Source organism: Micromonospora sp. II (genome assembly GCF_001709195.1).
Lineage (GTDB): Bacteria > Actinomycetota > Actinomycetes > Mycobacteriales > Micromonosporaceae > Micromonospora > Micromonospora chalcea.
Map to the genome: position 1 here is coordinate 230,685 of NZ_LYXF01000024.1, position 57,671 is coordinate 288,355.

23 protein-coding genes (2 of these 23 cut by a window edge) are annotated in these 57,671 nt (G+C 74.2%); 18 read left to right on the forward strand and 5 right to left on the reverse strand.

Annotated features, from left to right (window positions below; genetic code table 11):
• Window positions 1-838: the 5' portion of a UbiA family prenyltransferase gene (locus tag A8711_RS12945; RefSeq protein WP_069088339.1), read on the reverse strand. 149 nt of this gene lie to the left of the window's left edge; the window shows 838 of its 987 coding nt (coding positions 1-838); it begins with the start codon at window positions 836-838; the stop codon falls past the left edge of the window.
• Window positions 835-2,016: an aminotransferase class I/II-fold pyridoxal phosphate-dependent enzyme gene (locus A8711_RS12950; protein ID WP_199744108.1), complete on the reverse strand. Its 1,182-nt coding sequence runs from the start codon at window positions 2,014-2,016 to the stop codon at window positions 835-837. The genes A8711_RS12945 and A8711_RS12950 overlap by 4 nt, the downstream gene beginning before the upstream one ends.
• A gap of 825 nt (window positions 2,017-2,841) precedes the next feature.
• Between A8711_RS12950 and A8711_RS12955 the strand changes: the two genes are divergently transcribed.
• From A8711_RS12955 to A8711_RS12965, 3 genes are all read left to right on the forward strand, one after another.
• A complete protein-coding gene (locus A8711_RS12955; protein ID WP_223200967.1) occupies window positions 2,842-3,225 on the forward strand; it encodes a VOC family protein in 384 nt (127 codons plus the stop codon).
• A 48-nt stretch (window positions 3,226-3,273) separates the two neighbouring features.
• Window positions 3,274-3,924 (forward strand): M23 family metallopeptidase, encoded by a 651-nt coding sequence (locus tag A8711_RS12960; RefSeq protein ID WP_069088341.1) that lies wholly within the window; start codon window positions 3,274-3,276, stop codon window positions 3,922-3,924.
• A gap of 157 nt (window positions 3,925-4,081) precedes the next feature.
• Window positions 4,082-4,900 carry an endonuclease/exonuclease/phosphatase family protein gene (locus tag A8711_RS12965; protein WP_233607839.1) on the forward strand — a complete coding sequence of 273 codons (819 nt, stop codon included), beginning with the start codon at window positions 4,082-4,084 and terminating at the stop codon, window positions 4,898-4,900.
• Here the strand turns inward: A8711_RS12965 and A8711_RS12970 are convergent.
• Window positions 4,880-5,707, reverse strand: coding sequence for an SAM-dependent methyltransferase (locus A8711_RS12970; RefSeq protein WP_069088343.1), 828 nt, complete (start codon window positions 5,705-5,707; stop codon window positions 4,880-4,882). The two genes, A8711_RS12965 and A8711_RS12970, sit on opposite strands and share 21 nt — an antisense overlap.
• Before the next feature lie 254 nt (window positions 5,708-5,961).
• Here A8711_RS12970 and A8711_RS12975 point away from each other — a divergent pair, with 254 nt between their 5' ends.
• The 14 genes from A8711_RS12975 (at window position 5,962) to A8711_RS13040 (ending at window position 55,256) form a co-directional block, all read left to right on the forward strand.
• Window positions 5,962-9,102 carry a BTAD domain-containing putative transcriptional regulator gene (locus A8711_RS12975; protein ID WP_069088344.1) on the forward strand — a complete coding sequence of 1,047 codons (3,141 nt, stop codon included), beginning with the start codon at window positions 5,962-5,964 and terminating at the stop codon, window positions 9,100-9,102.
• A 116-nt stretch (window positions 9,103-9,218) separates the two neighbouring features.
• Complete coding sequence (locus tag A8711_RS12980; protein WP_069088345.1) at window positions 9,219-10,919, forward strand: bifunctional 3-(3-hydroxy-phenyl)propionate/3-hydroxycinnamic acid hydroxylase; 1,701 nt, start codon at window positions 9,219-9,221, stop codon at window positions 10,917-10,919.
• Window positions 10,920-11,118: 199 nt separating this feature from the next.
• Window positions 11,119-13,143 (forward strand): hypothetical protein, encoded by a 2,025-nt coding sequence (locus A8711_RS12985; protein ID WP_069088665.1) that lies wholly within the window; start codon window positions 11,119-11,121, stop codon window positions 13,141-13,143.
• 1,322 nt (window positions 13,144-14,465) lie between these two features.
• Entirely contained in the window at window positions 14,466-23,156 is an 8,691-nt protein-coding gene (locus A8711_RS12990; protein WP_199744109.1) for a type I polyketide synthase, read from the forward strand.
• The gene (locus A8711_RS12995) at window positions 23,153-27,979 is read left to right on the forward strand and encodes a type I polyketide synthase (protein ID WP_069088347.1); all 4,827 of its coding nucleotides are present in this window, start codon (window positions 23,153-23,155) and stop codon (window positions 27,977-27,979) included. Before A8711_RS12990 ends, A8711_RS12995 begins: the two co-directional genes overlap by 4 nt.
• 1 nt (window position 27,980) lies before the next feature.
• The gene (locus A8711_RS13000) at window positions 27,981-31,352 is read left to right on the forward strand and encodes a non-ribosomal peptide synthetase (protein WP_069088348.1); all 3,372 of its coding nucleotides are present in this window, start codon (window positions 27,981-27,983) and stop codon (window positions 31,350-31,352) included.
• A 16-nt stretch (window positions 31,353-31,368) separates the two neighbouring features.
• A complete protein-coding gene (locus A8711_RS13005; RefSeq protein WP_069088349.1) occupies window positions 31,369-37,005 on the forward strand; it encodes a type I polyketide synthase in 5,637 nt (1,878 codons plus the stop codon).
• Between the two features lie 103 nt (window positions 37,006-37,108).
• Window positions 37,109-41,662 carry a non-ribosomal peptide synthetase gene (locus A8711_RS31485; protein WP_083297005.1) on the forward strand — a complete coding sequence of 1,518 codons (4,554 nt, stop codon included), beginning with the start codon at window positions 37,109-37,111 and terminating at the stop codon, window positions 41,660-41,662.
• Complete coding sequence (locus A8711_RS13015; protein ID WP_069088350.1) at window positions 41,659-46,350, forward strand: condensation domain-containing protein; 4,692 nt, start codon at window positions 41,659-41,661, stop codon at window positions 46,348-46,350. The genes A8711_RS31485 and A8711_RS13015 overlap by 4 nt, the downstream gene beginning before the upstream one ends.
• Window positions 46,347-48,059, forward strand: coding sequence for a cyclic peptide export ABC transporter (locus tag A8711_RS13020; RefSeq protein ID WP_069088351.1), 1,713 nt, complete (start codon window positions 46,347-46,349; stop codon window positions 48,057-48,059). The genes A8711_RS13015 and A8711_RS13020 overlap by 4 nt, the downstream gene beginning before the upstream one ends.
• Window positions 48,013-48,876, forward strand: coding sequence for a thioesterase II family protein (locus tag A8711_RS13025; RefSeq protein ID WP_083297006.1), 864 nt, complete (start codon window positions 48,013-48,015; stop codon window positions 48,874-48,876). Before A8711_RS13020 ends, A8711_RS13025 begins: the two co-directional genes overlap by 47 nt.
• The gene (locus tag A8711_RS13030; protein WP_069088353.1) at window positions 48,873-51,740 is read left to right on the forward strand and encodes an amino acid adenylation domain-containing protein; all 2,868 of its coding nucleotides are present in this window, start codon (window positions 48,873-48,875) and stop codon (window positions 51,738-51,740) included. Before A8711_RS13025 ends, A8711_RS13030 begins: the two co-directional genes overlap by 4 nt.
• A gap of 83 nt (window positions 51,741-51,823) precedes the next feature.
• Window positions 51,824-52,813 (forward strand): TauD/TfdA family dioxygenase, encoded by a 990-nt coding sequence (locus tag A8711_RS13035; protein WP_082930898.1) that lies wholly within the window; start codon window positions 51,824-51,826, stop codon window positions 52,811-52,813.
• Window positions 52,814-52,940: 127 nt separating this feature from the next.
• On the forward strand, window positions 52,941-55,256 hold the full coding sequence (locus tag A8711_RS13040) for an MMPL family transporter (RefSeq protein WP_069088354.1): 2,316 nt from the start codon (window positions 52,941-52,943) through the stop codon (window positions 55,254-55,256).
• A 76-nt stretch (window positions 55,257-55,332) separates the two neighbouring features.
• On the opposite strand, the gene mce is transcribed toward A8711_RS13040, so the two are convergent.
• Window positions 55,333-55,803, reverse strand: a complete 471-nt coding sequence (gene mce, locus A8711_RS13045; RefSeq protein WP_043323011.1) for a methylmalonyl-CoA epimerase — start codon at window positions 55,801-55,803, stop codon at window positions 55,333-55,335.
• A 130-nt stretch (window positions 55,804-55,933) separates the two neighbouring features.
• Between mce and A8711_RS13050 the strand changes: the two genes are divergently transcribed.
• Window positions 55,934-56,752: a M23 family metallopeptidase gene (locus A8711_RS13050; protein ID WP_069088355.1), complete on the forward strand. Its 819-nt coding sequence runs from the start codon at window positions 55,934-55,936 to the stop codon at window positions 56,750-56,752.
• Between the two features lie 45 nt (window positions 56,753-56,797).
• Here A8711_RS13050 and A8711_RS13055 read toward each other — a convergent pair whose 3' ends face one another.
• Window positions 56,798-57,671 carry the 3' portion of an adenylosuccinate lyase family protein gene (locus tag A8711_RS13055; RefSeq protein ID WP_069088356.1) on the reverse strand. The gene runs 545 nt beyond the window's last position, so only the last 874 of its 1,419 coding nucleotides appear in the window; the start codon falls outside the window, past its right edge — the gene reads right to left on this strand; it ends in the stop codon at window positions 56,798-56,800.

The following is a 57,671-nucleotide window of genomic DNA, read 5'->3' on the forward strand; positions in this document are numbered from 1 at the left end:
CCTCGTACGCGCGGGTCTCCGGCGCCCTGATGAGCGTCACGAGACTCTGCGTGAACCCGAGCCCGGACGCGACGAGCAGCGCCCAGAAGACGACCTCGGCATAGGCGCCCGCGCGATCGGCGCCCGCCACGGCCGCCGCGCCCGCGGCCACCACCGCCACGACCGGGAACACCACGGCGATCCGGCTGGAGGCCCTGGTCCCGATGGCCACCGGCAGCGTCCGGTAGCCCGCGACCCGGTCGCCTTCGATGTCCTTGAAGTACCCCACGAGGCAGAAGCCACTGAACGCGACCGCGACGAGCGCCGTCTGGAACCAGGTCACCGCCGGGATGTCGAGCCATCCCGCGTCGGGTCGGACGGCCACGGCGCCGAGCACCGTGAACAGCGCCATGTCGACGCCGTTGACGAGGTTGCCCAGCATGGGGATGCGCTTGGTCCAGGAGTAGACCAGGTGACCGCCGATCGCGATGACGCTCCACAGGGCCAGCGTCGGTGCGACCACGACAGCCACCAGCATCAGCGCGGTGGACAGCGCGAGCGTCAGCCCCAGCCCGACGTGGGGGTTTATCAGCCCGGTGACGAAGGGGCGGTCCGGCGCGTTGACGGCGTCGGCCTTGCGGTCGAACCAGTCGTTCATCACCACGCCGACGCCGTATCCGAGGGTGCAGAACAGCAGCCCGATCACGATGCTCGCGGCGCTGGCCCCGACCGGCGGCGCCGTCATGCCGACCAGACCGGCCGACAGCGAGAAGGGCACGAAGTGGAGCCGCCACATCCGCGCCCAGGCCACCAGCAGGTCCCGGGTGCTGACTGCGGGTTCGAGCCGGCTGACGGTCATCGGTCCTCCAGGTGCATCAGGTCGCGGACTTCGGCGAACGCGGCGACGACGCGCTTGAGCTGCTCCGACGTGTGCGTGGTGGCGAAGCTCGCCCGCAGCCGGGGCGAGGCGGCCGGGGGGACCACGGCGTTGACGTACACGCCGCGGTCCAGCAGGCTGCGCCACGCGAGCAGGGTCTGCTGGACGCCGTCGAGCCGCACCGACACGATCGGCGTCTCACTCGGTATCGGGTCGTAACCCAGGGCGGTGAGCTCGCGACGCACGTACGAGGCGTTCTCGACCGCCTGCCGGCACAGCCATGGTTCCGCCCGCAGGATGCGCAACGCGGCGTAGGCGGCGGCCAGGTTCGCCGGCGGCGCGGATGCGCTGAAGATGAGGCTGCGCGCGTGGTGGCGGAGGTACTCGATGACATCCTCCGGACCGAGCACCGCGCCGCCGATCGACGCAAGCGACTTGCTGAAGGTGACCGTGACGAGGTCGACCTGATCGGTGACGCCGAAATGGGCGCTGGTGCCCCGGCCGTCGGCCAGCACGCCGATGCCGTGCGCGTCGTCGACGAGCAGGCGGGCGCCGTACTGCCGGCACAGCCGGACCACCTCGTTCAGCGGGCACAGATCGCCGGCCATCGAGTAGACGCCGTCGACCACGACCAGCCGGCCGGCGTCCGAGGGGCCGGCCGCCAGCTGCCGCTCCAGGTCGGCCATGTCGTTGTGGGCGAACCGGCGGGTCTTCGCCCGGCTCATGCCGCAGCCGTCGTAGGCCGAGGCGTGCGCCTCGCGGTCGAGGATGACCTCGTCGTGACGAGACAGCAGCGACGCGATGACTCCGACGTTCGCCTGGTAGCCGGTCGGGAACACCAGAGCGGCCGGCATGCCGAGGAACTCGGCCAGCTCGTGCTCCAGCTCCTCGTGCAGAGGTGTGTTGCCGTTGAGCAGCCGAGAGCCCGTACGCGACGACCCGTACGCCTCGATCGCCGCCTGCGCCGCTGCTTTCACCTGGGGGTGGGAGGTGAGTCCGAGGTAGTTGTTCGAGCCGCACATCAGGATGTCGCCGTCCCCGGTCTGCGCGACGGTCGCGTCCTGCCCCTCGAAAGGAGTGAAGTACGGGTAGAGCCTGGCCGCGCGAGCCTCCCTGCTCTCGGTGTACGACCGGCAGCGGCCGAAGATGTCCACTGTCACCACGTTCGCGTAACCCCTCTCGTCTGGTACCCCGTGTGCATCAGGTCATCGGGCGGACCTGCTGCCCCAGCTGTCGGCGAACTCGCTCCGGACGGCGGCGCACCGCCGACCGGTTCCGGCCGGCACGGAACCGCTGTGCGGAGGGAGGTGGGCGATCGGACGCGGACGGCGTACGGAGGCTCTGCGGGTGGGTGCCCGCCGAGGCGGGCCCGGGCTCTCGCCGCAGGGTGGCCGGACCTGCCCGGCGGCCTGGCGCAACGGCGCGCCGGCACGCGGTGGCGGGTTCGCCCGGGTGAACGACGGCCGCCGGCCGCGGTTCGGCCATTCCGAATGCGAGCGGGTGATCCGGGCACCGCGGCCTGCACTTCGATCCGGGGCCGGCGATATCAGCCGGCATCAGGCCATCAGGCTTGCGAAGGCTCTCGGAAGCCAGGACCAGAACCAGAAGACGCGCTTCTACAGCAGCCCGATGAAAACGGTATTTCGACGGCAACGCATAGACCGGTACCTCCCCCGTTCCGCTGTCGACATTCATCAGCGGCGAATCGCTAAGCGATCTCTCTGGGGCAGGATGCTACGCCGGATCCGCAGCGCGAGTCCACCCCGCTTCGGGCGTCGGTTCCTCCCGGGTGCGGGGTCCACGCCGGCTTCCGGTGCGGTGCGAAGGGCGGTGATCGAGGGCTTGAACAGGGGTCATCCGGCCGGTTCGACAAGATCAACGAATAGTCGTCGATGAATAACCCGCATCTTCGTTCCGGCTGCCCGGCTTTGACCGGTCGCGCATCGGGCAGGCGAATCGGCGGGGGAATGTGGATAATGATCGTCGTGGCGCATCGCAGCAGACTCTCGACGATCCTGATCGACGTGCCGGGCGGTGAGGCGCCCGCAGCCGCCGCCTTCTGGTCGACGGCACTCGGCGTTCCGGCACGTACAGTCCCCGACGAGCCGCAGTTCACCTCTCTGCACGGCGCGTTGCCCGGCCTGGTGCTCGCGATACAGTCCGTGGACGAGCCGGCTCGATATCACGTCGACATCGAGACCGACGACGTCGAGGCCGAAGCACGCCGGCTGATCGCCCTCGGCGCTGTCGAGGTCGGCCGCTGGCTGGAGTGCATCACCTTACGGGCTCCGGGCGGTCATCTCGTGTGTGTCATCCCGTGCCACAGCGATCCGAAGACCTTCGAGTCCCTCTCCCAGGCGTGGGAATAGGCGCGCGGCCACGCAGGCGTCCGCATGGCCCGTGTCATGCTCGAAGCGATGAGCACCCAGCGTCCGCGCGACCCACGTCCCCTCCGTCGGCCGCGCCGCCCCCTGGCCCGCGTCGCGTTGGTCGTCGGCGTCCTCGCCGCGTTGGGCGCCGTCGCTGTGGTCGTGGTGCCGCTGCTGCGGCCGCCGGGCCCGCGACCGGCCTTCCAGCTCCCGGTGGCCTGCGGTGAGACGTGGCGCCTGTCGACCTATCCCGGGCACGACGACTACGACATCGACCTGTTCCCGGCCCGGGGCGAGGCGTGGGGACGGCCGGTGCTGGCCTCCGCCGCCGGCACCGTCACCGTGGCCGGGGTCAACGGTTCCCTGGGTGGTCGCACCCCGCAGGACCCGAACGGGCCGAAGGGGCGCGGCGGCGGCTACTGGGTGAAGATCGACCATGGCGGGAAGTGGGAGACGCAGTACCTGCACCTGCTCGAACCGCCGCTGGTCGAGGCCGGTCAGCGGGTGGCCCGCGGCGATCAGCTCGGGCGGGTCGGCAGCACCGGGAACTCCGGCGCCCCGCACCTGCACTACGAGCAGCGCCGGGGCTGGGAGAAGGTGGAGGCCCACTTCGACGGCGTGCCGTCCGGCATCACGTCCGACGACCGCGAGTACACCGTCCGGCTGACGAGCGCGAACTGCGACCAGGGTCGCCGGTAGCCACGGTTCGGCGTACCACCGGGGTCGCGCCGGACGGCGGCGAGAGCGGTCCCGGCGATAGGATCACCGGCACCCGCCGCCCGTACCCGCTGGAGCCCCGCTGTCCCGGCCGCCCGCCACCCGTCCCGCCCGGCGTGCCCGCCGGGCGTTGGCGCTGGTGTGCCTGCTCGTCGTGGCCGGGCTGCCCGCCGGGTCGGCGCCGCTCGGCGAGCCCGGGTCCGGGACGCTGCGGGTGCTCCAGATGAACCTCTGCAACAGCGGCCGGGCCGGCTGCTACACCGGCCGGGCCGTCCGCCAGGCCGCCGACGTGATCGCCGTCGAGCGGCCCGACCTGGTCACGCTCAACGAGATCTGCCGCGACGACGTGGAGACGCTGGAGCGCGCGCTGCGGGCCGCCCGTCCCGGCGGCACGGTGGTGTCCGCGTTCCACGCCGCCGGTGACCGCCCCAACGCCGCGCCCACCTACTGCAACAACGGCCAGCCGTACGGGATCGGGTTGCTGACCCGTCTCGACGCGCGCGGCGCGCGGCCCACAGTGCACCGCGGCACCTACCCGGCGCAGGATTTCGCCGACCCGGAGGAGCGGGTCTGGCTCTGCCTGCGGGCCGCCGGGCTGCTGCACGCCTGCACCACGCACCTGGCGAACACCAGCGGTCAGGTCGCGCTGGCCCAGTGCGCCCAACTGGTCGGCGCGGTGGTGCCGGCGATCCGCCGCGACGGCGGGTACGCGCCCACAGTGCTCGCCGGTGACCTCAACCTGCGCGTCGGCGGCACGCCGGACGTGCGGTCGTGCGTGCCGGCGGGTTACCGGCGGATCGACGACGGCGCCCGGCAGCAGATGGTGACGACGGGCGACGTCACGATCTGCTGCCACCGGCCGGTGGACATGCGCGGGACGACCGACCATCCGGCGCTGCTGGCGACGGTGTCGATCGACGGCGAGCCCGCGACGGACCTACGGTTTGCGGGCGAGTAGCCCGACGAACGTGTGGTAGGTGTCGGTCTGCTGCGGCGCGGGCGCGCCCGGATCCGGACGCCACTCGGCCAGCGGCACCAGCCCCGGCTCCAGCACCGTCAGCCCGTCGGCGAAGGCGAGGATCTCCTCGTCGGTACGCCAGCGGCCGGTGCCCAGCGACTCGTTGAAGACCCGCTCGACCTCGCGCGCCTTGCGGGAGCCCTCCGGGTCGCGCTCGCCGGGGTCGCGGAAGTGCGAGATCGCCACGTAGCTGCCGGACGGCATCGCGTCGATCAGCTCCGCCGCCACCGCGCCCGGGTTTTCGTCGTCGCCGAGGTGGTGCAGGATCGCGAAGAGCAGCAACCCGATCGGCCGGTCGAAGTCGAGGAACCGGCGGACGTCCGGGTCGTTGAGGATCTCCTGCGGCGCCCGGACGTCGGCCTGGATCACCGTCGCGGTGCCCTCCGCGGCGAGCAGCGCCCGCCCGTGGGTCAGCACGATCGGGTCGTTGTCCACGTAGACCACCCGGGCGGCCGGGTTGTGTTCGGTGGCGACCTCGTGCACGTTGCCCTGCGTGGGCAGCCCGGAGCCGAGGTCGAGGAACTGGTCGATGCCCGCCTCGGTGACCAGGAACCGGATGACCCGGCGCAGGAACGCCCGGTTGGCCTGGCCGGCGGCGGGCCCGTCCGGCGTGATCCGCAGCGCGTGCTCGGCGACCTTCCGGTCGACCTCGAAGTTGTCCTTGCCGCCCAGGAAGTAGTCGTAGACCCGGGCGACGCTGGGAACGTTGAGGTCGATGCCGGGGGGTGCCGCCTTGTCGCGGGTCACAGGCGTCTCCATTCGATTCTGATCAGCGCCGCCCGCCGGTGGGGTTACGGGCGTTTTCGGGGAGTGTAGCGACCGGACGGCCCGAATTGTGGCCCCGGCTGGTACCGCTCCCACGGCGTCGGCCCGTCACCAGCACGTTCACCGTGCGACACGCGGAACGCGCCGGGCCGGAACCGGTTCGCCGATGTCCGATGTGGCGTTCACACTGCCATACTCGGCATCGGACAGGTGAACATCGTCGTAAGGGTGATGGCGTGCGGTTCCGGGTGCTGGGTCCGCCCGGCATCGACCGGGACGGGCGAGGCGTGCCGCTCGGCGGGCCGAAGCAGCGGGCCCTGCTGGCCCTGTTCCTGCTGCGGCCGAACCGGTTCGTCGCCGCCGACTGGCTGGTCGAGGCGCTGTGGGACGGGCGACCGCCGGCCAGCGCCCACACGACGCTGCGCACCTACGTCGCCGGACTGCGCCGGGCGGTGGAGCCCGAGCGGTCCCACCGCGAGCCGGCGCGCGTCCTGCGCAGCCGCCCCCGGGGGTACGAGCTGCGGGTCGAGGACGATGCCGTCGACGCGATCCGATTCGGACGCCTGGTGGACCGGGCGGCGGACACGCTCGCGGCCGGGCAGCCGGCGGTCGCCGAGCGGACGTACGCCGAGGCGCTGGCACTGTGGCGGGGCGAGCCGCTCGCCGGCGTCGGCGAGCTGAACGCGGTGCGTCCGGAGGTGGCGCGGCTGACCGAGCTGCGGCTCACCGCCGAGGAGGGCCGCCTGACGGCTGCCGTCGCGGCCGGCCGGCACGCGCCGCTGCTGGCGGAACTGCGCCGCTTCGTGTCGGCGAATCCGCTGCGCGAGGGGGCCCGCGCGCAGTTGATGCTGGCGCTGTCCCGGTCCGGCCGGCAGACCGAGGCGCTCGCGGCCTTCGACGAGGGCCGCCGGGTCCTCGCCGCCGAGTACGGCCTCGACCCCGGTGAGCAGATGCGGGCGGCGCACCGGCTGATCCTGGAGCAGGCCGTACCGGCGCAGCCCGGACCCTCGGCGGTGGCCGGCCGGCAGGTCGTGCGGGCGGCCGGGCCCGCGCCGGCGCCGGCCGAACCCGAACCGGGCCCGGCCGCGGAGTCGCCGCGGCGGCACGCGGACCCGCTCGTGGGGCGGGGCGCCGAGCTTGCGCTGCTGCGGGAGACGCTCGACGCGGCCACCCGGCGCGGCGGGCGGGTGCTGGCAGTGGTGGGGGAGGCGGGCATCGGCAAGACCAGCCTCGCCGCGGCGCTCGGCGACCGGGCCGCCACCGGCGGCGTGCCGGTCGTCTGGGGTCGCTGTCCCGACGTCGGGCAGGCGCCACCGTTCTGGCTGTGGAACCAGGTGGTACGCGCGCTCGCGGCGATGCCGGACGCCGGCCCCACCGGCTCGGCGAGCCGCCTGGGCGGGTTCGCCGCCGGATCGCTGCCCGGCCCCGCGGAAGGCGGCGGCCTCGACCCCACGGCGCGGTTCCAGGTGTACGAGGCGGCGTCCGGCCTGGTGCACGCGGCGGCCCGGCGGCACGGCCTGCTGGTCGTGCTGGACGACCTGCACGCCGCCGACCCGGACTCGCTGCTGTTGCTGCGCTACCTCTCCGCCGGGCTGTCCACGTCCCGGGCGCTGGTGGTCGCCACGCTCCGTCCGTACGACAACGACCCGGCCCTGGTGGCGACGGTCGCCGAGCTGGCGCGCGGCCGCGACTTCGGTCAGCTCCGGCTCGCCGGGCTGGACGCCTCCTCGGTCGCCACCCTCGTCCGGCGCCGGACCGGGGTGGCGCCGCCGGAGCCGGTGGTGGCCCGCCTCGTCACCCGCACCGGCGGGAACCCGTTCTTCCTCACCGAGCTGCTGCGGTCCCGCACCGACGCGGCGGCCGACGCGGAACTGCCGCCGAGCATCCGGGACACGGTACGGCTGCGGCTCGTCGGGCTGCCCGAGCCCGCCCGACGCTGCCTCGACCTGCTCAGCGTGGCCGGACACGACCTGGACCTGCAGGTGATGGTGGCGGCGCTGGACACCACCGCACCGGCGGTCGCCGAAGCGCTCGCCCCGGCGTACACGGCCGCGCTGGTCACCGAGGCCGGGCCGGGCACCGTCACGTTCCGCCATCCGCTGATCGCCGAGGTCACCTACGCCGAGCTGGTCCCGCCGCGCCGGGCCGCGTTGCACGCCCGGCTGGCGCGCGCGTACGAGCGGGCCGCCGGTGTCGCGCCGGCCGAGCTGGCCCGCCACTACGGTCAGGCGATCGGCCTCGGACACGGCGAGGACCACCTGCGGTGGTCGCTGCGCGCCGCCGACGACGCGACGCGGCGGGTCGCCTACGAGGACGCGCTCGGTCACCTCGAACGCGCCGCGCACCGGCTGGCCCCGGCCGCGCAGACCTCGCCCGACGCGGCGTCCACCGAACTGACCGTCCAGCTGCGCCGCGCGGCGCTGTTGCAGATGACCGTCGGCGTCGGCAGCGACGCCGTCGACCAGGTCTGCGCCCGCGCCCGGGAGCTGCTGACGCTCGTCGGGCCGGACACCGACCTCCGGCACGCGCTCTGGGCGCTGGGTGAGCTGGCCGCCAACCGGGCCGAGTTCGCGATCTGCGCCGACCTCGCCGGGCGCCTGGTGCGGTCCGCGGACGACGGCAGCGGGCTGATCGCCGTGGCCGGTGAGTACCTGCTCGGCGCGGTCGGCTACTTCACCGGCCGTCAGGCCGAGGCCGAGCGGCGGCTCAGCGCCGGCATCGAACGGCTGCGTACCGTCGACCGGGCGCTGCTGCGCCGGGAGGTCGGCCGGCGGCCGGTGCTGGCCTGCCACAACTTCCGGGCGCTCGTGCGGTCGATGCGCGGCGACCCGGTCGGCGCCCGGGCGGACATCGCCGACGCCGAGGCCCTCGCCGAGGAACTGGACGACCCGTACGGCCGGGCCAACGCGGCGCTCTACGCGGCCTGGCTGGCGATGCAGGAACACGACGTCGACGCGGCCGACGCCGCGGGACGGCGGTGCCGGGACATCGGGAGGTCCACCGGCCTGCCGCACATGACGGCGACCGGCGCGTACTTCCTGGAGTGGGCCGCCGCCCGCGCCGGCGACCACGGCCGGCTCGACGCGATGCGCGCCGCCGCCGACGGGTTCTACCGTCCCGGGTTGCGGTCCACCCGCACCATCACGTGCGCCGCGATGGCCGAGGCGTACCTGACCGCCGGCCGCGCGGAGACCGCCGCGACACTGGCCGAGGAAGGGCTGGCCGTGGCGGACCGGTTCGGTGAGCGCGTCGTCGTCGCGGAGCTGCACCGGATCCGTGGGGCCGCGCGCCGCGACCGCGCGGAGTGGGACCTCGGCGCCCGGATCGCCGCCGACCAGGGCGCCGCACTGCTGCGGCAGCGGTTCGCGACGTTCTGACCGGTGTGGCGGCCCGCCTCCACGCCTTCTCCACACCCTTTCCACGCCGGGCTGGTGCCCTGGTCGGCGTCGGACGGCCGGAGCCGTCCGGGACCACGTTCCGAAAGGGCATCACGATGGGATCAGTTCAGCCGCCGGATCGCCAGGCCGTCCAGGAGGTCGACGTCGCCGTCATCGGCTGCGGGCCGGTGGGCGCGCTCACCGCGAACCTGCTCGGCGCCCGCGGCGTCCGCACGCTCGTCGTGGAGCGCAGTGCGACGGCGCACGGCCAGCCGCGGGCCTTCTCCTGCGACGACGAGGCGATGCGCATCTACCAGCAGGCCGGCCTGCTCGACGAGATCCGCGACGCCACTGTCGCGCCGCCGCTCGTGGAATACGTCAACGGCGCCGGCCGGGTCTTCGCCCGGATGGCGCTGTCCGAGACGGACTTCGGGTACGGGCACGCGCCGCTGCGCTTCTTCGACCAGCCGCGGCTGGAACACACGCTGCGTACCGGGCTGGACCGGTTCCCGCACGTGCAGCTCTCGCTCGGCACCGAGATGGCCGGCCTCACCCAGGACGAGGACGGGGTCACCGTGCTGCTGTCCGACGTGGCCACCGGGCAGCGGCGGACAGTCCGCGCCCGGTACGTGCTCGGCTGCGACGGCGCGCGCAGCGCTACCCGCGCCGCCGTCCGGATCCCGCTGTCCGGGGCGAGCTACGCCGAGCCGTGGCTGGCCGTCTCCGGCGACGTGCCGCCCGACGCGGTACGGGTCGGGGACACCCGGTTCGTCTGCGACTGGCGGCGTCCGGCGTTCGTGTCCCCGGGCGCGGCCGGCAGCTACCGGATGGAGTTCATGCTGCGCCCGGGGGAGACCGAGGACGAGATGCAGCGGCCCGAGACCGTCGCCGCGCTCGTCTCGCCGTACGTCGACCCGGACCGGTTCACAGTCACCCGCGCGGTGGTCTACACCTTCCACCACCTCATCGCGCGACGGTGGCGGGAGGGACGGGTGTTCCTGCTCGGCGACGCCGCCCACCAGATGCCGCCGTTCATGGGCCAGGGACTGTGCAGCGGCCTGCGCGACGCGGCGAACCTGTCGTGGAAGCTGTCGCTGGTGCTGTCCGGCGTCGCCGACGCCGCAGTGCTCGACACGTACGAGATCGAGCGGCGCCCGCACACGGTGGAGATGGCGCGCACGAGCGTCCGGCTGGGGCACGTCTTCCTGGCCCGCAACCGGGTCACCGCCGGAATGCGCGACGCCGCGCTGCGGGCGGTGCAGACGATCCCCCGGGTACGGCGGTTCGTGGAACGCTTCGAGTTCAAGCCGGTGCCGGCGTACCGGCGGGGCCTGATGGCCGGCGGGCGGCGCGCCGGCGTGGTCGGGACGATGTTCCCCCAGCCGCGGGTCCTCGTCCCGGGCGCGCCCGGGGAGCGCCTGCTCGACGAGGTGCTCGGCGACGGTTTCGCCGTGCTCGGCCGCGCCGGCGTGGACAACCCGCTCGGAGCGTGGCGGCCGGGGCTGCCGGCGCGGTTCGTCGCGGTCCACCCGAGCGGTACGTCGCTCGCCGACCTGCCGGATCCGCTTGCCGGCCCTTCGGCACCCGGCGGGCCGGACCGGGTCGACGTGGTGGACGCCGAGGGGGTGCTCGGCGGTTGGCTGCGACGGCACGGCGCCGACCTGGTGGTGCTGCGGCCGGACCGGTTCGTGTTCGCCATGGTGGCTGCCGGTGGGATCGAGCAGGCCGGGCGGGACCTGTCGGCCGCGCTCGGCGCGCCGGACGGAGGCCGGAGCCGGGCGGACACCCCGGGACTCGCGGCGGCAGCCGATTCGTGACCGGACGCCCGGCAGTCGTGCCTCCCGGGGCCTCTCGTCGTCCACAGCGGACGGCACGGAGGTCACCCACCACCACCCGCCCTGGTCGTACCAGACCTCGTGGACGGGGCACGCCCTTGCCGGGATGCGTGCACGCGCGTAGGAAGAGCACCACCATCCACCACCGTCGTACCACCCTCCGATGCCGAAGGAGACGCGCGTGCCCACCCCCAGACGGCTCCGTCTCGCCGTGTCCGCGCTGGTGACCGTATCGGCCGTGTTGCTCGGCTCCGGCGCCGCCGCGGCGCCGCCCGCGCCGGCCGCGAACCGGTCCTGCGACCCGATCGACCCGGCGGCCTGCCTGCTGCCGTTCCCCAACGACTACTTCACCGTGCCGGACCGCAGCACGCCGACCGGCAAGCGGGTGCGGTTCGCCGCCTCCGCGATGCCGGCGAACGTGCTCGGCGTACCGATCGACCCGGCGGAGTGGAACCGGCAGGACGGGTTCAGCCCCGGCTCGCCGATCCTGGCGCGCGTACCCGGTCTCGACGCCACGCGGACCCGGATCGCGCCGGTCACCGACGTGGGCCGCTCGCTGGCGCCGGACGCGCCGATCGTGCTGCTCGACGCCCGCACCGGGCGGCGTACGCCGTACTGGGCCGAACTGGACGCGCACGCCGCCGGCAACCCGGACCGGCAGGTGCTGATCATCCGGCCGGCGGTCGCGCTGACCGAGGGCGCCCGGTACGTCGTCGGCCTGCGCGGCATGCGCGACGGCGACGGCGCGCTGATCCCGGCCCCGAAGGCGTTCCGCAGTTACGTGACCGGCGCGGGCCTGGACCGGCGTGACCCGCGCGCGCCTCAGATGAAACGGATCCTCGCCGACCTGAGCCGGGCCGGCGTCAAGCGGCACAGCCTCTACCTGGCCTGGGACTTCACCGTCGCCAGCCGGCACGGTCTGACCGGGCGGATGCTGGCGGTCCGGGACGGCGCGTTCGCCGCGCTCGGCCGCCGCGCTCCCTCGTTCACCGTCAGCCAGGTCACCGACTACACGCCCGAGCAGGACCCGCTGATCGCCCGGCAGGTGACCGGCACCGTCGCCGTGCCGTCCTACCTGACCGGTGACGGGGGACCGGGCTCCCGGCTGCACTACGGTCCGCCCGGCGGCGACGGCACGCCGCCGACGCCGAACGCGCTGCCCACACCGTCCGGCACGACGGTGGCGGCCGACTTCGTCTGCAACATCCCGCGCAGCGCGTCCGCCACGAAGCCAGCCCACCTGTCGCTCTACGGCCACGGTCTGCTCGGCCGGCCCACCGAGATCAACGCCGGCAACGTCAAGACGATGTCGCAGACGTACGACTTCACCTTCTGCGCGACCAGCTGGATCGGCATGGCGGCGGCCGACGTCCCGTACGTGGCGGGCGCCTTCACCGACCTCAGCGCCTTCCCGGCGGTGGCCGACCGGCTCCAGCAGAGCTTCCTGAACTTCCTCTTCCTCGGCCGGACGATGATCCATCGCAACGGGTTCGCCGGCCACCCGGCGTTCCGCGACGCCGCCGGACGGCCGCTGATCGACGTGGCCGGCGGGCTGCACTACGACGGCAACAGCCAGGGCGGCATCAACGGCGGCGCGCTGACCGCCATCGCCCAGGACTGGACCCGCTCGGTGCTCGGCGTGCCCGCGATGAACTACTCCACGCTGCTGCAGCGCAGCGTCGATTTCGCTCCGTTCCAGACCGTCCTGGACGGCTACTACCCGGACAAGATCGATCAGCAGCTCGTCTTCGGGTTGTTGCAGATGCTGTGGGACCGGTCCGAGGCCAACGGGTACGCCCAGCACATGACCGACCGGCCGCTGCCGCGTACCCCGGCGCACCGGGTCCTGATGCACGTGGCCTTCGCCGACCAGCAGGTCTCCACCGCGGCGGCGGAGGTGCAGGCCCGCACCATCGGCGCCCGCCTGCACACTCCGGCGCTCGCCGACGGCTGGTCACCGGACGTGCGCCCGTTCTGGGGCATCGCGCCGATCCGCAGGTACCCGTACGCGGGCTCGGCCATGGTGGTCTGGAACAGCGGCGCGGCGTACGCGCCACCGCCGACGAACCTCGCCCCGGCCGGACCGGAGTACGGCGAGGACTCGCACGAGTTCCCCCGCGCGCAGCCCGGCGCGCAGCGGCAGAAGGCCGTCTTCCTGCTCACCGGCAAGGTGATCGACGTCTGCCCGGGCCGGCCCTGCCCGTGACGTCCGGACCGGGCGTGCGATGGCGCACGCCCGGTCCGCCGCCGGGGGAGTGGCGCCACCGGCAGCGGCGCGCGGCGTCTGATCGCTGACAGGTGAATCAGCGATTGGATATCCCGCGTCTTTACGGCCAGATCCCGAACAAGACCTCATTATCCGGCTCTTCTCCGCAGTAGGAACTGTCTCCGATAAGGTGCCGATTCCACATGAGACGGACATGTCCCTCCAGTCCGTGATTGCGGCACGGGTGGATGAGGCCGGCCGGCACGGGCTCCTGGGCGAGAAGTCAACCCCGTGGATCAGGGCAATTTTGAGGACTTCTTCCTCTTGTTTTTCCCCACTCCTTTCCTTTGGTCGACGCGCTTATCGCGCGCCCCGATCCGGATGCGGAAGCCATTTCCGCAGGTCGCGTGGAGTGTCGTGAGCATACTGATCTTGGCTGCCCGGATTGGCGGCCCTGATTGGCGTGATCGACGGGCAACGCAGAGCGACGCCTGGTGTTATGCTGCGCTCCGGGGGAGGTAGTCTGGATGATGTCATCGGCTATCAGACGGGCCTTAGCCAGGAGTTTCAGGCCCGTACACGACGGCGTTTATTCCACTCGTCAATATGTGCGGCGAGGACGGCATAGGCGGGGCGGATGACGCCCGCCGACGCGCTTCTTGGCTGAAGCGCACCATCTGTCACGGGCATGGCGCAGCGGGGCACGTAGGCTGCCGTACGCGCGTTCGCCCGCGTTTTCCCTGCGGTAAGGCGCGCCGCTGTGTATGCCGTGATGGCCTACGGCCTGCGCTTTTGCGCGCTCCCTGCCGGGCGGGACGCTGCTCCGGGTCGACTGTCGGGTAAGTGGCGCGCAATTATCCGACAGTGGCAGAGCTGCGTTCACCTGCAGTTATGAAAATCGTTCCCGCCTGTCGGAGAGTTGGCGCTCGGTGCGTTGCTTGCGCCTCCTGGGAAAACCGAGTTACACAAACTTTATCAACGATCAGGGTTGACACTCGCCGATGGACGCCGGGATGCTGGTGCCGCCGCCGTCCTGGTAGTCGGCGGGACGAACGCGGATCCTTTCGCGAAGTCCAGAACGTGCTTTCCGGACTATTAACGTGGTGCGAACGCAGCATTAATCATGCATTCGTGCCGGACCTGCTGTGCCTTTACCGGACGTCAGAAGGAATCGGATCGTGGGCGTTTCCCTGCCAGGACGAGCCGATGCGGCCGACCCAGTGCGACAGTCGGCCGGGTCCGCCGCTCGCGCTGGTCAACCGCCGAAACCCGGCACCCTGGTCGACCGGTTCCGTGCGGTCCTTCTCGACCGTCCGGACGGCGTGACCTATCGGTTCCTGGCCGACGGCGAGAACGACGAGGTCGCCATTTCCAACGCCGACATGGATCGGCGGGCCCGGGCCATCGCCGCCACGTTGCGAGAGCGCGTGAACGAGGGCGAGCGGGCGCTCATCGTCTGCCCGCCGGGCCTGGACTACCTCGCCGCGTTCCTGGGCTGCCTCTACGCCCGGGTGATCGCCGTACCGGTGTATCCGCCGAACCCGGTGCTGCTCAAGCGGACCCTGCCCCGGCTGATCGGCGTGATCCAGGACGCCCGTCCCGCTGTCGTGCTCGCGCCGGCGGAGATCACCGCGATGGCCGGCCAGATCACCGCGCTGGCGCCCGCGCTGGGCTCGCTCGTCTGGCAGGCCGTCGACCGGATCGACCCGGCCGTGGCCGACGGGTGGCGCGAGCCCGGCCTCGGCGGTGACGACGTGGCGTTCCTCCAGTACACGTCCGGCTCCACCGGGCGGCCGAAGGGCGTGGTGCTCAGCCACGCCAACCTGCTGGCCAACCTCGAGGTGACGAACCAGCGTTTCATCACCGACGTCGAGACCACCCGGCTGGTGAGCTGGCTGCCGCCGTACCACGACATGGGGCTGATCGGCGCCATGCTGCAGCCGCTCTACGCCGGGTTCCCGGCGACCTTCATGTCACCGACGTCGTTCCTCAAGCGCCCGCTCCGCTGGCTGCAGGCCATCTCCACCTACCGGGCCACGCTCAGCGGCAGCCCCAACTTCGGTTACGAGCTGTGCCTGGCGAAGACCACCGCGGACGAACGCGCGGCGCTGGACCTGAGCAGCTGGCGGCTGGCGTTCAGCGGGGCCGAGCCGGTCCGGGCCGAGACCATCGACCGGTTCGTGGCGGCCTTCGGGCCCAGCGGGTTCCGCCGCGAGGCCTTCTACCCCTGCTACGGCCTGGCCGAGGCGGCGCTGTTCGTCGCCGGCGGGCTGGCCGGCACCGAACCGGCAGTACGCCGGGTGCGTGCCGCCGACCTCGCCGACAACCGGGCGGTCGAGGCCGGCCCGGACGAGGAGAGCCGGACGCTCGTCAGCTGCGGAACGGCGGCCGCCGGGCACGAGCTGGTCATCGTCGACCCCGCTACCTGCGAGCGGCTCCCGGCCGGCCGGGTCGGCGAGATCTGGTTCGGCGGCGGTAGCGTCGCCCAGGGCTACTGGGGACGCCCGCAGGAGAGCGAGGAGACCTTCCGGGCCCGGCTCGCCGGCAGCGGCGACGGCCCGTTCCTGCGCACCGGCGACCTGGGCTTCCTGACCGACGACGGGGAGCTGTTCGTCACCGGCCGGCACAAGGACCTGATCATCATCGCCGGGCGGAACCACTACCCGAGCGACATCGAGGTGACGGTCGAGCAGAGCGATCCGACGCTGCGGCCGGGCTGCGGCGTGGCCTGTTCGGTGGAGGTCGACGGCGAGGAGCGGCTCGTCGTCATCCAGGAGGTCGGCGGCAGCCGCGCCCGGCTCGACGCCGAGCGCGTCGTCACGGCGATCCGCGGCGCGGTCGCCCAGGAGCACGGCCTCCAGGTGCACGACGTGGTCCTGATCAAGCAGGGCAGCATCCCGAAGACCTCCAGCGGAAAGCTGCAACGGCGGGCCGCCCGGCAGTCCTTCCTCACCGGCGACCTCACGGTGCTGGCGCGCTGGAGCGCGGCCGACCCGGAACACGTCACCGGCGGTGCGGGCAGCACGCCGGCACCGCCCGCCGCGGCGCCCGGTCGCGCCGAGGTCGAGCAGCGCCTCGTGGCGGAGCTGGCCGCCCGGCTGGGGATCAGCCCGCAGGCGGTGGACCCCACCCGGCCCGTCGCCACGTACGGGCTGCAGTCGGTGGAGATGGTCGGGCTCGTGGGCGAACTGGAGACGTGGCTGGGCCGTACCCTGTCTGCGACCCTGATCTGGGAGTACCCGACCATCGAGGCGCTGGCCGCCCACCTCGGCGACCCGGCCGTCGGCTCCGAACCCGCCGCGCCGGTCGAGCCCACGGCGCCGGCCGATCCGGCCGCGACCACGGCGACCGGCGCCGAGGCGACCGCGGGCCACGCGGACGCGACCGACGAGGCCGTCGCCGTCATCGGCATCGGCTGCCGCCTCCCCGGCGGCGTCGACGGACCGGAGAGCTTCTGGCGCCTGCTGACCGAAGGACGCGACGCGGTCCGCGAGGTGCCCGCCGACCGGTGGGACGCCGACGAGCTGCACACCGACGACGCGACGACGCCCGGAAGGACGACCACCCGCTGGGGCGGCTTCCTGGACCGGATCGACCAGTTCGACCCGCACTTCTTCGGCATCGCCGCCCACGAGGCCGCCCGGATGGACCCGCAGCAGCGGCTTCTCGCCGAGGTGACCTGGGAGGCGCTGGAGGACGCCGGACTGGCCGCCGACGACCTGGCCGGCTCCCCCACCGGCGTCTTCATCGGCATCGCCACCAGCGACTACGCCCAGCTCACCCTCGCCGACCTCGACCGGGTCGACGCGTACACCGGCACCGGCAACGCGTTCAGCATCGCGGCGAACCGCCTGTCGTACCTGTTCGACCTGCGCGGCCCGAGCATCGCCGTCGACACCGCCTGCTCCTCCTCGCTGGTCGCGGTGCACCAGGCCGTCACCAGCCTGAGCCGGGGAGACTGCACGCTGGCCGTCGCCGGCGGGGTCAACGTGGTCCTGTCACCCGCGCTGGCGATCAACTTCAGCAAGGCCGGCGCGATGGCGGGCGACGGTCGCTGCAAGACCTTCGACGCCCGGGCCGACGGCTACGTCCGCGCCGAGGGCGCCGGCGTGGTGATCCTCAAGCCGCTGTCCCGGGCGCTCGCCGACCAGGACCCGATCTACGGGGTGATCCTCGGCGGGGCGGTCAACCAGGACGGCCGGACCAACGGGCTGATGGCGCCGAACCCGCACGCCCAGGAGGCGGTGCTGCGCAGCGCGTACGAGCGGGCCGGCGTGGCGCCGGAACAGGTCGGCTACGTCGAGGCGCACGGCACCGGCACGCTGCTCGGCGACCCGATCGAGGCCAAGGCGCTCGCCGCCGTGGTCTGCGCCGACCGCGATCCGGCGCGGCCCCTGCTCATCGGATCGGTCAAGTCCAACCTCGGCCACCTGGAGGCCGCCGCCGGGATCGCCGGCCTGATCAAGGCCGCGCTGGTCCTGCGGCACCGGCAGATCCCGCCGAGCCTGCACTACCGGCAGCCCAACCCGCACATCCCGTTCGCGCAGCTCGCGCTCCAGGTGGCCGACACCGGTCAGCCGTGGCCGGACGGATACGCGCGGGCCGTCGCCGGAGTCAGCTCGTTCGGCTTCGGCGGCACCAACGCGCACCTGGTCCTCGCCGAGCCGCCCCGGTCCGACCGGCACGCCTCCTCCGAAACGGCCGCCGCGCCCGGCCACCTCCGCCTCAACGGCAGCGCGCCCGCCGGAGGCGCCCCGGCGGACCCGGCCCGGCTGCTGACCATCTCGGCCCGTACCCCCGAGGCGCTCGGTGAACTCGCCCGGCGGTACGCGGCGAAGCTGGCCCCGCCCGGCGAAGGCGCGGACCTCGCCGCCGTCTGCGCCGCCGCCGCCGTGCGTCGCACCCACCACGAGCACCGGCTGGCCTGCGTCGGTGACTCGCCCGAGCAGGTACGGGACGCGCTCGTCGCGTACGCGGCCGGCACGGAACGGCCCGGGCTGTCGTGGGGCGCCCGGCGCGTCTCCCGGCGCCCGAAGCCCGTCTTCGTGTTCTCCGGCCAGGGGCCCCGGTGGTGGCCGATCACCGAGGACCTGCTCGCCGAGCCGGCGTTCCGCGACACGTTCGCGCAGTGCGACCGGGCGCTGCGGCAGTACGTCGACTTCTCCCTGCTCGACCTGGTCACCGGCCGGGGCGACGCGAGTCTGCTGGACGACCCGGCGGTCGCCCAGCCCGCGCTGACCGCCGTGCAGATCGCCCTGGCCGCGCTCTGGCGCTCCTGGGGCGTCGAGCCGGCCGCCGTGGTCGGGCACAGCGTCGGCGAGGTGGCCGCCGCCCAGGTCGCGGGCGCGCTCGGCATCGCCGACGCGATGCGGGTCGCCCGCCAGCGGGGCCGGGTCATCCGCGCCGCCATCGGCAACGGGCGGATGGCGGTGCTCGGCCTCCCGCTCGACCGGACCGAGCAGTTGCTCGCCGAGCGGCGGCCGGGCGCCGTCTCGGTCGCCGCCGCCAACGGACCGGAGTCCACTGTGCTCTCCGGCGACGGCGCGGCCCTGGCCGCCCTCGCCGAGACGCTGACGGCCGAGGGGACGTTCTGCCGGTTGCTCGAATCGGTCGACTACGCCTCGCACAGCCCACAGATGGAGCCGCTGCGCGCCGAGCTCGGCGCGCTGCTCGACGGGCTCACCCCGGGGCCCGCCGCCGTGCCGATGCTCTCCACGGTCACCGCCGGGCCGATCGACGGCGCCGCGCTCGACGCCGCGTACTGGGCCGACAACCTGCGCCGGCCGGTGCTGTTCGACACCGCCGTCACCCGCCTGGTCGACGCCGGGCACGACGTGTTCGTGGAGATCTCCCCGCATCCCATGCTCGGCGGCCCGGTCACCGAACGCATCGCCCGCCAGCAGCGCGACGGCGTCGTCGTCGCCTCGCTGCGCCGCGACGAGCCGAGCCGGGCCACGGTCCTCGGTGAGCTGGGCCGCCTCTGGACCGCCGGCTGCCCGGTCGACTGGCGCCGGATGTACGGGCCGGTCGTGCCGATGGCCGCGCTGCCGGCGTACCCGTGGCAGCGGGAACGGCACTGGATCACCGACGAGTACCCCCGGACGCGGCGCACCGCCCACCGCGGGCACCCGGTGCTGGAGACGTACGTCCGGTCCGCCGCCGAACCGGGCGGACACCACTTCGGCGTCCGGCTCGACCTGGCCGGGTTCGGCTACCTGCGGGACCACGTCGTCGAGGACAGCCCGGTGCTGCCGGCCAGCCTGCTGCTCGACGCGGCGCTGGCGGCGACCCGGCGGCTCCTCGACGATCCGGCCGCGGTGGTCGAGCGGATCGAACTGACCCGGGTCACCCTCGTCGAGGAGCTGGCCGAGGCGGACACCGTCCAACTCGTCCTGCTCCCGGAGACCGCCACCGGCGGCACGCTGCGGATCTACAGCCGCGGACCGGACGACGCCTGGAACGAGGTGGCGCACGGCCGGTACGGCGCCGCGGAGCAGTTCCCGGCCGGCGCCGTCGAGCCGCTGACCACGGTCCGGTCCCGCTGCGGCGAGCAGCGGGACAGCGCCGAGCACTACGCCCGGCTGGCCCGGTCCGGCCTGCGCTACGGCCCCGCCTTCCAAGGCGTCGCCGCGCTCTGGCAGGGCGAGCGCGAGGCGGTCGCCGAACTGCGCGACCCGGCCGAGCTGACCGGCGCCCGGGAGCCGTACCTGGTGCACCCCGCCCTGCTGGACAGCTGCCTGCAGGTGCTGGCGGCGGCCATGACCGGCGCCGACGCCGGGACGTACCTGCCGGTGGGGGTGGAGCGTTTCGCCCTCGCCGCCGGCCCGGGCGTACCCCGATGGGCGCACGCCACCGTGGGCGGGGCCGCCACCGACGGCCCGGAGATCGACGGCGCCCGGGTGGTGCTCTACGACGCGGCCGGCGACCCGGTGGGCGAGATCGCCGGCGTGCGGCTGCGCCGGCTGGCCGGCTCCGGCCCGGCCGACCCGGTCGGCGAGGCGCTGCTCGACCTGGCCTGGCAGGAGGCGACCGACGGGGCACAGACGCCGGAGACCGGCGGCTGGTGGCTGCTGCTGGCCGGCGCCGACCCGGTCGGCGGCGACCTGCGGGCCGCGCTGTCCGGCCGGGGCGTGGACACGGTGACCGTCGCACCCGGTGACGCCTACCGGCAGGTTGCCCCGGACCGGTACGAGGTCGACCCGGCCCGGCGGGCGGACTTCGTGACGCTCCTGACCGACCTGCGTGCCGCCCGGCCGGAGCCGTGCGCCGGAGTGCTGCACGCGTGGAGCCTCGACGCGCGCCTCACCGAGCAGAGCCCGGCCGACCTGCCGGACACCCCACTGGACCGGCTCGAACTGCTCGGTCCGGTCGCCGTCACGCATCTGGTGCGGGCGCTCACCGAGGTCGGCGGCCGGTCACCCCGGCTGGTGCTGGCCACCCGGGGCGCGCAGGTGGTCGCCGCCGACGCGGGCGCGCCGGACCCGGCCCAGGGCGGCCTCTGGGGACTGGCCCGGGTGGTCGCGCTGGAACACGCCGAGCTGCGCCCCACGATCGTCGACCTCGACCCGGCCGACGGGCGGCACGGCGTTCCCGGCCTGGTCGACGAACTGCTGCACCGGCCCGGTGGCGAGCAGGTCGCGCTGCGCGGCGGCCGGCGCTACGTGCCCCGGCTGGTCCCGTGGCGCGCGCCCACGGCCACGCCGGCGCGTCCGCACCCGTTCGACCGGTCCGCCGCCGACGGCAACTACCGGCTGCTGTCGGTGCAGGGACACCTGGGCAGCCTGACGCCGGTGCTCTCCGCACGCGTGCCGCCCGGCCCCGGCCAGGTGCAGATCGAGGTGGCCGCCGCCGGACTCAACTTCAACGACGTGCTCAAGGCGATGGAGATCTGCCCCGGCGTACCCCCGGGCATCGTGCCGCTGGGCGGCGAGTGCGCCGGCCGGGTCACCGCGCTCGGCGCCGGAGTCACCGGCCTGAGCGTCGGCGACGCGGTGATGGCGGTGGCCCCGTCCAGCATGGCCGCGTACACCACCACCCGGGCCGAGCTGGTCGCCCCCGTCCCCGGCGGGCTCACCGTCGAGCAGGCCGCCGCGCTGCCGATCGCGTTCCTCACCGTGGTGTACGGCCTGGAGTACCTGGCCCACCTCGGCGAGGGCGACACCCTCCTGATCCACTCGGCCACCGGCGGCGTCGGCCTGGCCGCGCTGCAGGTGGCCCGCCGCAACGGCGCCGAGGTGCTGGCCACCGCCGGCAGTGAGGAGAAGCGGGAACTGCTGCGCCGCCTCGGCGTCAAGCACGTGATGGACTCCCGGTCGCTGCGTTTCGCCGACGAGGTGCTGGCCCTCACCGACGGCCGGGGCGTGGACGTCGTGCTCAACTCGCTCACCGGCGAGGCGCTCACCCGCAGCCTCGGCCTGCTCGCGCCGAACGGGCGGTTCGTCGAGATCGGCAAGCAGGACATCTACGCCAACAGCCACCTCGGCCTGCGGGCGTTGCGGCACAACCGCTCGTTCCTCGCCGTCGACCTGGAACGCGCCTTCGCCGAGCGGCCGAAGCTGATCGCCCGCCTCTTCGCCGAGGTGCTGCGCGGCTTCGACAGCGGCGAGTTCACCGCCCTCCCGGTGACCACCTACGACTACGCCGACGCGGCGGCGGCGTTCGGTCTCATGGCGCAGGCCCGGCACACCGGCAAGATCGTGCTGCGGCCCGGTGGGCACGAGGTGGCCGCCGTACCGCCGGGGGAGGTCCCGGTCCGGCCGGCCGCCACGTACCTGATCACCGGTGGTCTCGGCGCTCTCGGCCTGGAGACCGCCCGCTGGCTGGCCGGTCGCGGCGCGCGGCACCTGGCGCTGCTCGGCCGCAGCCGGCCCTCGGCGTACGCCGGGCAGGTCCTCGACGAGCTGCGCGGGCAGGGCGTCGACGTCCAGGTCCGGCAGGCCGACATCGCCCGCCACGAGGACGTCACGGCGGTGCTGGCGGACCTCGACCGGACGATGCCGCCGCTGGCCGGCGTCGTGCACGCCGCCGGTGTGCTGGACGACGGGCTGATGCTGCAGCTCGACCGGGCCCGGTTCCGGGCCGTGGCCGCGCCCAAGGTGGACGGCGCCTGGCATCTGCACCGGGCCACCCTGGACCGGGACCTCGACTTCTTCGTCCTCTACTCCTCGGCCGCCGCGCTGCTCGGCTCACCGGGCCAGGCCAACTACGCCGCCGCGAACGCGTTCCTGGACACGCTCGCGCAGCGGCGCCGGGCGCAGGGACGGGCCGCGCTGAGCGTCAACTGGGGTCCCTGGTCCGGGTCCGGCCTGGCGGCCCGCCCGGACCGTGGCGGCCAGCTCGCCGGTCAGGGCATCGTCGGCATCGACCCACGCGACGGCATCGAGGCGCTGGACCGGCTGGTGCGGACCCCGGCGGCGCAGGTGGCCGTCCTGCCGCTGGACCTCGACCGGCTCCGCACGGCCGCGGCCGGCGGGCTCGTGCCCGCGCTGCTGGCCGACCTGGTCGCGGTGGACACCCCGCGCACGGCCGAGGGCCGGGCGCGCTCCGGCGAGGTACGCCGGCGGCTGCTCACCGTCGAGCCGGGCCGCCGCCGGCGCGCCCTGCTCACCGGGCACGTCGCCGGTGAGGTGGCCCGGGTGCTCAAGGTGGACGCCGACCGGGTCGACGTCACCTCGCCGCTGGCGAACATGGGCTTCGACTCGCTGATGTCGCTGGAGCTGCGCAAGCGGCTGGAGACGTCGCTCGACGTCGAACTGTCCGCCACGCTCGCGTGGCGCTTCCCGACCATCGACGCGCTCGTACCGCACCTCGCCGAGCGGATGGACGTGGCGCTGGAGGCCGGGCCGGACGCCGACGTCTCCCCGGCGGGGACCGGCCCGGCGACCGCGCCCGGCGCGACACCGGCCGCCGGGACCGACGACCCGGCCACCGACCTGGAGCAGCTCTCCGACGACGACGTCGAGGCGCTCCTGCTGGCCAAGCTCAACCAGATCGAGGAAGGGCGTCAGGGATGACCACGACCGGGCAGCAGGCGCAGGCGCCGAACTCCACGCTCAAGCGCGCCTACCTGCAGATGGAGCGGATGCAGCGGCAGCTCGCCGAGTACGAGCGCGGCCGGACCGAGCCCGTCGCGGTCGTCGGCATGGGGCTGCGCTTCCCCGGCGGCGCGGTCGACGCGGAGAGCTTCTGGCGGATCCTGCGCGACGGCGTCGACGCGGTCGCGGAGATCCCGGCCGACCGCTGGCCGGTCGACGAGTTCTACGACGAGCAACCGCAGCAGCCCGGCAAGATGCGGACCCGCTGGGGCGGCTTCCTGGACCGCGTCGACCACTTCGACTACGAGTTCTTCGGCATCTCCCGGCGCGAGGCGCTGGCCATGGACCCGCAGCAGCGGCTTGCCCTGGAGGTGTCCTGGGAGGCGCTGGAGAACGCCGGGAAGGCGCCGACCGCGCTGGCCGGCAGCCGTACCGGGGTGTTCCTCGGCGTGTGCAGCAACGACTTCGCCACCGAGAACTTCCCCGGGCTGGAGGACATCACCGCCTACGCCAGCACCGGCACCGCGCACAGCGTGGTGACCGGGCGGATCTCGTACGTCTTCGACTTGCGCGGCCCGAGCGTGGCGGTGGACACCGCCTGCTCCTCCTCGCTGGTGTCGGTGCACATGGCGGTGCAGAGCCTGCGGTCCGGCGAGTGCGACCTGGCCCTCGGCGGCGGGGTGAACGTCGTCCTGTCGCCGCTGCCCAGCGTGGCCTTCTCCCAGTTCCCCGGCATGGTCGCCCCGGACGGCCGGTGCAAGACCTTCGACGCCCGCGCCAACGGCTACGTCCGCAGCGAGGGCTGCGGCATCGTCGTGCTCAAGCGTCTGACCGACGCGGTACGCGACGGCGACCAGGTGCTCGCGGTGATCCGCGGCGGCGCGGTCAACCAGGACGGTCGCAGCTCCGGGGTGACCGCCCCGAACGGGGTGGCGCAGCGCGACGTGCTGCGCCGGGCGCTCGCGGCGAGCGGCGTCGCCGCCGAGCAGGTCTCCTACATCGAGGCGCACGGCACCGGCACCACGCTCGGCGACCCGATCGAGGTCGAGGCGCTGGCCGAGGTGTACGGCCGGGAGGAGGGCGCACCGGTCTACCTGGGATCGTCGAAGACGAACGTCGGCCATGCCGAGGCCGCCTCCGGCATCGTCGGGCTGATCAAGGTGGTGCTCGCCCTGCACAAGGGCGCGATCCCGCCGAACGTGCACTTCACCGAGCTGAATCCGCACATCTCCTTCGCCGGCACCACGTTCGCGGTGCCGACCGAGTTGAGCGATTGGCCGACGGTCGCCGAGCGGCCGGTGGCCGGGGTGAGCAGCTTCGGGTTCAGCGGCACCAACGCCCACCTGATCGTGCAGGCCGCGCCCGAGCCGCCGGCCGTACCGTCGGAACCGGCGGTGGAGCGGCCCCGTTCGGTGCTGCCGCTGTCGGCCCGGACGCCGGACGGGCTGCTGGAGCTGGCCCGGCGCTACCAGCAGCGGCTGTCCGCCGACCCGGGCGCGGCGCTGGCCGACGTCTGCTTCTCGGCCGGCACCGGACGGGCCCACTTCCCGCACCGGCTGGCCGCCGTCGGCGCGTCCGCCCGGGAGGTCGCCGACCAGCTCGCCGACTTCGTCGACGGGCTGCCCGGCGACCTGCCGGTGGTGGGCGAGGCCGGCAGCGACGACGTGGTCTTCCTCTTCACCGGGCAGGGCCCGCAGCGCGTCGGCATGGCCCGCGCCCTCTATCAGACGCAGCCCACCTTCCGGCAGGCCGTCGACCGCTGCGACGAGATCCTGCGGCCGCTGCTGGACGTCCCGCTGCTGGACGTGATCTACCCGGCCGACCCGGACTCCGACCTGGTCTACCGCACGACCTACTCGCAGCCGGCGCTGTTCGCGGTGCAGTACGCCATGGCGCAGATGTGGCGCTCCTGGGGCGTCGAGCCGGTGGCGGTGCTCGGGCACAGCTTCGGCGAGTACGTGGCCGCCTGCGTGGCCGGCATGATGAGCCTGGAGGACGGGCTGCGGCTGGTCGTCGAACGCGGCCGGCTGATGTGGGAGCTGAACGGCAACGGCGCGATGGTGGCCGTCTTCGCCCCCGAGGCCGAGGTCACCGAGGTGCTCGCCGGGTACGCCGACCGGGTGTCCGTCGCCGCGGTCAACGGCCCCGGCACCACCTCCATCTCCGGTGAGCGGGAGGCGCTGGCGCGGATCTGCGCCGAGTTCGACAGGCGCGGGGTGAAGACCAAGCAGCTGCACATCACCACCTCGTCGCACTCGCCGCTGATCGAGCCGATCCTGCCGGGCCTGCGCGCGGCGGCCGACGCGGTGACGTTCACCCCGCCGCGCATCCCGCTCGTGGCGAACCTGACCGGTGAGCTGTGGCCGTGGGACACCGCCCCGGACGCCGACTACTGGTGCCGGCACGCCCGCCAGCCGGTGCGCTTCGCGGCCAGCATCGACACGCTGCGCGAGCTGGGCTACCGCACCTTTGTCGAGATGGGACCCGCGCCGACGCTGCTCGGCATGATCAGCGACAACCTGCCGGCGGGGGAGGCCCTGCTGGCGCCGAGCCTGCGGCCCAAGCACGACGACTGGGCGGTGCTGCTGCACACCGTCGCCCGGCTCTACACCGCCGGCGTGGACCTGGACTGGGCCGGTTTCGACCGGGACTACCGGCGGGCCCGGGTGCCGCTGCCCACCTACCCGTTCGAGAAGACGCACTGCTGGCAGGAGCCGCGCCGCACGCAGCGGCAGCAGCAGCGGCACACCGGATCATCCACCGTGGACGACACCGGCGAGGACGGCGCCGCCGCGTACGCCGACGACGACCTGCTCTACCGGCTCGACTGGCAACCTGTCGACGCGCCCGCGCCGGCTCCCGACCCGGAAGCAACCCCGGCCCGGACCTGGCTGGTGCTCACCGACGGGACCGGGGTCGGCGCCGGGTTCGCCGACGCCGTCGCCGTCCGGGGCGAGCGGGTGGTACGGGTGTCGCCGGGCCCGGCGTACCGCGTCGACGGCGCGCGGGCCGAGGTGCGCCTCGACGGCCCGGCGGACCTGAGCCGGCTGGTGGACGAGCTGGCGCTCGACGGCGGCGAGCTTCAGGTGCTGCACCTGTGGAGCCTCGACGACACCGACCCGGACGGCACGGCGGACGCCGTCGCGCTGCTGCGGGCCACCGAGCGGGGCAGCCTCAGCGCGGTCCACACCGCGCAGGCCCTGGCCCGGGCGCGGGGCCCGGAGACGGTACGGCTCTGGCTGGTCACCCGCGGCGCGGTACGGCCGGCCGACGCCCCGGGCGGGCCGGTGTCGCTCGCGGTGGCCCAGTCGGCCCTGTGGGGCCTGGGCCGGTCGTTGCAGCAGGAGCACTCGGCGCTCTGGGGCGGCCTGATCGACCTCGACCCGGCCGCCGACCCGGCCACGCTGGCCGCGCGTCTGGTGGGGGAGCTGACCGCCCGCGACGCCGAGGACCAGGTCGCGTTGCACGGCGACCGGCGCTACGTGGCCCGGCTCGTCCGCCAGGCGGTGCCCGAGGCCGACGCCGCCGACGGGCCGTGGCGGCCCGACGCGAGCTACCTGATCACCGGCGGCCTCGGCGGCATCGGCCTGGAGGTGGCCCGGTCGATGGTGCGGGCCGGCGCGCGGCGGCTGGTGCTGCTCGGCCGCACCGTGCTGCCGCCCCGCGCCGAGTGGGCCGGCCTGCCCGCCGACCATCCGGCGGCGGCACGTGTCGCCGGGGTGCGCGGGCTGGAAGCGCTCGGGGCCGCCGTGCACGTGGCCTCCGTCGACGTCGCCGACGAGGAGGCGGTACGGGCGTTCCTGACCGGCTACGACCGGGAGGGCCGGCCGCCGATCCGGGGCGTCGTGCACGCCGCCGGCACCGGTGAGGTGGCCCCGCTGATGGAGCTGACCCGGGCCGACCTGGAACGCCCGCTGCTGCCCAAGGCCGTCGGCGCCTGGGTGCTGCACCGCCTGTTCGCCGGCCGGGAGCTGGACTTCTTCATCCTGTTCTCCTCGACCAGCTCGCTGCTCAGCTCGCCGTTCGTGGCCGGGTACGCGGCGGCCAACGCCTTCCTCGACGCGCTGGCGGCGCAGCGCCGCGCCGCCGGACTGCCCGGTCTGAGCGTCAACTGGGGTATCTGGGAAGGGGTCGGCCTGGCCAACCGGGGCGCCGACACCACCCCCGGGCTCAGCAAGGGCATGGGCACGCTGCGGCCCGGCCAGGCGCTGCGGGTCTTCCACCGGCTGCTGCGCCACGACGAGCCGCAGATCGCCGTGGTCCCGGTCGACTGGACCGAGTGGGGGCGCCGCTACCAGGAGGTCTCCGGTTCGGCCTTGCTCGCCCCGCTGCTGCGCGGCGACGGTCCCGCCCGGCCCGCCCGGCGTACGGCCCGGACCAGCCTGCTGCCCAGCCGCGCGCAGCTGCTGGCCCTGCCGGCCGACCGGCGCGCCGAGACGCTCACCGGGCAACTGGTGCTCGCCGTCGCGGCCACCCTCGGCTCCGCGACGGCGTCGGTCGGGCTGGACCAGCCGCTGTTCGACCTGGGCCTGGACTCGCTCATGGCGGTGGAGCTGAAGAACGAGATCGAACGCCAGCTCGGCGTCTCGCTGTCCATCGCGGTGTTCCTGGAGGGCGCCACCCTGCGCACCCTCACCGAGCAGATCGTCAGCCGGCTGCCGGCCGGTGCGGACGACGGCGGCGCCGACACGGCGGCCATCGGGCGGGTCGAGCGGTTCGAGGACGTCGCCTCGGAGCTGCTCGCCGAGCTGGAAGGCCTCTCCGACGAGCAGGCGCGGGCCGTACTGGGCCAGGAGGCGTGAGATGACCGACCTCGACGCACGGCTCGCCGCGCTCTCCCCGGAGAAACGGGCGCTGTTCGAGAAGCTGCTGCGCGAGCGGGGCCAGGCGCGGCCCGCCCGGCGGGAGAACGTCTTCCCGATCTCCGTGATGCAGCAGGGCATCTGGTTCCTGGAGCAGCTCCGGCCCGGCAACCCGGCGTACCTGATCCCGGCGGCGGTGCGCATCCGCGGCCCGCTGGACACCGCCCTGCTGCGGCAGGCGGTCGACGGGATCGTCGCCCGGCACGAGTCGCTGCGGACCACGTTCGAGCTGCGCGACGGGCGGCCGGTGCAGGTGGTCCACCCGGCGCTCGCGATCCCGCTGGCCGAGACCGACCTGCGCGGCACGCCGGCCGGCGGCGACGAGCTGGAGGCGCGGATCGTGGCCGCGCTGCGCGAGCCGTTCGACATCACCAGCGGCCCGCTGCTGCGGCTGGCCCTGCTCCGGCTCGGTGACGACGACTGCGTGCTCGGCGTGGCGATGCACCACCTCGTCTCCGACGGCTGGTCCGTCGGGGTGCTGCTGGGTGAACTCTCCACCCGGTACGCCGCGCTGGCCACCGGCGACCGGCCGGCGCTGCCCGAGCTGAGTGTCCAGTACGGCGACTACGCCGCCTGGCAGCAGGACTGGCTGCGCGGGGAGGACCTGTCGGCGGACCTGGCCCACTGGCGGGAGCACCTCGCCGGGGCGCCGGCCGTGCTCGACCTGCCGACCGACCGGCCCCGCCCGCCGGTGCAGGGCTTCCAGGGCGCCTCCCACCCGTTCACGTTGCCCGAGCCGGTGCTCACCGCGCTCGGCGCGCTCGGCAAGCAGCACGGCGCGACCACGTACATGGCGCTGCTGGCCGCCTTCGGCGTGCTGCTGCGCCGCTACAGCGGGCAGGACGACGTGGTGGTCGGCGTGCCGATGGCCAACCGGGACCGGGCCGAGGTCGAACCGCTCATCGGGTTCTTCGTCAACACCCTGCCGGTCCGCGTGGACCTGACCGGCAACCCGACCTTCACCGAACTGCTGGGCCGGGTCCGGGACGCCTGCCTCGGCGCGTACGCCCACCAGCGGGTGCCGTTCGAGAAGGTGGTGGAGGCGCTGAAGCCGGCCCGCGACCTCAGCCGGCCGCCGATCTTCCAGGTGGGGCTCTCCTACCAGAGTGACCCGCTGCCCACGCTGGCCCTGGCCGGGGTGGAGTTCGAACGGCTGCCGCTGCGCGCCCAGGGCGCCCGCTTCGACCTGGAGCTGCAGCTGTTCAACGACGCCGGTGGGGTCAGCGGCTGGTTCGAGTACGACCGCGACCTGTTCGAACCCGCCACCATGGCCCGGATGGCCGGGCACTACCGGCGGATCGTCGAGCTGGCCGTCGCCGGCCCGCACACGGCTGTCGACGAACTGCCGTTGCTGGACGCCGACGAGCGGGACGCGGTGCTGGCGCTGTCCCGGGGCGAGGCGCGGCGGTGGCCCGGCGCGGGCTGGGCGCACGAGCAGATCGCCGAGCGGGCCCGGCGTACGCCGGAACTGCCGGCGGTGCGGTTCGCCGGCCGCACCGTCGGCTACGGGGAGCTGCTGCGCCGGGCCAACGGGCTGGCCCGCCGGCTGCGTGCCGCCGGGGTCGGCCCCGGCGTGCGGGTCGGCCTGGTGCTGGAACGCTCGGTGGAGCTGGTGGTCGGCCTGCTGGCGATCTGGCAGGCCGGCGGCGCGTACGTGCCCGTCGACCCGGGCCTGCCGGCCGGGCGGGTGGCGCTGATGCTCGACGACGCGGACCCGGCGGTGGTGCTCACCCAGCGGCGGCTCGGCGAGAAGCTGTCCTGGGACGGGCCGCTGTGGTACGCCGACGAGCTGCTCACCGACGACGTGCCCGCGGACGCCGCCGACGACCGGCCCACCCCGGTACGCGGCACCGACGTCGCCTACGTCATCTACACCTCCGGGTCGACCGGCCGGCCCAAGGGCGTGCCGAACACGTTCGCCGGCATCCGCAACCGGCTGCTGTGGATGCAGGACGCCTACGGCCTCGGCCCCGGCGACCGGGTGCTGCAGAAGACGCCGTACTCGTTCGACGTCTCGGTCTGGGAGTTCTTCTGGCCGTTGATGACCGGCGCGACGCTCGTCGTGGCCCGCCCGGACGGGCACCGCGACGGCGCCTACCTGGTCGACACGATCCGCTCCGAACAGGTCACCACCGTGCACTTCGTGCCCTCCATGCTCCAGGCGTTCCTGCGCGAGCCCGACGTCGAGCGGTGCGTGAGCCTGCGTCGGGTGATCTGCAGTGGCGAGGCGCTTCCGCGCGACCTGCAGGACCGCTTCTTCACCCGGTCCGCCGCCGAGCTGCACAACCTGTACGGCCCGACCGAGGCGGCGATCGACGTCACCGCCTGGGCCTGCCGCCGCGACGACCCCCGGCCGGTGCCGATCGGGCGGCCGATCGCGAACACCCAGGTGTACGTGCTGGACCGCCATCTGCAGCCGGTGCCCGTGGGTGTGCCCGGCGAGCTGCACATCGGCGGGGTCAACGTGGCGCTCGGCTACCTGAACCGGCCCGAGCTGACCGCCGAACGGTTCGTCGCCGACCCGTTCGCCACACCGGCGCCGGCCGGCGGCACGGCCGTCACCGGCGACCGCGACGACGACCGGCCGCCCGCCCGGCTCTACAGGACCGGTGACCTGGGCCGGATCCGTGCCGACGGCGCGATCGAGTACCTGGGCCGCCTCGACCACCAGGTGAAGCTGCGCGGCTTCCGGATCGAGCTGGGCGAGATCGAGGCGGCGCTGACCGCCTGCCCCGGCGTCACCGAGGCGGTGGTGGTGGCGCGTGCGCACGGCGGCGACACCCGGCTGGTGGCGTACCTGGCCGGGCCGGACGTGCCGGCCACCGGTGAGCTGATCGGCCGGTTGAAGGAACGGCTGCCCGACTACATGGTGCCGGCGGTCTTCACCACGCTGGACGCCCTGCCGCTGACCTCGAACGGCAAGGTGGACCGGTCGGCCCTGCCCGAACCCGACCTGGCCCGCCCGGAGCTGCGCAGCCCGTACGTGGCGCCGCGCGACGAGCTGGAGCGGACCGTCGCCGGCATCTGGCGGGAACTGCTCGGCGTGGAGCAGGTCGGGGTGGACGACAACTTCTTCGAGCTGGGCGGCCACTCCCTGCTGATGGCCGAGGCCCGCCTGCGGCTCGTCGCGGCGGCCGGCCGGGACGTGACGCTCGTCGAGCTGTTCCAGTTCCCGACCGTCGCCGCGCTCGCCGGTTACCTCAACCGGCCCGGCGCGGACGGCGACGGCCTGGGCGACGCCCAGGAACGGGCGGCCACCCGCCGGCAGTCACTGAGTCGACGTCGCCGCCGCTCGTCGGCCGCGCAGGCATGAACGGTAGGTGAGACAGATGTCAGACGACGTCGAGAACCTCGACCAGATAGCCGTCATCGGCATGGCGGGGCGGTTCCCCGGCGCTGCCGACGTGGACGAGTTCTGGGCGAACCTCACGGCCGGCCGGGAGGGGATCGCCCGCCTGTCCGACGAGGAGCTGCGCGCCGACGGCGTCGACCCGCAGGTGGCCGCGCGGGACGACTACGTGCCGGCCAAGGGCGTCCTGGCCGACGCGGACCGCTTCGACGCGGGCTTCTTCGGCTACCACCCCCGCGAGGCCGAGGTCCTCGACCCGCAGCACCGGGTCTTCCTGGAGTGCGTGTGGACGGCGCTGGAGTCGGCCGGCCACGACCCGAAGACCTTCGACGGGCGCATCGGCGTCTTCGCCGGGTCGAGCCTGAACTCGTACCTGCTGTTCAACCTGCTCGCCAACGAGCAGGCGGTGGACGCTGCCGGCAGCTACCAGACGCTGATCTCCAGCGACAAGGACTTCCTGGCCACCCGGGTGTCGTACAAGCTGAACCTGACCGGGCCGAGCATGACCGTGCAGACGGCCTGCTCCACCTCGCTGACTGCGGTGCACCTGGCGGCCCAGAGCCTGCTCAACGGCGAGTGCGACCTGGCCCTGGCCGGCGGCGTGTCGGTGAGCGTGCCGCTGCGCGGCGGTTACCGCTACGAACAGGGCGGCATCCTCTCCCCGGACGGGCACTGCCGGCCCTTCGACGCGCAGGCGCAGGGCACCGTCGCCGGCAACGGTGTGGGCGTGGTGGTGCTGCGGCGGTTGACCGACGCCCACGCGGCCGGGGACACAGTGGACGCGGTCATCCTCGGCACCGCGGTGAACAACGACGGCTCGCTGAAGGTCGGCTACACCGCGCCGAGCGTGGACGGGCAGGCCCGCGTCGTCGCCGAGGCGCTCGCCGTGGCCGACGTGGACCCGGACAGCATCGGCTACGTCGAGACCCACGGCACCGGCACCGCCCTCGGCGACCCGATCGAGATCACCGCGCTGACCCGCGCGTACCGCAAGCACACCGACCGGGTGGGCTACTGCGCGATCGGCTCGGTGAAGAGCAACGTCGGGCACCTCGACGCCGCGGCCGGGGTGACCAGCCTGATCAAGGCGGTGCTGGCGCTGCGCCACGAGGCGATCCCGGCGACCCTGCACCACACCCGGGCCAACCCCGAGCTGGCGTTGCCGACCAGCCCGTTCTTCGTCAACACCGAGCTGCGGCAGTGGCCCCGGCAGGAGACGCCGCGCCGGGCCGGGGTCAGCTCGTTCGGCATCGGCGGCAGCAACGTGCACGTGATCCTGCAGGAGGCGCCGGCCCCGGCCGCGCCGGCCGCCGCGCCGCCCGCCGCACCGGCCGTAGCCCGGGTGCTGCCGCTGTCGGCCCGCTCCGCGCCGGCGCTGGCCGCCGCGGCCGGCCGGCTCGCCGACCACCTGGCCGCCCACCCCGACCTGGACCTGGACGACGTCGCGTACACGCTGGCCGCCCGCCGCCGGGCCTTCGAGCACCGTACGGCGGTGACCGGCCGGGACAGCGCCGAACTGGTCGCCGCGCTGCGGCGGGCCGCCGACGCCGGCACGGGCACGCCTGCCGGACGGGACGCGCCGGTGGCGTTCCTCTTCCCCGGCCAGGGCGCGCAGTACGTGGGCATGACGCGGGGCCTGTACCGCAGCGAGCCGGTGTTCGCCGCCGAGCTGGACCGCTGCGCCGACCTGTTCGCCGGCCACCTCGGCGAGAACCTGCGGGTGCCGCTGTTCGCCGCCGACGACGAGACCGGCGACGCGGCGCTGGCGCTGGCGCGTACCGCTGTCACGCAGCCGGTGCTGTTCGCGGTGGAGTACGCGCTGGCCCGCCTGTGGATCTCGTGGGGCGTCCGCCCGGCGGCGATGGTCGGGCACAGCGTCGGCGAGTACGTGGCCGCCTGCCTGGCCGGGGTGTTCTCCCTCGAGGACGCGGTGGCGCTGGTCGCCACGCGGGGGCGCCTGGTGCAGTCGATGCCGGCCGGGTCGATGCTCGCGGTGTTCCTGCCCGAGGCGGAGGTGACCGGCCGGCTGACCGGCGGGCTGTGCGTCGCGGCGGTGAACTCCACCGGCCTGTGCGTGGTGGCCGGCCCGACCGCCGAGGTCGACGCGCTGGCGCAGCGGCTCGCGGCGGACGGGGTGGCGTGCCGCCGGCTGCGCACCTCGCACGCCTTCCACTCACCCAGCATGGACGCCGCTGTCGCGCCGTTCGTCGACGCGGTCCGCCGGGTCGCCCTGCGCCCGCCCGCCACCCCGTTCGTCTCCAACGTCACAGGCGCCTGGATCACCGACGAGCAGGCCACCGACCCGGAGTACTGGGGACGACACCTGCGCGCGCCGGTGCGTTTCGCCGACGCCCTGGACGTGCTGCTCGCCGACGAGGAGCTGGTGCTGCTGGAGGTCGGTCCCGGGCAGACGCTGCGCAACTTCGTCCGCCAGCACCGCGCCTGGCACGAGCGGCGCACGGTGGCCGGATCGGTGCGTCACCCGGACGAACCGCGCGACGACCAGGAGTACCTGCTGGCCGGGCTGGGGGAACTCTGGGCCGCCGGGGCGCCGGTGGACTGGGCCGCCCGCGCCGGGGACACGCCGCGGCGGCTGCTGCGCCTGCCCACGTACCCGTTCCAGCGCCAGCGCTACTGGATCGAGCCGCGGCCCGGCCCGGTCCGGCCCGCGCCGGTCGCGGCGACCGGGCCGGACGCGCAGTGGTTCCACGTGCCGGGCTGGCGGCGGCTCACCGCGCCGGCCGCCGGGACCACCGACGGGGCGACCTGGGTGGTGCTCGGCGCCGAGCTGCCGCTGGGCGTGGCGCTGGCCGGGCGGCTGGCCGACGACGGTGCGACAGTGCTGCGGGTCAGCGCCGGCGACGAGCTGCGGGAGACCGGCGAGCGGGCCTGGTCGCTGGACCCGGCCAGCCGGGACCAGCACGCCGGCCTGCTCAAGTCGCTGGAGGTGGACGCCGGCCGGACGATCCGGGTGGTGCACCTGTGGAGCCTGACCGTGGAGCCGGGCGACGGCCCGGATCCGGACCGGATCGACAGCGCCCGGCGGGTCGGGTTCGACAGCCTGCTGGCCCTGGCCCAGGCGATCGGGGACGTGCAGCCCGCCGGCCCGGTGGAGATCGACGTGCTCAGCCGGGGCCTGTTCGCGGTGACCGGCGAGGAGGCCCTGCAGCCGGAGAACGCCCCGCTGCTCGGCGCCACCACGGTCATCCCGCAGGAGGTCCCGGACGTCACCTGCCGCGTGCTGGACCTGCCCGCCGCCGACCCGGCGCCCGGCCCCACGACCGTGCTGGCCCGGCTGACCGCGCCCACCGCCGACCGGGAACTGGCGCTGCGCGGCCGGCACTGGTGGGTACGCGACTTCGAGGCCCTGCCCGCCGACGCCGCCGGCGGGACGGGCGGCCGGCTGCGGCCCGGCGGCGTCTACCTGATCACCGGCGGTCTCGGCGGGGTCGGGCTGGCGCTGGCCGAGCAGATCGCCCGCTCGGTCGACGCCCCCGTGCTCGGGCTGCTGCACCGCTCGGCGTTCCCCGACTCGACGCGGTGGCCGGACTGGCTGGCCGAGCACGGCGAGCAGGACGACACCAGCCGGCGGATCCGCGGCGTGCAGCGGCTGCGGGAACTGGGGGCGCGGGTGGTGGTGCTGCACGCCGACGTCACCGACCGGGCCGCCCTGTCCGACGCGGTCGGACGGCTGCGCGCCGAAGGCGGTGGCCTGCACGGCGTCGTCCACGCCGCCGGCCTGCCGTCGCGGGGACTGATCGCGGTCAAGTCCGGCCGGGACGTGACCGACGTGCTGGCCGCCAAGACCGTCGGCACGCTGCACCTGGACGCCGTCTGCGACGCCGACGGACTGGACTTCCTGCTGCTCTGCTCGTCGCTGACCGCGCTGCTCGGCGGGCCGGGGCAGAGCGACTACTGCGCGGCGAACGCCTTCCTGGACGTCTACGCCCAGTGGCGGCGAGCCACCACCGGGGCGCCGGTCGCGGCTGTCGCCTGGGACACCTGGCGCAACACCGGCATGGCCGCCGGCCTGGTCGAGCGGCTGCACGGCGGCGCCGCGCTGACCGGGCACCCGCTGCTGCAACGCCTCGTCTCCTCGACCGGCACGTCCCGGACGTACGCCACCACGCTCAGCACGGCCGACAGCTGGATCGTCGACGAGCACCGGATCATGGGCCACGGCCTCGTTCCCGGCACCACGTACCTGGAGCTGGTCCACGCGGCGGTGGCCGACCGGGCGGCCGGCCGGGTGGTGGAGCTGAACGACGTGCTGTTCCTGATGCCGGTGATCGTGCCGGACGGTCGGAGCCGCGAGCTGTTCACCACGGTGCAGGAGCGTGACGGGCAGCTCCGGTTCAGCGTGCAGAGCCGCGTCGACGGGGAGTCCGGCCGCTGGCAGGAGCACGCGAGCGGCACCGTGGCCTTCCACGAGCGGCCGGCGGACACGGCCCGGGACCTGGACCGGCTGCGCCGCGACTGCGCCGTCACCGAGGTGATCGACACCGAGGACGAACTGAAGCGGCGGCTGAAGCTCGACCGGGTGGAGCAGGGCGGCCGGTTGCAGTTCTCCTTCGGCCCGCGCTGGCGGTGCCTGCGCCGCATCGAGGCCGGCGAGCGGCGGCTGATGGTCACGCTCGAACTGGCCGAGGAGTTCGCCGCCGACCTGGAGCGCTACCCGCTGCACCCGGCGCTGCTGGACGTGGCCGGCGCGTCCGCCCGGATCCGCGCGCGGGACGTGTTCTACCTGCCGTTCACCTACCGCAGCCTGCGGGTCTTCGCCCCGCTGACCCGGGTGGTCCACTGCCACGTCGAGGTGGACGAGGCCGGTGACTCCGGCGAGACGCTCACCGTCAGCATCGAGCTGATCTCCCCGCAGGGACAGCTGCTGGCCCGGATCACCGACTTCACCATCAAGCGGATCAACGACATCGACGGCCTGCTGGAACAGGTGCGCGACGGCGCGGTGACCGCCGCCGGCACGGGCGCGGGCGAGGCGACGCCGGGCACCCTGCACGTGCTCAGCGAGGGAATGACCGCTGCCGACGGGATGGCCGCCTTCGACCGGCTGCTCGCCGCGCCCGAGCTGCCGGAGCACGTGGTGGTCACCGGCCGGGACCTTTCCGGGCTGCGCCGGCTCGCCGCCTCGATCACCCCCGCGCTGCTCGCCGGGGAGGTGGAGCAGATCGCCCCGCCCCGGGGCAGCCACCCCCGGCCCGATCTGGACACCCCGTACGTGGCGCCGGGCACCGAGGCCGAGCGGACGGTGGCGGAGATCTGGCAGGAGGTGCTCGGCCTGGACCGCGTCGGCGTGCACGACGACTTCTTCGCCCTCGGTGGACACTCGCTGGCCGCCGTGCAGATCGGCGCGAAGATCCGCGGCCGGTTCGGGGTGGAGCTGAACCTGCGGGGCTTCTTCGACAGCCCGACGGTGGCGCACACGGTGACCGTGCTGGCCGACCCCGGCGGGCCGGGGGATCGGGGCGCCGACCGGATCGAAGTGGTGAGCCGGGACGTGCCCGACGACGAACTGGCCGGCCTCGACGAGCTGTCCGACGAGGAGATCGAGGCGCAGCTCGCCGCCCTGCTGGCCGAGGACGACGGCGGGGGACGGGCATGAGCCGGCCGCTTCCGCCCGCCGCGGCGCGTGCCCGCCGTACGCGAGCGCCGCACGTCCTGTCCGCAGCCGTGTCAGCTCACCCACACACCGAGGATGATCGCCAGTGACGACCACCGACCTGGGCAGCCTGTCAGCCGCCGAGAAGCGCGCACTGCTGGCCGAGCGGCTGCGGCAGAAGAAGCAGCGGCGGGAGTTCCCGGCCTCCTTCTCCCAGCAACGACTCTGGTTCCTGGAGCAGCTCTCGCCGGGCAGCGCCGCGTACAACATCCCCGGCGCCGTCCGCATCCTGGGCCCGCTGGACCTCGAGGTGTGGCGGCGCTGCTGCAACGAGATCACCCGCCGGCACGAGGCGCTGCGGACCACGTTCACCGAGGTCGACGGCGAGCCCCGGCAGCTGGTCAACGCCGTCTGCGAGCCGGAGTTCACCGTGGTCGACTGCGCCCACCTGCGCGGACCGCAGGGTGAGGCGGGCATCCAGGAGCTGGCCCGGGAGGAGTTCACCCGCCCGTTCGACCTGGCCGGCGGGCCGCTGCTGCGGGTGCGGTTCCTCCGGCTCGGCCCGCAGGAGCACATCCTGCTGCTGACCATGCACCACATCGCGGCCGACCTGTGGTCCATGTCCGTGGCCATCGCCGAGCTGGTCGAGCTGTACGGGGCGTTCGCCGCCGGTCGCGAGTCGACCCTGCCGGACCTGCCGATCCAGTACGTCGACTACACCGTCTGGCAGCGGCAGCGGCTGGAGGGCGACGCGCTCGACGCCGACCTGGAGTACTGGAAGAAGACGCTCGCCGGGGCGCCGGCCGCGCTGGAACTGCCCATCGACAAGCCCCGCCCGGCGGTGCAGAGCACCCGGGGCGGCTCCCGGCCCTTCGCCCTGCCCGAGCCGGTGATGACCCGGCTGCGCGCGCTGAGCCAGCGGGAGGGCGCCACCCCGTTCATGACCCTGCTCGCGGCCTTCCAGGCGCTGCTGCACCGCTACAGCCGCGAGGACGACATCGTGGTCGGCGTACCGGTGGCCAACCGGAACCGGCCGGAGATCGAACGGCTCGTCGGCTACTTCGTCAACACCCTGGCGCTGCGCACCGACCTGTCCGGCGACCCGAGCTTCCGCGAGTTGGTCGGGCGGGTCCGGCAGACCTGCCTCGGCGCGTTCGCCCACCAGGAGGTGCCCTTCGAGCGGCTGGTGGAGGAGCTGGCCCCGCGCCGGGACCTGTCCCGCTCGCCGATCTTCCAGGTGCACTTCATCTTCCAGAACATCCCGATGCCGGAGTTCGACGTGGCCGGGCTGCGGCTGGAGCCGGTCGACGTGGAGAGCTCCACCGCCCGGTTCGACCTGGAGCTGCAGGTCTTCGACCGGCCGGACGGGCTGACCGGCTGGTTCGAGTACAACACCGACCTGTTCGAGCCGGCCACCGTGGAGCGGATGTCCCGGCACCTCGCGCAGCTGGTGGAGAACCTGCTCGCCGACCCGGACCGGCCGATCGACCAGGTTCCGATGCTCGGCGCCGACGAGGAGCGTGACCTACGGCTGCGGTGGAACGACACCCGCCGGGACTGGCCGCAGCCGGTGTGCGTACCGCAGCGCTTCGCCGCCCGGGCCGCCGCCACCCCGGACGCCCCGGCGCTGCGCACCGACCGGGAGAGCCTGACCTACGCCGAGCTGGACGGGCGCTCGACCCGGCTGGCCCGCCGGCTGCGGCGGCTCGGGGTGGCCCGGGAGACGACGGTCGGCATCTGCCTGGAGCGTTCGGCCGACATGGTCGTGGCGATGCTCGCCGTGCTCAAGAGCGGCGGCGCGTACGTGCCGCTGGACCCGGGTTTCCCGCCGGACCGGATCGCCTTCATGCTCGCCGACTCCGACCTGTCCGTGCTGCTCACCAGCAGCGACGTGCTGGCGGGCCTGGGCGGGGTGAAGGCGCAGCCGCTCTGCCTGGACCTGCTCGGTGACGAGCTGGCCGCCGAGTCGGCCGAACCGCTGGACGTCGACGTGCGCCCCGACGACCTGGCGTACGTCATCTACACCTCCGGCTCCACCGGCCGGCCCAAGGGCGTGCAGGTTCCGCACGGGGCGCTGGGCAACTTCCTGCTCGCCATGGGCGAGCGCCCCGGCGTCAGCGCCGACGACGTGCTGCTGGCGGTCACCACGCTCTCCTTCGACATCGCCGGGCTGGAGCTGCTCCTGCCGCTGGTCGAGGGCGCCTGCGTGGCAGTGGTGAGCCGCCAGGTCGCCGCCGACGGGGAACGGCTGGCCGCCGCGCTGGACGCCTTCGGCGCGACGGTCATGCAGGCCACCCCGTCCACCTGGCGGATGCTGCTCGACGCCGGCTGGACCGGCGAGGCCGGGCTGCGGGTGCTGGCCGGCGGTGAGGCGCTCCCCGCCGAGCTGGCCCAGCGCCTGCTCGGCCGGTGCGCCGAGCTGTGGAACATGTACGGCCCGACCGAGACGACCATCTGGTCGGCGGTGGCGCGGGTCGACCACGGCCCGATCTCCATCGGCGAGCCGATCGCCAACACCGAACTGCACGTGCTCGACGGCAGCGGCCACCTGGTGCCGCCGGGTGTCCCCGGCGAGCTGCACATCGGCGGCGCCGGCCTGGCGCGGGGCTACCTGGACCGGCCCGAGCTGACCGCCGAGCGGTTCGTCCGGCACCCCTTCCCGATCGGGCTGGGCGACCGGCTCTACCGCACCGGCGACCTGGTCCGCCGTCGCGCCGACGGGAGCATCGAGTTCCTCGGCCGGCTCGACCACCAGGTGAAGCTGCGGGGCTTCCGGATCGAGCTGGGCGAGATCGAGTCGGTGCTGGAGCGGCAGCCGCAGGTCAACCAGGCGGTGGTGACCGTACGCGAGGACACCCTCGGCGACCAGCGGCTGGTGGCGTACGTGGTGGCCGGCGCCGACGCCCGGGCCGAGGCGGCGGCGCAGTGGCCGCACGAGGTGGAGCAGTGGCGCGACGTCTGGGACGCCGCGTACGACGTGACGGACACCGGCGAGGTCGACCCGACGTTCGACACCCGGGGCTGGAACAGCAGCTACACCGGAGCGCCGATCCCGGTGGCGGAGATGCGCGGCTGGGCCGAGGCGACCGCCGAGCGGATCCTCCAGGACGGCCCGCGCTCGGTGCTGGAGATCGGCTGCGGCACCGGCCTGATCCTCTACCGGGTCGCCCCGCACGTGCGCCGCTACTGGGGCACCGACATCTCCGCTGTCGCCCTGGACCGGCTGCGCGCCGACGTGCCGGCGCGGGGACTGTCCGGGGTGGAGCTGTTCGGCTGCGCCGCCGACGAGCTGGACGCGCTGCCCGACCAGCTCTTCGACGTGATCGTGCTCAACTCGGTGGCGCAGTACTTCGCCGACGAGGACTACCTGCTGCGGGTGATCGAGGGCGCGCTGCCCCGGCTCGCCCCGGGCGGCTCGCTCTTCCTCGGCGACATCCGCAGCCTGCCGCTGCTGGAGACCTTCCACACCTCGGTGCAGGTGGAGCGGGCCGAGGCGCAGGACAGCGCCGAGCAACTGCGCGAGCGGGTGCGCCGGGCCGTCGCCGACGACCGGGAGCTGGTCTTCGACCCGGGCTTCTTCACCGCGCTGCCGGCCCGCTTCCCCCGGCTGACGGGGGTACGGGTGATGCCGAAGCTCGGCTCGGTGAGCAACGAGCTGACCCGGTTCCGCTACGACGTACGGCTCACCGTCGACGGCGACGTCGTCGACGCCGGGGACGTGACGTGGCTGGACTGGCGCGACAGCGGGCTCACCGCGGCCGGGCTGCGCGAGCGGCTCACCGCCGACCGTCCGGCGCTGCTCGCGCTGCGCGGCGTACCCAACGCCCGCGTCGACCACTGGGCGCGGGCGGCGACGGCGCTCGCCGGGGCGGACGGCACGGTCGCCGACCTGCGGGCCGAGGTGGCGTCCCCTGTCGACCCGGCCGCCGTCGAGCCGGAACAGCTGCGCCGGCTCGCCGACGAGACCGGCTACCGGCTGGACCTGGACTGGTCCGGTCACGGACCGGCCGGTGACCTGACCGTCGTGCTGCGCCGGCTGGCCGGCGACGGCCGGCCGGAGACGCCGCTGCCCCGGCTCGCCGGGCCGCCCGCCGCCGAGCCGCGCTGGGACTCGTTCGTCAACGACGCCCTCGGCCGCCGGGCGAGGCGGCTGCTGCCGCGGCTGCGGGCCGCGGTCGGCGAGCAGTTGCCCGACTACATGGCGCCCTCGGCGTACGTCTTCCTCGACGCGCTGCCGCTCACCCCGAACAACAAGGTCGACCGCAAGGCGCTGCCCGCGCCCGAGTCGGGCCGGCGGCAGGTGACATCGGCGTACGTGGCGCCGCGTACACCGGTCGAGGAGGTGATCGCCGGCATCTGGGCCGAGACCCTCGGCGTCGACCGGGTCGGCGTGGGCGACGACTTCTTCGCCCTCGGCGGGCACTCGCTGCTCAGCACCCGGATGGTGGCCCGGGTCCGGGAGGCGTTCGGCGTGGACGTGCCGTTGCACAAGGTCTTCACCGACCCGACGGTCGCCGGGCTCACCCGGGCCCTGACCGCCGACCCCGCGCAGCGGACCGTCGTGGAGAAGACCGCCGAGCTGCTGATCCGGCTCAGCGACCTGTCCGACGACGAGGTGCAGCAGGCGCTCGACCGCGCCGACGGAAGGACGCAGGCATGAGCACCAGGCGGTTCGCCCTGTCCGCGCAGCGGCTCGCGCTGCTGGGCAACCTGCTCCAGGAGGAGGGCATCGCCCGCGCCCCGGCGCGGACCGTGCCACCGCGCGCCGACCGGGACGCCCCGGTGCCGCTGACCTTCTCGCAGAGCCGGATCTGGTTCCTGGAGCAGTTCGCGGCGCACACCTCCGCGTACGTCATCTCCACGGCGATGCGGGTGCACGGCGACTTCCGCGCGGACCTGTTCGCCGGCGCCTGCGCCGAGGTGGTCCGCCGGCACGAGTCGCTGCGGACGGTCTTCTTCGAGCGGGACGGACGGCCGTACCAGCAGGTGCGGGCCGAGCTGCCGCCGGACGTGCGGGTCGAGGACGTGCCCGGGGTGACGCCCGGGGAGGTCGACGCCGAGCTGCGCCGCCGCGAGGAGGAGCTGATCGGCCGGCCGTTCGACCTGGCCGCCGGTTCGCCGGTGCGGGTCCGGCTGCTCCGCTTCGGCCCGAAGGTGACCGGCGTGCTGCTCAACCTGCACCACCTCGTGTCCGACCGCTGGTCGATGGGGGTGCTGCTGCGCGAGCTGATCGACTGCTACCGCGCCCTGCTCACCGGCGGGCCGCACGGCCTGCCCGAGCTGCCGGTGCAGTACGCCGACTTCGCCCTCTGGCAGCAGGAGCCGGACGCTCAGCAGGCGTGGGCGGCGGACCTGGCGTACTGGACGGGCCAGCTCGGCGGCGCGCCACCGGAGATCGGCCTGGTCGGTGACCGGCCCCGGCCGAGGGAGAAGAGCTACCGGGGTGACTCGGTGCCGGTGGAGATCCCGCCGGCCGTGGTGACCCGGCTGCGGGCGCTGTCCCGGCAGGAGAACGCCACGCTGTTCATGGTGCTCCAGGCCGCCTTCGCGGTGCTGCTGCACCGGCTCACCGGCGACGAGGAGGTGGTGGTCGGCTCGCCGGTGGCCAACCGGCGCCTGGTCGAGCTGGAACCGCTGATCGGGCTGTTCATGAACACCGTGGCGCTGCGTACCGACCTGCGCGGCGACCCGTCGTTCCGGGAGCTGCTGCGCCGGGTCGGCGCGGTGTGCCTGGCCGCGTACGACCACCAGGGCATCCCGTTCGAGCGGCTGGTCGAGCAGTTGCAGCCGGAACGGTCGGCGGCCGGCACCCCGGTCTTCCAGGTGCTGTTCTCGTACCAGAACGTGCCGTTCCCGTCCTGGCACGACGGGCCGCTGCGGGTCGAGCCGGTCTCGCTGGACGCCCGCAAGGCCGAGTTCGACCTGCTGCTGGACCTCTTCGAGGACGGCGACACGATCTGGGGGCGGCTGGAGTACAGCACCGATCTGTTCGACGAGGCGACCGCCCGCCGTCACGTGAGCATGTTCCACCGTCTGCTGCGGGGCCTGCTGGACGACCCGGACACCCCGATCGGCGTGCTGCCGCTCGTCGGCCCGGTCGAGCGGGACGAGCTGCTGGCGCTGGCCACCGGTCCGGCGACCGACGCCGGCCGTCCGCTGGTCGGTGACGCCTTCGCCGCGGCGGTCCGCCGTGACCCGGCCGCCTCGGCGGTGCGGTTCGGCTCCCGTACGGTCGGCTACGGCGAGCTGGACGCGCTCGTCGGCGCGCTCGCCGACCGGTTGCGGGCAGCGGGCGTGCGCCGGGGCACCCGGGTCGGCGTGCGGCTGGACCGGTGCGTGGAGCTGGTGGCCGCGCCGCTCGCCGTCTGGCGGGCCGGCGGGGTGGTCGTACCGGTGGACCCGGCGCTGCCCGCCGACCGGGCCGCCGCGCTGCTGACGGCGGCCGAGGTCGCGTTGCTGCTCACCGCGCGCCCGCAGGGCGGCGTCCCGCGCTGGTCCGGGCCGACCTGCCTGGTGGACGACCCGTCCGCCGACCCGCGCGCGGTGCGCGGCGCCGCCGTGCCCGGTGCCCTCGTGCCGGACGCCGCGGCGCCGGCCGGCGCGGGCACTGTCACCGGCGGTGACCCGGCCTACGTCACCTGTCCGCCCGACGGTGCGCCGCGCACCACGGTGCACAGCCACGCCGCGCTGCGCGACCGGCTGCGCTGGTTGTCCGAGGCGGCCGGGCTGACCGCCGACGACCGGGTGCTCCAGCAGGCGCCCCTGGCCGCCCCGGCGGCGGTCTGGGAGCTGTACGCCCCGCTGCTGAGCGGCGCGGCCGTGGTGCTGGCCCGGCCCGGCGGGGACCGCGACGCCCGCCACCTGGTCGGCCTGATCCGGGCGGAGCGGGTCAGCGTGGCCTGCTTCCGGCCCGACCTGCTCGCCGAACTGCTCGACCAGCGCGGGGTGGAGCGCTGCGCCGCGCTGCGGCACGTGTTCTGCGGTGGGGCGCCGCTGTCCCGGGACCTGGTGGCGCGCTTCGCGGAGCGGTCGCCGGCGGCCCTGCACCACGTGCTCGTGCCGCCGGACGTGGCCGCGCCGGTCACCGCCCACCTGTGCGCCGTCGATGGCGAGCCCGCCGATCCGGCCAGGCCCGACGGCGGGCCCGCCGACCCGGCCACGCCCGACGGCGGGCAGCGGCAGTTGATGCCGGTCGGCCGCCCGGTGCCGGGCACCCGGGCGCACGTCCTGGACCGGGCCGGTCAGCCACTCCCGGCCGGTGTGCCGGGGGAGCTGTACGTCGGTGGCGACCCGCTTCCGGCGCCGGCCGGAGGTGTGGCGGCGCTGCTGGCGCCGGACCCGTTCGGCACGGCGCGCGGCGCGCGGCTGCTGCGCACCGGCGAGCGGGCCCGGATGCGCGCCGACGGCGTGATCGAGTACCTGGGCCGCCTCGACCACCAGGTACGGCTGCGCGGCTTCCCGGTGGACCTGGACCTGGTCGAGTCGATCGTGTCCGGGCATCCCGCGGTGACCGAGGCCGCCGTGGTGGCGCACGACGACCGGCTGGTCGCGTACGTCGTGGGGCAGGCCGGGGCCGGTGAGCTGGCGGCGTACCTGAGGCAGCGGCTGCCGGAGAATCTGCTCCCGGCCGCCTGGGTGGCGCTGCCGGAGCTGCCGCGCACCCCGGCCGGCACTGTCGACCGGTCCGCCCTGCCCGCGCCGCAGCCGCCCGCCGGCGAGCCCGCCGCCGCTGCCGAAGCGCCCCGCGACGAGGTGGAAGCGGCGATCGCCGACATCTGGCGGGAGCTGCTCGGGATCGACGAGGTCGGCCGGGACGACAACTTCTTCACCCTGGGCGGGCACTCCCTGCTCGCCACCAAACTCGCCGCGCAGATCGACGCCCGGTACGGCGTACGGCTCGCGCTGCGCGACCTCTTCGGCAACCCGACCGTCGGCTGGCTGGCCGGGCAGGTCCGGCGGCACGCGACCGGCGCGGACACCGGCCCGGCCCCGATCCCGCGCGTCGGCCGCGACGGCGACCTGCCGCTGTCGTTCAGCCAGGAACGGCTGATCCGGCACCACCCGCTCGGCCCGGCCGACCCGATCCACAACGTGGTGACCGCGCTGCGGCTGACCGGACCGCTGGACGAGGCGGCGCTGCGCCGCGCCCTGGACGACGTCGTCGGGCGGCACGAGGCGCTGCGGACCCGGATCGTGGACGGCCCGGACGGGCCGGCGCAGCGGATCGAACCGGCCGGCGGCTGGCCGTTGACGGCGGTGGACCTCAGCGACGCCGAGCCGGGCGAGCTGCGCGCGCTGATCGAGGAGCAGGGACGGCGGCCGTTCCGCATCGACGCGGAGCCGATGGTGCGCGGCCTGCTGGCCCGCCTCGGCGAGGACCGGCACGCGCTGGTGCTCACCATGCATCACCTGGTCACCGACAACTGGTCCTACGGGGTGCTGGTGCGCGACCTGACCGAGTTCTACGGCGCCCACGCCGCCGGCCGGGCGCCGCGGCTGCCGGAGCTGGCCGTGCAGTACCCCGACGTGGCGGCGTGGCAGCGCCGGCAACTGGCCGGCGGCGCGCTCGACGCGCACGTGGACCACTGGCGGCGCGCCCTCGCCGGCCTGCCACCGGCACTGACGCTGCGGCCACCGGCCACCGGGACGACCGCCGCCGACGGCTTCACCCGCGCGTTCCGCGTCGACCCGGCGGTCACGGAGAAGCTGCGTGGGCTCGCCGGGCAGGAGGGGGCCAGCCTGTTCATGGCGCTGCTGGCCGCGTACCACCTGCTGCTCGCGGCCTGCTCCGGCCGCGACGACATCCCGGTGGGCTTCCCGGAGGCGGGCCGGGACCGGGCCGAGACGGCCGACCTGATCGGCTGGTTCGTGCACCCGCTCGTGGTACGCGCCGACCTGACCGCCGTGTCGACGTTCGCCGGGCTGGTGCGGCAGGTCCGGGACCGGACGCTCGACGCGTACGCCAACCGGGCCGTGCCGCCGTGGCTGGCGGTGCCGGCCACCGCGGACGGTGACCCGACGCGGACCCTGTTCAACCTGCTCAACGCCGAGGTGCCGGAACTCGCGTTGCCCGGGCTGCGGGTCGATTCGTTGGAAATCGGTGACGACTACGTCTTCTCCGAGGTGCTCGGCACCAACCTCAGACCGGCGGAGGTCGACTTGGCGCTGATCATGCGGGAACAGGGCGCGGAACTGCACGGCACCTGGATCTTCTCCACCGACGTCCACGACGCCCGGGCGCTCCAGGCGCTGATGCGACGCTGGGACGTGCTGCTCGGCCGGCTGGCCGACTCACCGGCGGCGCCGCTGACCACGCTCCGTGCCTGGCTGGACGAGGTGGGCGCATGAGCCTCTTCGCCTACCTGCTGCGCTACAGCCGGGGCCCGTTCCTGCTGGCCATCGCGGCGGGCATCGTCAGCGGCGGCACCGGCGCCGCCTTCATCGCCATGGTCAACCTGGCGCTGGCCGCCGACGCCGCGCCCTCGCAGCGGCTGATCTGGGGATACGTGGCGCTCTGCCTGGCCACGCTGGTCACCAAGTTCGTCTCCCAGAGCATGCTGTACCGGCTGTCCCAGGGCGCCGTCTACCACCTGCGCCGCCGCCTCATCGACGGCATCCTGGACGCCCCGCTGCGGACCGTGGAGCGGACCGGCACGGCGCAGCTCTACTCGGCGCTCGCCGACGACGTGGTGGTGATCGCCGACGCGCTGCCCGGCCTGCCGGGCATCTGCTCGGGCGCGGCGTTCGTGCTGGTGGCCATCGCGTACCTGGTGATCGTCTCACCGGCGGTGGCGCTCGCCACCGGCGCCACGGTCGTCGTGGGCGTGCTGCTCTACCTGCTCGTCTCCGCCTCCGGCCTGGGCGCGCTCAAGGCCGCGCGGCGGGAGCAGGACGCGCTGTTCGGTCACTTCCGTTCGGTCACCGAAGGGCTCAAGGAGCTGAAGCTCAACCGGGAGCGGCGGGCCGCGCTGATCGACGGTGAGCTGACGGCCACGGCGTCCGCCTACCGCCGGCACAGCGTCTTCGGCCTCTCCGTCTACGAGGGCGCCACAGGTGGCGGCCAGGCGGTCTTCTTCGCCTTCATCGGCCTGCTGCTGTTCGCCTTCCCCGCCTGGTTCGCCCTGTCCGACCAGACGCTCACGTCGTGCGTGCTGATCCTGCTCTTCGCCGTCTCCAGCCTTCAGGGTGTCCTCGTCTGGTTCCCCGCGCTGGGCCGGGCGTCGGTGGCCCTGGGGAAGATCAAGGAGCGGCTCGCGGAGCTCGACGCGGGTCTCGGCGGGCCGGGCGCGGGGCGGGCGCCCGCCGTGCCGAACAGCAGGGTTCCGGCCGCCGTGGGCCGGGCGGGCAACGTCTTCGCCGGGTGGCGAAGCATCGCCTTCCGCGGGGTCAGCCACGTCTACCCCGGACCGAAAGGCGAGCAGTTCGTGCTCGGCCCGCTGGACTTCGAGTTCCGGCGCGGCGAGATCCTCTTCGTCGTCGGTGCCAACGGCAGCGGCAAGACCACCCTGGCGAAGGTGCTCACCAGCCTGTACGAGCCGGAGAGCGGCGCGATCCAGGTGGACGGCACCCAGGTCACCGCGGCCAACCGGGAGGACTACCGCAACCTGTTCTCCGCCGTGTTCTCCGACTTCCACCTCTTCGACAGCCTGCTCGGGCTGCCGGCGGGGGAACAGGCCGCCAAGGCGCAGCGGTACCTGGAGCGCCTGCAACTGGACCACAAGGTACGCGTCGACGGGGACCGCTTCTCCACCACGGCGCTCTCGCTCGGGCAGCGCAAACGGCTGGCGTTGCTGGTGACGTACCTGGAGGACCGCCCCTTCTGCCTGTTCGACGAGTGGGCGGCCGACCAGGACCCGGTCTTCAAGGACTTCTTCTACCGGGAACTGCTGCCGGAGCTGCGGGACCGGGACAAGGCCGTCGTGGTGATCAGCCACGACGACCGCTACTTCGACGCCGCCGACCGGCTCGTCCGGCTCGACTACGGCCAGATCAGGGAGGAGGAGGTTCCCCGTGGACAGTCGGTGGCTGGGCGGTCAGGTGTGGAATCCGGATGCTGACGTCCGCCTGTTCTGCCTGCCGTACGCAGGTGGCGGCGCGGCGGCGTTCCGGGGCTGGCAGCGCGCCGCGCCACCCGGAGTCCAGGTGGTGGCGTTGGAGCTGCCCGGCCGGGGCACCCGGCTGCAGGAGGCGCCCTTCCTGCGCCTCACCCCGCTGATCCGGTCCCTCGCCGACGCGCTGACCGGCGCGCTGGACCGGCCGTACGCGCTGTTCGGGCACAGCATGGGTGGCCTGCTCGCCTTCGAGCTGGCCCGGGCGCTGCGCCGCCGCCCGGTGCGCCAGCCGGAGCACGTGTTCGTCTCCGCCGCCGCGTCGCCGGACTCCCCGTCGTCGCGGCCGCTGCTGCACTGCGCCGCCGACGACGAGATCCGCGCGCACCTGGCGAAGCTGGGCGGCACCCCGCCGGAGGTGCTCGACAACGCCGACCTGATGCGGCTGATGCTGCCCGTGCTGCGGGCCGACTTCTCGGTGCTGGAGACGTACGAGCACCGCCCCGAGCCGCCACTGGCGACGCCACTGACGGTGCTGGGCGGCCGGGGGGACCGGATCGTGCCGCCGAGGGCGCTCGACGGGTGGCGGCGGCACACCTCGGCCCGGTCGCGGCTCTGCCTGTTCCCCGGCAACCACTTCTTCCTCCACGGCGCGCGGGCCGAGGTGGTGGCGACGGTGGCGCGGGATCTCGCCGCCGTCGTACCGCCGCCCTGGGTGTCCGGCGCCGCCGACCGGTACCACCACCGACCGCCCCCGACCACAGCCGCCGCCGTACCCGCCCGGAGCGGGCCGCCGGTGGACCGGAACCCAGGAGACGAGACATGACCCCCCTCGACCCGGCGGTGGACGCGGCCGACATCGAGCCGTTCACGCTGCTCAGTCCCCGGGACCGGGCGATCGTCCCGGCCGGCGTCAGCGACGCCTATCCGCTGCCCGACGTGCCGGCCGACCTGGTCGCGCAGGCGTCGGCGTTCACCGAGGTCGACCTGGACGGCCGGCGGATCGAGGACCCGGCCCCGTTCGCGCCGGAGCGTTTCGCCTCGGCGGTCGAGGCGGTGGTGCGCGCGCACGAACTGCTCCGTTGCTCGACCGACCCGTCCGGCGGCACCGAGCCGCTGTACCTGGCGCATCCGGACGCCACGGTCCCGCTGGCCCGGCACGACCACCGCAGCGTCGACGCGGACAAGCGCGACACGATGCTCGCCGCGCTGCTGGAGACCGAACGGGCCACGCCGTTCGACCCGGCCGCCGCCGGGCCGCTACGGCTGACCGTGATCCTGGAGACCGAACAGAACTGGACGCTGCTGGTCGCCGCGCCCCGGGCGCTGAGCTGCGTGGCCGACCCGGCGGGCATCCTCGCCGAGCTGCTGCGCGCCTATTACGCCGCGGCGCCGGTCACCGCCACCCGGCACGCGCCCTGCGTCGCGGACGCGCTCGACGCCGCCGCCGACTTCGAAGGCGAGGAGTACTGGACCCGGACGCTGGCCGGCGGCTCCTGCGCCCTGCCCGGCGGCTGGGGCGGCGCGGCCGGGAGCACCGAGCTCACCGTCGACCTGGCCGGGATGTCCGCCGGGCTGGCCGTGCTCGCCGACGCCGCCGGGGCGCCGCTGTCCACTGTGCTGTTCGCCGCCCACCAGACCGTGCTCGGCATGCTCGGCGCCGAACCGGCCGGGCACACCGACGCCACCCTCACCCCGCACGGCGGCGCCGCGCGCCCGGACTGCGAGCGACTGCTGCACCGCGTGGTGCGGCCCGTGCCGACGGCCGCCCGCGCGGCGACCTGGCGGGCGCTGGTGCGCGACGTGGCCGCCCACGAGCACGACGCGTGGACCCACCGGCTCGCGTACCGCCCGGTCACCGGCGGGCCGGGGCAGGGGCAGCACGCCCTCTTCGAGTGGGACCCGGCCGCCGGCCTGCCCGGTGAGCCGCTGCCCGGCCTGCCGGCCGACCGGGACGGGTACGGCCTGCGGGTCACCGCCGGGCCGGACCGCCTGCGCCTGCGCGTCGCCGGGGAGACAGTCGACCCCGGGTACGCCCGCCGGCTCGCCGCGCTCTACCGGGAGGTGCTGGTGGCGATGGCCGCCGACCCCGACGGTGACGCCGGGCGCACCTACCTGCCGGCGGACGAGCGCGACGCGGTGCTGCGCGACTGGGCCGTCGCGGAGACGGCGCACCGGGGCGACGTGACCGTGGTCGACCTGATCCGGGCCCAGGCCGACGCCACTCCGGACCGGATCGCCGTCCGGGTCGGCGACACGCGGCTCACGTACCGGGAGCTGATGCGGCGGGCCAACCGGCTCACCCACCACCTGCTCGACCTCGGCGCCGGCCGGGACACCCTGGTCGGCGTGTGCCTGGGCCGCACACCCGACCTCATCCCCGCCCTGATCGCGGTCTGGCAGTCCGGGGCCGGCTACCTGCCGCTGGATCCGCAGCTGCCGGCGGAACGGCTGCGCTACATGATCGAGGCGGCCGGCAGCCCGGTGGTGGTCACCTCCACCGTCGAGCAGGCCACCCTCACCGGCCTGTACGACGGCGTCCTGGTCCTGGTCGACGCGGACGCGGCGGCCGTCGCGGCCCGGCCCGACACCCCGGCGACCGTGCCGATCGACCCGGCCCAGCTCGCCTACGTCATCTTCACCTCCGGCTCCACCGGGCGGCCCAAGGGTGTGCTGGTGCCGCACGCCGGCCTGGCCAACTATCTGCTCTGGACCGTCGGCGCGTACGCCGCGCACGGCCCCGGCGGCGCCCCGGTCTTCTCCTCGATCTCGTTCGACCTGGGCATCCCGAACATCTTCACCCCGCTGATCACCGGGGAGCCGGCGCACCTGCTGCCCGAGCCGCTGGACACCGCCGACCTCGGGGCGCACCTGCTCACGGGCGCGCCGTACAGCTTCATCAAGATGACCCCGGGCCACCTGGACCTGCTCACCTGGCAGCTCACCGGGGAGCAGGCGCGGGACCTGGCCGGCATGGTCATCGCGGCCGGGGACTCGTTCACCGCGGCGCTGGCCGAGCGCTGGCTGGATCTGGCCGGGCCGGACGGCACGAAGGTCGCCACCGAGTACGGCCCCACCGAGATCACCATCGGCAACTCGGGGCAGCCGATCAGCGAGCCGCCGGCCACCGAGCTGGTGCCGCTCGGCGTCCCGATCGTCAACACCACCATGTACGTGCTGACTGAGCGGCTCGACCCGGTGCCGGTCGGCGTGCCCGGCGAGGTCTGGATCGGCGGCGTCGGGGTGGCGCGCGGCTACCTGGGCCGCCCGGACCTGACCGCGGACCGGTTCCGGCCCGACCCGTACGGCCCGCCGGGCAGCCGCCTCTACCGCAGCGGCGACCTGGCCCGCTGGCTGCCCGACGGCACGCTGGAGTTCCTCGGCCGCATCGACAACCAGGTCAAGATCCGGGGCTACCGGGTGGAACTGGGCGAGATCCAGGCCCGGCTCGCCGCCCATCCGGGCGTCCGTGACGCCGTGGTGCTCGCCCGCGAGCCCAGCCCCGGCGAGAAGCGCCTGGCGGCGTACGTGGTGCTCACCGCCGGCGCGGCGGTGGACGCCGCCGCGTTGCGCGCCCACCTCGCCGTCGACCTGCCCGACTACATGATCCCGGCGGACGTCGTCGCCATCGACCACATTCCGCTCACCACCAACGGGAAGGTGGACAGCCGCGCGTTGCCCGCCCTCTGATCCGCTCCCACGAATCCCCTCCGTGCCGACACCGGCCCCCGTGCGCCGGGACGATCGCGCACGCCGTACGAGAGGACGAATCCATGACCACGACATCTGACCGGTCGACGCGCGGCGCGCAGGGACTGAGGCTGGACCTCGCCGACGACGAACGGACCGCCCTGCGGGCGCTGGCCGAGGAACTCGTCGCCGCGTCGCCGCGCCTGCTGGACGACCTGTCCTGGGTGACGCAGGCCCGGCAGGCGAGCTGCCGGATGCCGCTGCGGCTGATGGAGACGCTGCGCGACTTCCGCAGCGACGCCGGGGCCACCGGCTCACTCGTGCTCGCCGGCCTTCCGGTGGACGAGCGCGACCTGCCGAGCACTCCGACCGTCCGGGAGTCGGTGGAACGGGCGACCACCGTGCCGGCCGTCCTGGCCATGCTCGTCGGCCTGCACCTCGGCGAGGTGATCGCCTACCGCAGCGAGAAGAGCGGCGCCCTGGTGCAGAACGTCGTCCCGGTGCGCGGCCTGGAGGACTCCCAGAGCAACGCCGGGTCGGTGCCGCTGGAGTTCCATGTGGAGAACGCGTTCCACCGGGAACGCCCCGACTACGTCGGCCTGCTGTGCCTGCGCAACGATCACGCCAAGCGGGCCGGCACGCTGGTCACCTGCATCCGGCAGGCCCTGCCGCTGATCGAGGAGACCGACCGGAAGGTGCTGCGCGAGCCCCGGTTCGTCACCGCGCCGCCGCCCTCGTTCCGCCAGGGTGACCGCACCACGCCGCACGCGGTGCTCACCGGCAGCGTGGAGGACTCGAACATCTGCCTCGACCTGAACGCGACCACCGCGCTGGACGAGGAGGCCGGCGAGGTGATGGCGCGGTTGAAGCGGATCCTCACCGACGTCTCCACGCCGCTGGTGCTGCAGACCGGGATGATGGCGCTCATCGACAACCGGCTGGTGCTGCACGGCCGGTCCGAGTTCACTCCCCGCTTCGACGGGCGGGACCGTTGGCTGCACCGGGTCTACGTGCACCTGGACAACCGGCGGAGCCGGGAGTTCCGGGACGACGCCGGCGCCGTACTCAACTGATTTCGACGTTCACAAGGTCCACAAAACGGCCTCTAGTGGACGGTAGGCTGACCGGCGCCGGAAGGGGGCGCCGGCAGCCGTACCGCAGTGGCCGGCGGACATCAGTGCCAACCGCGAAAGGGATTCGATGACCGACACGCTGTCGCGCACCCGCCGAGGTGGCGAACACCGGCCGCTGGAGGAAGGCTTCCTCTACCGCTGGGCCGTCTGGGCGGCGCTCAATCCAGTGAAGGTCATCCTGGTCTGGCTGGTGCTGCTCGCCGGCGCGGCCGTCTCGGCCGGCTACTTCACCTCGCACCTGACCGGCAACACCAACTCCGTGATCGGCTCCGACTCGGAGAAGGCCGCCGAGCTGATCAGCGCCGAGTTCCCCGACACGCCGAGCGAGACCGACTTCGTGGTCCTGCACTCGACCTCGATCGACGCGCAGGACCCGGCGTTCCGCGAGGTCGTCCGCACCGCTGTCGAGCGCTACCGCCAGGCCCCGGACGTGCGCACCGTGGTCAGCCCGTACGACGCGCCGGACCGGCTCATCGCCCCCGGCGGGAAGACCGCGCTCGTGCCGGTCAGTCTCGACGGCGACGACAAAAAGCTCCAGGAGCAGGCCGGGCCGCTCGGCGAGATCGCCGAAGGGCTCGGCACCGGCCAGGTGGAGGCGTACTTCACCGGCGTCTCGCCGCTCGCCGCGGCCGCCGTCGAGCAGGGCAACGAGGACCTGTCCATGGCCGAGACGATCGGCTTCCCGGCCGCCGCCATCGTCCTGCTGCTCGCGTTCGGGTCGCTCGTGGCGGCCGCCATCCCGCTCCTGCTCGGTGTCGTCGCCGTGCTCGCCGCGTTCGGCGCGCTCGGCATCGCCACCCACTTCACCACCTTCGACGTGTTCGTGCAGACCGCCGTCAGCATGGTCGGCATCGCGCTCGGCATCGACTACACGCTGTTCATCGTCACCCGGTTCCGCGAGGAACTGGCGAAAGCAGGTGACAGCGGCCGTCCGGAACGAGCCCGGGCCATCGGGCGCACCGTCGCCACCGCCGGGCAGGCCGTCCTGTTCTCCGGCATCACCGTCGTCGTCTCGCTGGCCGGGCTCTGGCTGGTCCGCTCCGCGAAGGTCTATTCGATGGCCGTCGGCATGACAGTTGCCGTGCTGGTCATGATGCTCATCGCGGTCACCCTGCTGCCCGCCCTGCTCGGTCTTCTGGGCCCCCGCATCAACCGCTTCGCGCTGCCCTGGGCCCGCCGGTCGCTGGCCCACCCGGACCCGGAGCACTCCGGCTGGGCCAAGGCCATCGCCGTGGTCATGCGCCGTCCGCTGCTCGTGGCCGCGCTCGGCACCGTCCTGCTCGGCGCCCTGTCCATCCCGGTCTTCCACCTCCAGTACGGCGTCGACCTCGGCGCCGGCGCGGTGGCCGAGTCGCCGCCGGGCAAGGGGTACGGCATCGTCTCCGAGGCGTACGCGCCCGGCGTGCTCGCCCCGATCACAGTTGTCGTCTCGGCCGGCGGCGACCGGTTCACCGACGCGCAGCTCGACGCCGTCGCCCGGTTCAGCGACCAGGCCGCCGGCAACCGGGAGACCGCTGACGTCGTAAGCGTCACCCGGGTGCTCGACGCCCAGGCCAAGGGGCACACCACCGCCCACCTCGAAGCCGCGACGCGCGCCGCCGGCCCGGCCCTGGCCGAGCTGGTGAGCCGGGACGGGGACACCACTGTGGTCACCGTCCGTCCACGGCACGGCGCGGACACCGACGAGACGGCCGATCTGGTACGCGAGCTGCGTACTCAGGCCGGTGGCGCGTTCGCCGGCACCGGGCTGACCGCTCACGTCGGCGGTGGCCCCGCCGAGATCGTGGACATCACCGACGAGAGCTCCCGGGCCATGCCGCTGGTCATCGGCGCCGTGCTGGCGGCGAGCTGGCTGCTGCTGTTGATCGCCTTCCGCTCGCTGGTCCTGCCGTTCGAGGCGATCTTCATGAACCTGCTCACCTCGGGCGCGGCCTTCGGCGCGGCGGTGCTGGTCTTCCAGGAGGGGCACGGCGCCGACCTCCTCGGCGTCGAGCGGACCGGGTTCATCCAGGTGATCCTGCCGCTGTTCGCGTTCGCCCTGGTCTTCGGGCTCTCCATGGACTACCAGGTGTTCATGCTCTCCCGGATGCGCGAGGAGTGGGACCGTACCGGCGACAACGCCGCCGCCGTCCAGCTCGGACTGACCCGCACCGCGAAGGTGATCACCGCCGCCGCGGCGATCATGGTCGTGGTCTTCGCGTCGTTCATGTTCACCCGCATCCTCGAGATCAAGCAGATGGGCTTCATGCTGGCCCTGGCCGTGCTGATCGACGCGACGATCGTCCGGCTGCTGCTGGTCCCGTCCCTGATGCGGCTCATCGGTCGCGGAAACTGGTGGCTGCCCGGCTGGCTGGACCGGATCCTGCCACGCACCCGGCACTGACCGCGGCGCCGTCGAGGTCCCGCCGGACCGGCACGATCCGGCGGGACCGGCCGTTCGGGGCGGCCGGGCGGCCCGCTCAGGCGGCGGCCGGCTCGACCAGCTCGACCAGGATTCCGCCCGCGTCACGCGGGTGGACGAAGTTGATCCGGGAGCCGGCCGTGCCGCGCTTGGGCTGCTCGTAGAGCAGCCGTACGCCGCGCTCACGCAGCTCGGCGGAGGTCTTCTCGACGTCGTCGACGGTCCACGCGATCTGCTGCACGCCCGGGCCGGACTGGCTGAGGAAGCGGGCGATCGGCGAGGTCGGGGTCAGCGGGGCGAGCAACTGCAGCCGGCCATGGGCGGGGTCGGGGCCGATCGACATCATCGCCTCCCGGACTCCCTGCTCGGCGTTCTCCTCCACGTGTACGCACCGCATGCCGAAGACGGTCTCGTACCGCTCGATCGCCTCGTCCAGATCATTCACCGCCAGGCCGATGTGGTCGATGCCGCGCAGGCCGATTCCGGACAGCGCAGACTGCTGCGCCGAAGGTGAAAGCTCGTCAGACATGTCGTCAGCCTAGTGCCGGAAACGGGTTCTTCGAATAGGCGTCCATCGACGGAATGACGACCGGCGAGGGCGTGCGTGGCGTCCGGGCGAGGCGCTTGCCCCGCGTCCGAACCGGCCGTACCTTACATCGATGATCCTCAGTGACGGGTCGTCCCGGGACGTCGGCCACGGCGCTCCGCCGCCCGAGGACCTCGGCGGCATCGCCTACCTGCGCGGACTGTCCAGACGCGGGCTCCTCACCGGCGCCGCGCTGGCCGCGTCCGGGGTGTCGGCCGCCTTCGCCCTGCTGCCCGGCTCCGCCCGGGCCGCCGGCGGCTACCAGCGGCCGTGCGGACGTGTCCGCATCTCCAGCTCCTGGCAGGACCACCGGAACCGGACGGCGCCCTCGGCCGAGCCGGGCACCGACTACGCGGTCGGCGCCGGCACCCCGGTCATGGCGGCGGCGAACGGCACGATCCGGTTCGTGAAGGCCGACACGTCCACGGCCACCGGGCGGGTCGTGGGGATGGCCCACGACGACGGCAACTACACCCGGCACCTGCACCTGTCGGCGGTCGCCGTCTCACCCGGTCAACGTGTGTCGCGTGGCCAGACCATCGCGTACTCCGGCGCCTCGGCAAACGGCAGCGAGTCCGGCGTCGGGCCGCACGTGCACACCAGCCTCTGGCTGAACACCGCCAGTCCGACGGATTTCCGCGCGACAGCCGATTTCGAGAGCTGGGCCGGAGACGTCACCAACCCGAACCCGCCCGACCAGGAGGCAGACGACGTGTTCATCGCGAACGTGAAGGGCAACTGGTATCTCGTGGTCCCCCAGGGCACCGGCAAACCGCGGGCGGTGGTCCTCGGCGGCGACAGCAACGCCGCCGCCTCCGGCATCCCCGTCCTGAACTTCACCTGGGATCCGTCGATCAGCGCGCTGCGGGCCGCGGTCGACGGCATCGGCTGACCCGATCCCGCGTCCGACCGCGGCTCGTGCGCGCGGGACCAGCGGTCAGCGCCGGGCCGGCTCCGCCCGGGCGACGACCGCGCCGTCCACGAGCGTGCCCGCCGCGCCGAGGTAGCCGGCCGGATCACCGATCCGGGCCAGTTCCTCGGCGGTGTAGCGGCCGCGCAGCTCCGGCGTCTCCGCCAGGACGTCGTACAGGGGGCGGTCGGTCGCGTCGGCCTCCGCGGCGGCCCGGGTCAGCACCTCCTTGATCCGGTCCCGGCCGACGACGGGGGTGAGCCGGGCGGCGACCCGTTCGGAGGTGAGCTGGCCCCGGGTCAGCGCCAGGTTGGCCGCCATCCGCTCCGGGCGCACCACGAGCCCCCGCGTCAGTGTCACGGCCGCCTCCGCGGCGCCGCCGGTGAGCCGCAGGCACTCGCGCAGCAGCAGCCACTCGGCGTGCCACACGCCGGCGGACCGCTCGTCCTCGCTGAGCAGCGCCTGGGCGAGTCCGGCCGCCAGCGGCGGCACCTGGAGGGCGGCGCTGCGGATCAGCGTGGCGAGGACCGGGTTCCGCTTGTGCGGCATCGCGGAGGAGGCGCCGCGCCCGCTGGCCGCCGGCTCGGCCACCTCGCCCACCTCGCTGCGCGCCAGCGAGAGCACGTCGACGGCGATCTTGCCGAGCGCGCCCGTCACGAACGCGAGCACCGCGGCGAGGTCGGCCAGCGGCGTACGCAGCGTGTGCCAGGGCAACGCAGGCCGGCTCAGGCCGGTCTCCTCGGCGAACGCCGCCACGAGGCGGTCCACGTAGCCGGGGTCCGGCTCGGCCGCGCCGTCCAGCGCCGCGTACTCCAGATAGCCGGCCAGCGTGCCGGCCGCGCCGCCGAGCGACACCGGCAGGCCCTGGTCGCGTACCCGGCACAGCCGCACCCGGGCGTCG

Bases quoted from the DNA above. Each gene is read 5' to 3' on its own strand.
- mce (WP_043323011.1), bottom strand. From the start codon at position 55,803: ATGTCTGACGAGCTTTCACCTTCGGCGCAGCAGTCTGCGCTGTCCGGA.
- A8711_RS12980 (WP_069088345.1), top strand. From the start codon at position 9,219: ATGGGATCAGTTCAGCCGCCGGATCGCCAGGCCGTCCAGGAGGTCGAC.
- A8711_RS13030 (WP_069088353.1), top strand. From the start codon at position 48,873: ATGACCCCCCTCGACCCGGCGGTGGACGCGGCCGACATCGAGCCGTTC.
- A8711_RS13035 (WP_082930898.1), top strand. From the start codon at position 51,824: ATGACCACGACATCTGACCGGTCGACGCGCGGCGCGCAGGGACTGAGG.
- A8711_RS12960 (WP_069088341.1), top strand. From the start codon at position 3,274: ATGAGCACCCAGCGTCCGCGCGACCCACGTCCCCTCCGTCGGCCGCGC.
- A8711_RS12995 (WP_069088347.1), top strand. From the start codon at position 23,153: ATGACCACGACCGGGCAGCAGGCGCAGGCGCCGAACTCCACGCTCAAG.
- A8711_RS13050 (WP_069088355.1), top strand. From the start codon at position 55,934: ATGATCCTCAGTGACGGGTCGTCCCGGGACGTCGGCCACGGCGCTCCG.
- A8711_RS13020 (WP_069088351.1), top strand. From the start codon at position 46,347: ATGAGCCTCTTCGCCTACCTGCTGCGCTACAGCCGGGGCCCGTTCCTG.
- A8711_RS13005 (WP_069088349.1), top strand. From the start codon at position 31,369: ATGTCAGACGACGTCGAGAACCTCGACCAGATAGCCGTCATCGGCATG.
- A8711_RS13040 (WP_069088354.1), top strand. From the start codon at position 52,941: ATGACCGACACGCTGTCGCGCACCCGCCGAGGTGGCGAACACCGGCCG.
- A8711_RS13000 (WP_069088348.1), top strand. From the start codon at position 27,981: ATGACCGACCTCGACGCACGGCTCGCCGCGCTCTCCCCGGAGAAACGG.
- A8711_RS13015 (WP_069088350.1), top strand. From the start codon at position 41,659: ATGAGCACCAGGCGGTTCGCCCTGTCCGCGCAGCGGCTCGCGCTGCTG.